Annotated in this window: 42 protein-coding genes and 1 pseudogene (2 of these 43 only partly in view); 10 read left to right on the plus strand and 33 right to left on the minus strand. The window is 72.8% G+C overall.

The genetic code is table 11. The features are described from left to right. A protein-coding gene (locus ABZS77_RS03855) for a hypothetical protein (protein ID WP_354816606.1) crosses the window boundary here: on the minus strand, positions 1 to 165 show its 5' end (the start). It extends 231 nt beyond the left edge of the window; only the first 165 of its 396 coding nucleotides appear in the window; its start codon is at positions 163 to 165; its stop codon lies beyond the left edge, outside the window. Between the two features lie 163 nt (positions 166 to 328). Here ABZS77_RS03855 and ABZS77_RS03860 point away from each other — a divergent pair, with 163 nt between their 5' ends. Next, positions 329 to 1081 carry a dienelactone hydrolase family protein gene (locus ABZS77_RS03860; RefSeq protein ID WP_354816609.1) on the plus strand — a complete coding sequence of 251 codons (753 nt, stop codon included), beginning with the start codon at positions 329 to 331 and terminating at the stop codon, positions 1079 to 1081. A gap of 16 nt (positions 1082 to 1097) precedes the next feature. On the opposite strand, the gene ABZS77_RS03865 is transcribed toward ABZS77_RS03860, so the two are convergent. From ABZS77_RS03865 to ABZS77_RS03905, 9 genes are all read right to left on the minus strand, one after another. After that, a complete protein-coding gene (locus ABZS77_RS03865; RefSeq protein WP_354816612.1) occupies positions 1098 to 1622 on the minus strand; it encodes a YetF domain-containing protein in 525 nt (174 codons plus the stop codon). Positions 1623 to 1655: 33 nt separating this feature from the next. Then, positions 1656 to 2762 (minus strand): L-dopachrome tautomerase-related protein, encoded by a 1107-nt coding sequence (locus ABZS77_RS03870; protein WP_354816615.1) that lies wholly within the window; start codon positions 2760 to 2762, stop codon positions 1656 to 1658. Positions 2763 to 2860: 98 nt separating this feature from the next. Further along, on the minus strand, positions 2861 to 3745 hold the full coding sequence (locus ABZS77_RS03875) for an SMP-30/gluconolactonase/LRE family protein (RefSeq protein ID WP_354816618.1): 885 nt from the start codon (positions 3743 to 3745) through the stop codon (positions 2861 to 2863). A gap of 53 nt (positions 3746 to 3798) precedes the next feature. Further along, positions 3799 to 4740 (minus strand): sugar kinase, encoded by a 942-nt coding sequence (locus tag ABZS77_RS03880; RefSeq protein ID WP_354816621.1) that lies wholly within the window; start codon positions 4738 to 4740, stop codon positions 3799 to 3801. Beyond that, complete coding sequence (locus ABZS77_RS03885; RefSeq protein WP_354816624.1) at positions 4737 to 5357, minus strand: bifunctional 4-hydroxy-2-oxoglutarate aldolase/2-dehydro-3-deoxy-phosphogluconate aldolase; 621 nt, start codon at positions 5355 to 5357, stop codon at positions 4737 to 4739. The genes ABZS77_RS03880 and ABZS77_RS03885 overlap by 4 nt, the downstream gene beginning before the upstream one ends. Positions 5358 to 5367: 10 nt before the next feature. Then, complete coding sequence (locus ABZS77_RS03890; RefSeq protein WP_354816627.1) at positions 5368 to 6207, minus strand: hypothetical protein; 840 nt, start codon at positions 6205 to 6207, stop codon at positions 5368 to 5370. Beyond that, the gene (gene dgoD, locus ABZS77_RS03895; RefSeq protein ID WP_354816630.1) at positions 6201 to 7346 is read right to left on the minus strand and encodes a galactonate dehydratase; all 1146 of its coding nucleotides are present in this window, start codon (positions 7344 to 7346) and stop codon (positions 6201 to 6203) included. The genes ABZS77_RS03890 and dgoD overlap by 7 nt, the downstream gene beginning before the upstream one ends. Then, positions 7343 to 7624, minus strand: a complete 282-nt coding sequence (locus ABZS77_RS03900) for a hypothetical protein (protein WP_354816633.1) — start codon at positions 7622 to 7624, stop codon at positions 7343 to 7345. The genes dgoD and ABZS77_RS03900 overlap by 4 nt, the downstream gene beginning before the upstream one ends. 63 nt (positions 7625 to 7687) lie before the next feature. Next, a complete protein-coding gene (locus tag ABZS77_RS03905) occupies positions 7688 to 8167 on the minus strand; it encodes a helix-turn-helix domain-containing protein (protein WP_354816636.1) in 480 nt (159 codons plus the stop codon). A gap of 106 nt (positions 8168 to 8273) precedes the next feature. On the opposite strand from ABZS77_RS03905, the gene ABZS77_RS03910 reads away from it, so the two are divergent. From ABZS77_RS03910 to ABZS77_RS03925, 4 genes are all read left to right on the plus strand, one after another. Next, positions 8274 to 9815: an MFS transporter gene (locus ABZS77_RS03910; protein ID WP_354816639.1), complete on the plus strand. Its 1542-nt coding sequence runs from the start codon at positions 8274 to 8276 to the stop codon at positions 9813 to 9815. Positions 9816 to 10098: 283 nt separating this feature from the next. Continuing rightward, positions 10099 to 10272, plus strand: coding sequence for a hypothetical protein (locus ABZS77_RS03915; RefSeq protein ID WP_354816642.1), 174 nt, complete (start codon positions 10099 to 10101; stop codon positions 10270 to 10272). 80 nt (positions 10273 to 10352) lie between these two features. Next, the gene (locus ABZS77_RS03920) at positions 10353 to 11630 is read left to right on the plus strand and encodes a PP2C family protein-serine/threonine phosphatase (protein ID WP_354816645.1); all 1278 of its coding nucleotides are present in this window, start codon (positions 10353 to 10355) and stop codon (positions 11628 to 11630) included. Between the two features lie 63 nt (positions 11631 to 11693). Beyond that, positions 11694 to 12761, plus strand: a complete 1068-nt coding sequence (locus tag ABZS77_RS03925; protein ID WP_354816648.1) for a DUF2855 family protein — start codon at positions 11694 to 11696, stop codon at positions 12759 to 12761. 10 nt (positions 12762 to 12771) lie between these two features. Here the strand turns inward: ABZS77_RS03925 and ABZS77_RS03930 are convergent, their stop codons facing one another. The 4 genes and pseudogenes from ABZS77_RS03930 to ABZS77_RS03945 all read right to left on the minus strand — a co-directional run bounded on the left by ABZS77_RS03930 (position 12772) and on the right by ABZS77_RS03945 (position 14812). Further along, positions 12772 to 13161: an SDR family oxidoreductase gene (locus tag ABZS77_RS03930; protein WP_354816651.1), complete on the minus strand. Its 390-nt coding sequence runs from the start codon at positions 13159 to 13161 to the stop codon at positions 12772 to 12774. 64 nt (positions 13162 to 13225) lie between these two features. Further along, positions 13226 to 13573 (minus strand): annotated as a pseudogene (locus tag ABZS77_RS03935) (SDR family NAD(P)-dependent oxidoreductase); the annotation flags it as partial. 14 nt (positions 13574 to 13587) lie between these two features. Beyond that, positions 13588 to 14394 carry an RNA polymerase sigma factor SigF gene (locus tag ABZS77_RS03940; protein WP_354816654.1) on the minus strand — a complete coding sequence of 269 codons (807 nt, stop codon included), beginning with the start codon at positions 14392 to 14394 and terminating at the stop codon, positions 13588 to 13590. Between the two features lie 232 nt (positions 14395 to 14626). Beyond that, complete coding sequence (locus tag ABZS77_RS03945; protein ID WP_354816657.1) at positions 14627 to 14812, minus strand: hypothetical protein; 186 nt, start codon at positions 14810 to 14812, stop codon at positions 14627 to 14629. Positions 14813 to 15142: 330 nt separating this feature from the next. On the opposite strand from ABZS77_RS03945, the gene ABZS77_RS03950 reads away from it, so the two are divergent. The 3 genes from ABZS77_RS03950 to ABZS77_RS03960 all read left to right on the plus strand — a co-directional run bounded on the left by ABZS77_RS03950 (position 15143) and on the right by ABZS77_RS03960 (position 19321). Beyond that, positions 15143 to 17017: a sigma-70 family RNA polymerase sigma factor gene (locus ABZS77_RS03950; protein ID WP_354816660.1), complete on the plus strand. Its 1875-nt coding sequence runs from the start codon at positions 15143 to 15145 to the stop codon at positions 17015 to 17017. 434 nt (positions 17018 to 17451) lie between these two features. Then, positions 17452 to 18738: a cellulose binding domain-containing protein gene (locus ABZS77_RS03955; RefSeq protein ID WP_354816663.1), complete on the plus strand. Its 1287-nt coding sequence runs from the start codon at positions 17452 to 17454 to the stop codon at positions 18736 to 18738. Between the two features lie 217 nt (positions 18739 to 18955). Next, positions 18956 to 19321: an STAS domain-containing protein gene (locus ABZS77_RS03960; protein ID WP_354816666.1), complete on the plus strand. Its 366-nt coding sequence runs from the start codon at positions 18956 to 18958 to the stop codon at positions 19319 to 19321. Here ABZS77_RS03960 and ABZS77_RS03965 read toward each other — a convergent pair. Beyond that, positions 19318 to 20544: a PP2C family protein-serine/threonine phosphatase gene (locus ABZS77_RS03965; protein WP_354816669.1), complete on the minus strand. Its 1227-nt coding sequence runs from the start codon at positions 20542 to 20544 to the stop codon at positions 19318 to 19320. The two genes, ABZS77_RS03960 and ABZS77_RS03965, sit on opposite strands and share 4 nt — an antisense overlap. Positions 20545 to 20838: 294 nt before the next feature. On the opposite strand from ABZS77_RS03965, the gene ABZS77_RS03970 reads away from it, so the two are divergent. Beyond that, positions 20839 to 22242, plus strand: coding sequence for a glycoside hydrolase family 6 protein (locus tag ABZS77_RS03970; protein ID WP_354816672.1), 1404 nt, complete (start codon positions 20839 to 20841; stop codon positions 22240 to 22242). A 211-nt stretch (positions 22243 to 22453) separates the two neighbouring features. Here the strand turns inward: ABZS77_RS03970 and ABZS77_RS03975 are convergent, their stop codons facing one another. From ABZS77_RS03975 to ABZS77_RS04060, 18 genes are all read right to left on the minus strand, one after another. Beyond that, entirely contained in the window at positions 22454 to 22759 is a 306-nt protein-coding gene (locus ABZS77_RS03975; RefSeq protein WP_354816675.1) for an AzlD domain-containing protein, read from the minus strand. Continuing rightward, the gene (locus ABZS77_RS03980) at positions 22756 to 23511 is read right to left on the minus strand and encodes an AzlC family ABC transporter permease (protein ID WP_354816678.1); all 756 of its coding nucleotides are present in this window, start codon (positions 23509 to 23511) and stop codon (positions 22756 to 22758) included. The genes ABZS77_RS03975 and ABZS77_RS03980 overlap by 4 nt, the downstream gene beginning before the upstream one ends. Next, a complete protein-coding gene (locus ABZS77_RS03985) occupies positions 23508 to 24107 on the minus strand; it encodes a histidine phosphatase family protein (RefSeq protein WP_354816681.1) in 600 nt (199 codons plus the stop codon). The genes ABZS77_RS03980 and ABZS77_RS03985 overlap by 4 nt, the downstream gene beginning before the upstream one ends. 82 nt (positions 24108 to 24189) lie before the next feature. Then, on the minus strand, positions 24190 to 25629 hold the full coding sequence (locus tag ABZS77_RS03990; protein WP_354816684.1) for a nuclease-related domain-containing protein: 1440 nt from the start codon (positions 25627 to 25629) through the stop codon (positions 24190 to 24192). A 90-nt stretch (positions 25630 to 25719) separates the two neighbouring features. Next, positions 25720 to 28095 carry an aminotransferase class I/II-fold pyridoxal phosphate-dependent enzyme gene (locus ABZS77_RS03995; RefSeq protein WP_354816687.1) on the minus strand — a complete coding sequence of 792 codons (2376 nt, stop codon included), beginning with the start codon at positions 28093 to 28095 and terminating at the stop codon, positions 25720 to 25722. Between the two features lie 27 nt (positions 28096 to 28122). Continuing rightward, positions 28123 to 28350 carry an MbtH family NRPS accessory protein gene (locus ABZS77_RS04000; RefSeq protein WP_354816690.1) on the minus strand — a complete coding sequence of 76 codons (228 nt, stop codon included), beginning with the start codon at positions 28348 to 28350 and terminating at the stop codon, positions 28123 to 28125. 82 nt (positions 28351 to 28432) lie between these two features. Continuing rightward, a complete protein-coding gene (gene hppD, locus ABZS77_RS04005) occupies positions 28433 to 29482 on the minus strand; it encodes a 4-hydroxyphenylpyruvate dioxygenase (RefSeq protein ID WP_354816693.1) in 1050 nt (349 codons plus the stop codon). Further along, positions 29479 to 35415 carry an amino acid adenylation domain-containing protein gene (locus ABZS77_RS04010; protein WP_354816696.1) on the minus strand — a complete coding sequence of 1979 codons (5937 nt, stop codon included), beginning with the start codon at positions 35413 to 35415 and terminating at the stop codon, positions 29479 to 29481. Before ABZS77_RS04010 ends, hppD begins: the two co-directional genes overlap by 4 nt. A gap of 39 nt (positions 35416 to 35454) precedes the next feature. Continuing rightward, a complete protein-coding gene (locus ABZS77_RS04015; protein WP_354816699.1) occupies positions 35455 to 36855 on the minus strand; it encodes a condensation domain-containing protein in 1401 nt (466 codons plus the stop codon). Further along, the gene (locus tag ABZS77_RS04020; RefSeq protein ID WP_354816702.1) at positions 36852 to 38663 is read right to left on the minus strand and encodes an ABC transporter ATP-binding protein; all 1812 of its coding nucleotides are present in this window, start codon (positions 38661 to 38663) and stop codon (positions 36852 to 36854) included. Before ABZS77_RS04020 ends, ABZS77_RS04015 begins: the two co-directional genes overlap by 4 nt. After that, positions 38660 to 40381 carry an ABC transporter ATP-binding protein gene (locus ABZS77_RS04025; protein WP_354816705.1) on the minus strand — a complete coding sequence of 574 codons (1722 nt, stop codon included), beginning with the start codon at positions 40379 to 40381 and terminating at the stop codon, positions 38660 to 38662. The genes ABZS77_RS04020 and ABZS77_RS04025 overlap by 4 nt, the downstream gene beginning before the upstream one ends. A 72-nt stretch (positions 40382 to 40453) precedes the next feature. Then, on the minus strand, positions 40454 to 42025 hold the full coding sequence (locus ABZS77_RS04030; protein ID WP_354816708.1) for an amino acid adenylation domain-containing protein: 1572 nt from the start codon (positions 42023 to 42025) through the stop codon (positions 40454 to 40456). Further along, on the minus strand, positions 42022 to 42927 hold the full coding sequence (locus tag ABZS77_RS04035) for a hypothetical protein (protein ID WP_354816711.1): 906 nt from the start codon (positions 42925 to 42927) through the stop codon (positions 42022 to 42024). The genes ABZS77_RS04030 and ABZS77_RS04035 overlap by 4 nt, the downstream gene beginning before the upstream one ends. After that, entirely contained in the window at positions 42927 to 44279 is a 1353-nt protein-coding gene (gene lysA, locus ABZS77_RS04040; RefSeq protein ID WP_354816714.1) for a diaminopimelate decarboxylase, read from the minus strand. Before lysA ends, ABZS77_RS04035 begins: the two co-directional genes overlap by 1 nt. A gap of 28 nt (positions 44280 to 44307) precedes the next feature. Then, complete coding sequence (gene sbnB / locus ABZS77_RS04045) at positions 44308 to 45300, minus strand: 2,3-diaminopropionate biosynthesis protein SbnB (RefSeq protein ID WP_354816717.1); 993 nt, start codon at positions 45298 to 45300, stop codon at positions 44308 to 44310. A gap of 34 nt (positions 45301 to 45334) precedes the next feature. Continuing rightward, positions 45335 to 46291 (minus strand): 2,3-diaminopropionate biosynthesis protein SbnA, encoded by a 957-nt coding sequence (gene sbnA, locus ABZS77_RS04050; RefSeq protein ID WP_354816720.1) that lies wholly within the window; start codon positions 46289 to 46291, stop codon positions 45335 to 45337. Further along, positions 46270 to 52701, minus strand: a complete 6432-nt coding sequence (locus tag ABZS77_RS04055; RefSeq protein ID WP_354816723.1) for an amino acid adenylation domain-containing protein — start codon at positions 52699 to 52701, stop codon at positions 46270 to 46272. Before ABZS77_RS04055 ends, sbnA begins: the two co-directional genes overlap by 22 nt. 2 nt (positions 52702 to 52703) lie before the next feature. Next, positions 52704 to 55775, minus strand: a complete 3072-nt coding sequence (locus tag ABZS77_RS04060; protein ID WP_354816726.1) for an amino acid adenylation domain-containing protein — start codon at positions 55773 to 55775, stop codon at positions 52704 to 52706. A 318-nt stretch (positions 55776 to 56093) separates the two neighbouring features. Between ABZS77_RS04060 and ABZS77_RS04065 the strand changes: the two genes are divergently transcribed. Beyond that, positions 56094 to 57671 carry the start of an amino acid adenylation domain-containing protein gene (locus ABZS77_RS04065; protein WP_354816729.1) on the plus strand. The gene runs 1629 nt beyond the window's last position, so the window shows 1578 of its 3207 coding nt (coding positions 1-1578); the start codon lies at positions 56094 to 56096; the stop codon falls past the right edge of the window.

Below are 57671 nucleotides of genomic sequence, written 5' to 3' on the forward strand. Positions count from 1 at the left end.
CAGGTGACTGCCGGGCGCGGACGGCCCGAGCCGGACGCTGACCAGCGCCTCGTGTCGGCGTTCGGGCTCCCCGCCGGTGGCGGCGGGCGCCGCCGGACCGCTGTCTGCGTCGGCGCCGGGTGGCGGGTTCCCGCGCTCCCAGCGTGTCATCCGCCAAGGACTCATGGACCCATCGTCACCACCGCGGGGCGGCCCGGAGCCCGTCGATACGCCGTTTCGACGGTCCACCGCCGATTCTTGACGCCCCGTTCACACGGCTGCCGGCCGGGCAGACCGACACGGCGAGTAACGTGCGGAACGGACCAAGATCGGCGTACGAGGAGGCTCGGTGCAGACGACGACTGTGGACATCCCGACCAGTGACGGAGTGGCGGACGCGTGCCTCACCCGACCGGACGGCGACGGGCCGTTCCCGGCGGTGCTGCTCTTCATGGACGCCTTCGGACCTCGACCCCGCCTCGTGGAGATGGCGGAGCGGATCGCCGCCCGGGGCTACCTGGTGCTGACGCCGCACCTGTTCTACCGGGCCGGCCGGGCACCCCTGTTCGACCTGTCCCGCCTCGGTGACGCGGACCAGCGCGGAGCACTCTTCGCGAAGATCGCGCCGCTGGCCCAGGCGCTGACCCCCGAGGTGATCAGCCGGGACACCGCCGCGTACCTGGACTTCCTGGCCGCCCGCGACGACGTGCGGCCGGGCCCGGTGGCGATCACCGGCTACTGCCTGGGCGGCACGAACGCGCTGCGGGCCATCGAGGCGCACCCGGACCGCATCGCGGCAATCGCCAGCTTCCACGGCGGGCACCTCGTCACCGACGCGTCGGACAGCCCGCACCTGGGCGTCGGTTCGATCACCGGCGAGCTGTACTTCGGCCACGCCGACGCCGACCAGTCGATGACACCCGAGCAGATCGCCACGCTGGAGAAGGCGCTCGACGCCGCGGGCGTGCGCTACCGCTCCGAGGTGTACGCGGGCGCCCACCACGGCTACACCATGTCCGACACCCCGGCGTACGACGAGCAGGCCACCGAACGCCACTGGGCCGCCCTGTTCGACCTGCTGGGCCGTACCCTGCCCCGGTGAGCGTGACGCCGGGCCGTCAACCGGGGCGGCCCGGCGCTTCCGGGTCGGCGGACGACCGGCCGTAGGTGCGGGTGACGCTGAAGCCGCCATCGGACTCCATCCGCACCTCGCGGACGTCCGCGAGGTTGGCGATGCCCTGCTTGCGCAGCAGGGTGTGGAGTTCCTCGTTCGTGATCAGCTCCCGGCGCATGTTGTGGCGCAGGATCCGTCCGTCGCGCACCAGCACCAGCGACCCGGGCCGGATCAGTCGGGCGGCGGCCTGCCAGCGGTAGGCGATCGCGTTCAGCAGGTACGACCAACCGACGATCACCCCGACCAGCAGCACGCCGTCGGTGATCGAGTTGTAGCCACCGGACATGCCGTTCTGTGCGGCGTCCGCGAGCAGCACGATCACCAGCAGGTCGGTGACGCCCGTGGTGCCGCTCTCCCGCTTGAGGATGACCCGCAGCAGCGTGAACAGCGCGAGGTACATGACGCTGCCCCGGACCACGATCTCCAGCAGCGGGGTGTCCGGGATGAACATGTCTGCCCAGTCGGCCACCCGACGGGCTACCCGCCGCCCGACCGGCCATGCCTACCGGTCGCGCAGCAGCACCGGGCCGGCGTCGATGCGAGTGCGGAACAGCGCGTACGGCTTGCGCCGAAGGTCCTGGCCCCGCTGGTACTGCGGCTGCCGGTGCAGTTGGTTGGCGGTGACGTAGAGGTACCCGTCGGTGGCCACCGACATGGTGTCCGGCCAGAGCAGTCGCGGATCGTGGACCAGCGTCTCGTACCCGCCGTCCGGCAGCCGGCGCAGCACCGCGTTGTGCTCGTACGAGGTGAGGTAGAGCCGCCCCGCGTCGTCGCTCTCCAACCCGTCCGAGGCGGTGCCCTTGTCGCCCTCGTCGACCACCGTCGCCGCGACCGCCTCCTGGGTTGCCGACGGGTCGGCCAGCGCCTCGGTGGACACGCTGTACCAGCGTCGGGACGCCAACGGGCAGTAGTACAGCCGGGTGCCGTCGGCCGAGATGGCGATGCCGTCCGAGCCCATCGCCACCGGCTTCGGTGGCCCGTCCGCCGGCCGTTCGAGGAACGGTCGGCCCTCGACCACCGGGCGGAACGACGTCAGCGGCTCCGCCTTGGTCGACGGGTGGTCGTGCAGCCGCCGCCAGGAAGCCCCGCTGGCCAGGTCCACCACGATGATCCCGTTCGGCCCGGCGGTCGCCGAGTCGGTGATGTACGCGACGCCCGACTCGCCGCGCCGCAGGTCGAAGCGGACGTCGTTGAGGTACGTCGTCGGCAGCGCCACGTCCGCCGGGAAGGTGATCACCTGGGCCACCGTGTCGGTGTCCAGGTCGACCCGGACCAGCTTCGGGCCGCCCGGCTTCGTCGGCTGGAACATCGGGCTGCCGGTGTCCAGCACCCAGAGGCGGTCCGCCGGGTCGACAACGATGCTCTGCACCGACACGAACGCGCCCGCGTCGTCGTCACCCGACGGGTCGTTCCACGCCTCGTCGGGGTACGGCACCTCCCGGCCGTCGCGCAGTTCGACGACCGTGGCCGGCACCTCGTCGCCCCACTTGGGGAAGTTGACGAAGATCCGACCGGAGTGCGAGACGCTCACCCCGGTCGGCATCGGGCCGGTGAACGTGTGCACCAGCTCCAGCTCGCCGAGCGGCTCGTCGCCGACCGGCCCGTTCATGACGCCCGTCCCACGGTGCTCATCGTCCCGCCCCCTGCCGGTCGGCTGCCGCAGCTTGCGGGGCACTATTCCCGCCCGGGCGTCCGATATGCCTCCGGTCAGTCCGCCCCGGGCGCGGCGGCGTACGCGGCGGGCAGGCCGGGAACCTCGACGTCCACGGCGAGCAGCGCGCCGTCCGCCGGCCCGGGGGTGGCCAGTCCGACACGGGCGGTGCCCACGAAGAGGCGGCGCAGGCCGGGGCCGCCCAGGCAGATGCCGGCCGGCTGGGTCGCCGGTAGCCGGATCTCCCGGTCGAGGGTGCCGTCGGGCCGGTAGCGGCGTACCGCGGAGCCGCCCCACAGCGCGACCCACAGGTGCCCCGCCGCGTCGACGGTCATCCCGTCGGGGCCGCCGTCGGTCGGTGACAGCCGCACGAACGGTTCCCGCCCGTGCAGGTCCCCGGTGGCGGGGTCGACGGTGAACCGGTCGATCTCGCCGCGCGGTGTGTCGGCCAGGTACATGGTGGTGCCGGTGGCGTCGAACGCCGGCCCGTTCGGGATGGTCAGCCCGGTTACCGCCGGCACCGGGGCGGTGCCGGGGGTGAGCCGGTACAGCGTGCCCTCGCCGGGCACGGCCGCGTACGTCATGCTGCCGGCCCAGAAGCGGCCGCGCGGGTCGGCGACGGCGTCGTTCATCCGGGTCGGCTCGGGCGCGTCACCGACGAGGTCGGCGACCGGTCGGGGGTCGCCGGCGGCGGGAAGCACCGTGACGCCGGTGCCGGCGGCGGCCAGCCACCCGCCGGGCCGGTCGGCCAGCGGCGCGACGGCGCCGAGGGGGACGTCGAGGCGACGCAGCTCCCGCAGCGGGCCGGGAGCGGCACCGTCGGTCTCCAGCAGGCGTCCGGCGAGCAGGTCCACCAGGACCAGCCGGCCGTCGACCCAGCGCAGCCCTTCGCCCAGCTCCAACCGGTCGCTGCTCCAGACGGTCGGCTCGGTCAGCTCCATGGTGTCCCTCCAAAGGATCTCCGATTGGCGGTGGACGGCCCGCGCCGGTCGGCTCAGCGGACCGTACCGCCTGGCTCGTGGTCGAGCAGCGCCAGTTCCGCCCGGTCCGGTAGGCCCTCCCAGTCGCCCCGGGTGGCCACCGCGAACGCCCCGGTGGTGACCGCCCGGTCCAGCCGGTCCGGGACGTCGGCTCCGTCGAGCCAGCCGGAGAGCAGCCCGGCCACGAAGGCGTCGCCCGCGCCGACGGTATCCACCACGGGCACCGTCCGGGCTGGACGGTGGATCACGCCGGCCGCGCTGTGGCTGGTCGCCCCGCCCGCGCCGTGCTTGACGACGACCTCGCTCACCCCGGCGGCGAGCAACGCCGCGACCGGGTCGGCGGCGTCGGTGAGCACTGGCAGCTCGTCGTCGGAACCGACCACCAGGTCGATCGAGGGCAGCAGCGGTCGTAGCGCGTCGGCCGCCTCGGCTACCGACCAGAGCCGCTGCCGGTGGTTGACGTCCAGGCAGACGGTGGTGCCGGCCGCGCGGGCCCGCCGGACGGCCTCCACCACCGCCGCGTACGGCTCGGCGCCGAGCGCGCAGGTGATGCCTGTGACGTGCAGCAGCCGGGGTGGCGTGTCGAGCGCGTCGAAGGCGTGGGTGACGTCGGCGGGGCGCAGCCGGCAGCCGGCGGAGCCGGCCCGGTGGTAGGTGACCCGGTTGATGTCGGCGACCCGGGCCTCGAAGAGGATCAGCCCGGTGGGCGCGGCCGGGTCGACCCGGGACCAGGTCAGGTCGACGCCCTCGGCCCGCAGCGTACGACGGACCAGCTCACCGGGCTCGTCCGCGCCGGTGACCCCGACCCAGGCCGCCCGGTGACCGAGCCGGGCCAGACCGATGGCAACGGTCGACTCGGACCCGGCGACGGAGATCCCGGCGGTACCGCCCAGCCGCAGCGGCCCGGTGGTGCGGAACGCCGCCATCGTCTCGCCGAGGGTGAGCAGGTCGGTCACGGCCGGACCGCCGCGAGGAAGGCCGCGGCGCGTTCGCGCAGCGCCGTCCGGTCGCCGCCGCGCACGGCGTCGCCGAACAGCGGGGAGCCGACGCCGACCGCGACCGCTCCCCGGTCCAGGTAACGGCGCGCGCCGTCCGCGTCGACCCCGCCGACCGGCACGAACGCGGTACCGGCGAACGGGTCGCGCAGCGCGCCGAGATAGTCGGGGCCGCCGAGGGAGGCGGGGAAGAGCTTGACGGCGGCGGCGCCCCCGCTGGTGGCCTGCACCACCTCGGTGGGGGTGAGCGCGCCGGCGAGCACCGGCAGCCCGAGCCGGCCACCCTCGGCGAGGCTCGGCGCGAGCGCCGGGGTGACCAGGAATCCGGCGCCCGCGTCGGCCGCCGCCCGCGCGTCCTCGGCGCTGAGCACGGTGCCGGCGCCCAGGGCGTAGTCGGGCCCGAGGGCCGCCCGGGCGCGTCGGATGATGCCGAGGGCGTCGGCGCTGGTCAGCGAGACCTCGACGAGCGCCACGCCGCTCTCGGCCACGGTGAGCACGGCGGTCAGGGCGGCGGCCGGGTCCGGGCCGCGCACGATGGCCAGTAGGCGATGGGTACGCAGCTCGTCGAGCAGGTTCATCCGGGTTTCCTCAGGAGAAGCGGTGGGCGGAGATGGTGAGCCGCCAGGCGACCTCACCGGCGGGGGGAACGACAGCCGCGTCGGCGGGACCGGCGTCGGCCAGGTCGAAGGCGGCACCGAGCATCGGCTCGACACCGAGGCTGCGGTACGGGGTGTCGGCCGGCCAGCCGCCCAGGTTGCGCCAGAGGGCGGTGCTGCGGGGCTGGCCGTCGCACTCCAGCTCCAGGGTCAGCCGGTCGGCCTCGTCGACCAGCTGGACACGGGGGCAGTCGAGCAGCACCGCGCCGACGGCCGTGCCGTCGTCCGCGCCGAGGGTGTCGAGGGTCAGGCCGGCCGGAGACGGCCACGGTCCGGTGAGCCACGGGGCGCCGGCCGGCCAGGTGCCCGGTGGCAGCAGTGCGGCGGCCTCCGGGTGCAGCCGGGTCGGCGTGCCGGTGGGCGCGACGAGGCGAGCCGCGGGGGAGAGGCCGAACAGGGCGTGCGCGGCCCAGACGAACCGGTGACCCGGGTCGGCGGACAGCCGGTAGTCGGCCACCACCACGCCGTCGGAGTCGCTGATCCGGCGGGTCAGGACGAACGTCGGCCGCTGGATGACCACGGTGCCGGTGCCCGTGGTGCGCCAGGGGCGCGACCACACCTCGCCGTGGTCGGGAAGGCCGCGCACGGTGGGCAGGCACTCCTCCAGACCGCCGGCGTCGACGAACGCGTCGTCGGGGCGTACCTCGTCGCGGCCGGGCTCGGGGCCACGCCAGAGCCACTCCCGGCCGCCGCCGCGCAGGCTCGTCCACCGGCCGCCGTGCGCGGCGTCGTACGCCACGCGCAGCGGCACCTGCTCCGCGCCGGTCACCATTCGGCGAACGACCCGTCGGCGTGCTGCCAGACCGGGTTGCGCCAGGTGTGCGGGGTCTGCGCGGCCCTGCGGACCGCCGCCTCGTCCACGGTGATGCCCAGGCCGGGCCGGTCGAAGCGGACGATGTGCCCGTCGACGAACCGGAACGGCTCCCGGTCGACGAGATAGTCCAGCAGCTCGGAGCCCACGTTGTAGTGGATGCCGATGCTCTGCTCCTGGATCAGGAAGTTCGGTGTCGCGAAGGCCACCTGGAGGCTGGCCGCCAGGGAGATCGGGCCGAGCGGGCAGTGCGGGGCCAGCAGTGCGCCGTACGTCTCGGCCAGCGACGCGATCCGGCGGACCTCGGAGATCCCGCCGGCGTGCGACAGGTCCGGCTGGACGACGGCGACCCCGGCCTGCAACGGGGTGAGGAACTCGGACCGGCCGTAGAGGCGTTCACCGGTGGCCACCGGGATCGGCGTGCTGGCGACGATGTCGCGCAGGTGGTGGGCCTGGTCGGGCAGGACCGGCTCCTCCACGAAGAACGGGCGCAGTGGTGCCAGCTCGGGCAGGATCCGGCGTACGGCGGCCAGCCCGGCGCGGCCGTGGAAGTCCAGCGCGATGTCCCGGTCGGGGCCGAGGATCTCCCGGGCGGCGGCGACCCGGCCGACGACGGCGTCGACCTCGGCGGAGGTGGGGATGGGCGAGAGCCGTCCGCAGGCGTTCATCTTGACGCCGGTGAGGCCGGCGGAGACCTGCGCGGCGGCGGCGTCGGCCACCTCGTCGGGTTCGTCGCCGCCGATCCACGAGTAGATCCGCACCCTGTCGCGGACCGGCCCGCCGAGCAGCGCGTGCACCGGCGCGCCGTACGCCTGCCCGGCGATGTCCCAGAGTGCCTGGTCGAGGCCGGCGACGGCGCTGGCGAGGATCGGACCGTCCCGGTAGAAGCCGCCCTTGGTGAGCACCTGCCAGTGCTGCTCGATGCGCAGCGGGTCCGCGCCGATCAGGTATTCGGAGAGCACCTCGACGGCGCTGCGCACCACCTCGGCGCGCCCCTCCACCACCGGTTCGCCCCACCCGACCAGCCCGTCGTCGGTCTCCACCCGGCAGAACAGCCACCGTGGCGCGACCAGGAAGGTCTCGATCCGCTCGATCTTCACTGACTGCCCCTTCGTCCCCGTGCCTTCTCGACGTCGCGGACGGCCTTGTCCAGCAACTCCCGCATCGCGGTCTCGGCGGCCGACTCGTCCCGCTCGCGCAGCGCGTCGACCACCGCGCGGTGGCTCGGCACCGGGTCGTCGTGCGCGGCGCCGCCGTGCAGCAGCCGGTCCCGTTCGGCGAGCCAGATCGTCCTGTGATCCGGCAGGTGGCGGGCCGTCGACCGGCGGCCCGCCACCGCGCCCCGGCCGTCGACGCCGGCCTTCCGCAGCCGACGCACCGCGCCCCGGCCCTCGACCCCGGCCTTCCGCTCGCCGAGCGGCGCGTCACCCGCCGGGGCGCGTCACGCGCGGCGGATCAGACCCGGGCCGGCGACGATGTCGATGTCGCCGTTCTCGACCTCGTGACCGGCGGCGCAGCGGAGCACGGCGCGGACCGGCTCGCCGCAGTCGTGGTGGGTGGCGACGATGGCGGGGCCGGTGTCGTCGGCGCTCCAGGTGTCACCCCAGTTGCGCAGCGCGGTGATGACCGGCAGCAGTTCGCGGCCCTTGCGGGTGAGCTGGTACTCGTGGCGGGTGCGCTGCCCCGGCTCCCGGTACGGGATCCGTTCGAGCAGACCGGCGGCGACCATCTCCTTGAGTCGGGCGGCCATGGCGGGCTCGCCGATGCCGACCCGGCGGACGAAGTCGTCGAAGCGGCGTGTGCCCAGCAGCGCGTCGCGCATGATCAGGATCGTCGACCGGCTGCCCACGATGTCCATCGCCCGTGCGACCGAGCAGTTCTCCATCGACCAGGAGTCGCGGTCTTCCCGTAGGTCCTCCATGCCGCCAATCCTACCTGACTTGCATTCGCGCTAGCCAGGTGATTCACTTGGCGGCTGCTGGCTTGCTCCTGCAAAAGCCAGCGGACCTCCGACCCGAGGACGCCCTGTGACCACTGACACCACGGCACCGGCCCGACCGGCCGCCACCGCCCGCTCGTCCCTTCGCGGCTCCCGCCCGGTGACCCTGCTCGCCATGTGCCTGGGCGCGATGATCACGTTTCTCCAGATCACCGCGACGGTCTCCGCCCTGACCACCATCCAGCGCGACCTCCGGGTCGACCCGACCACCGTGATCTGGATCCCCAGCGCCTACACCCTGATGGTGGCGAGCCTGGTGCTGTCCGCCGCCACCCTCGGCAACCGGTACGGGCGCCGGCGGGTCTTCGGCGCCGGCGCCGTCGCGATGATCATCGGCGGCGCCGTCGTGGCCAGTGCCCCCACCGTGAGCTGGGTGATCGTCGGACAGTTGGTCGCCGGCCTCGGCGGCGCGCTGATCCTGCCGAACAGCCTGGCGATCCTCGGCGCCACCTTCACCGACCCGCACCGCCGCACCGAGGTCATCACCGCCTGGTCGGCCGCGTCCGGCGTCGGACTCGCCGTCGGCCCGCTCATCGCCGGTGCGCTGCTGCGACACCACCAGTGGCACAGCGTCTACCTGTCGACGATCGTGCTCGGCGTGGTCACCCTCGTCGTCACCGCGATCGGGGTGACCGAGTCCCGGCCGAGCGCGGCCCGACTCGACCTGCCCGGTCTGCTGCTCGGCACCGTCGCCATCGCCGCCGCCGTCTACGCCATGATCCAGGGCGGACGGGACGGCTACACCAGTCCGGTCGTGACCGCCACCTGGGTCGTCTCGGCGGTGGCGCTTGTCGCGTTCGTCCTGGTCGAGCTGCGGGCCAGCGCGCCGATGCTCGACGTACGGCTGCTCCGGTCAGCCTCGTTCAGCGCCGTCATGGTGGTCGCCGCGGTGTCGCTCTTCGGCTTCACCGGTGTGGCGATCCTGCTCGTCCTCTTCCACGAGCGGGTCCAGGCGCTCAGCCCGCTGGACACCGGCTGGCGGATGCTCGTGCTCTTCGGCACGTACGCGCTCGTGGCCTTCGCCGCCGGGCGGACGATCCGTCGTACCGGATTCAAGGCGCCGCTCACCCTCGGCCTGGTCCTCGGCGCGGTGGCCAGCTTCGGGCTGGCGGCGCAGGGACCGACCACGGCGTTCACGCACCGGTGGGCGTTGTTCGTCCTGTTCGGCGCGGCCTCCGCCCTGGTGGTGGCCCCGGCGACGGCGGCGGCGTTGGCGAGCGTGCCGCCCGACCAGGCCGGCATGGCCTCCGGCGCGGTCAACGCGGCCCGCCAGGTGGGTTCCGTGCTCGGCTCGTCCCTGCTGGGCACGCTGCTCACCACCACGATGCTGGCCGACCTGCCGGGCCGCCTCGCGGCACACCAGGTCGGCGAACCCACCCGCACCGCCGTGCGGGCGGCGGCGGCCTCCGGAGCGACCGGCGACCAACCGCTGCCCGATCCGGTCCGGTCGGCGATCGCCGAGGCCATGACCTCCGGGGTCCAGGCCGGGCTGCGGGTCAACGGCATCGTCTTCCTCGTCGCCGCCGTCCTCGCGCTCGCCCTCATCCGCAACCGGCCGCACCAGCCCTAGGCTCACCCGCGCCTCGGTGAGCTGACCGAGGGTCGCGCCCCGACCAGGCCCTCCTGCGCGGCCCGATCGCCGCCGGTAGGCGGGACGACATCCCGGACGACCTCGGGGCCGGTCGAGGGCGCTGGCGCGACGGCCCACCCGGAGGGCGTACGGTGGGTATGTCGCCCGGGGCCGCCGACGCCGTCGCCACCAGCCCGTCCGGGGCGTTGCCGATCGTCGTGTTGATCTCTCCACGCCGGCGTTCATCGCGTACGACCGCACGCCCGACCAGGGGAGCACACAAGTGACAATTGCCCGGCACAAGATCGTCAGCGCACTTCGCGACCGGGGCCAGCAGGCCAGGGCCGACTGGGTCGAGCGGGAGCTGCCCGAGCGGGTCGACCCCGCCAAGCACTCCGGGCTGCTCGCCACCCTGCACCTCGACCCGGCCGACCTCGCCGACGTGTCGTCCGCGTGAGGATGACGCCGCCCGGCCCGACGAGTGGGTGAGCACGCCGCGCCGACCCGCTGTGGCGGGGACGTCGTCATGCTCCTACGGTGGTGAGACCCGGTCTGCTCGTCTCCGTCGCCGGAGAAAGCGGGAGGTGGAGCATGGTCGACGCCGGCAACGCGGTGCGGTCGTTGCAGCTCAACGCACCTCAGGGCGGGCCGGACGACCTGCCCCTGCTGATCACCGGTGCCTCCTCGGCGATCAACGCCACCGAGATCGTGGTCTATCTGGCCGACTACACGCAGTCCCTGCTGGTGCCGATGCTCGGCGCGGGCGTCGTCCGGGGCGAGCAGCCGGTCGAGACGACCCTCGCCGGCCGGGCGTTCACCACCCTCGACATCCAGCGCGCCCCCGACAATCCCGACCGGATCTGGGTTCCGCTGCTGCTCGGCTGTGAGCGGATGGGCGTGCTCGAGGTCGTCACGCCGGCCGCTGCCGACCCCGCCACCGAGGGTCCGGCCTGGGAGGTCGCGGTCACCGTCGCCCAGATCCTGGTGAACCGCCGGCTCTACGGCGACGTGGTCGAACGGATGCGCCGTCGGCTCCCGATGCAGGTCGCCGCCGAGATCGTGTGGGGTCTGCTGCCGCCGCTGACGTTCGCGACCGACGACATGGTGGTCACCGCCATCCTGGAGCCGTGTTACGACGTCGGCGGGGACATCTTCGACTACGCGTTGAACGGTGACGTGCTGAGCGTCGGGCTGTTCGACACCTGCGGGCACGGCATCAAGGCGAGCACCCTGGCCTCGCTGGTGGTCAGCGCGTACCGCAACGCCCGCCGGTGTGGCCTCGACCTGGTCGACACCGCGATCAGCATCGACCGGTGGGTGCGGTCCGAGCATCCGAACCTCTTCGCGACCGGGCTGCTCGCCGAGTTGGACCGGACCACCGGGCGACTGCGCATGATCAACGCTGGTCATCCCGGGGCGATGCTGCTCCGCGACGGCAAGGCCATCCGGGAGCTGCCGGGGCCTACCGCGTTGCCGCTCGGCCTGGGGCACCTGTCGAGCCGACGCCCCCGGGTGCACGTGGAGGACCTGCACCCCGGCGACCGGGTCCTCGCGTACACCGACGGCATCACCGACGCGCGCAGCGCCGAGGGCGAGCAGTTCGGGGTGGACCGGCTCGTCGACTTCGTCAACCGCGCCCTCAACGACGGTCTGCCGAGCCCGGAGACGATGCGCCGGCTGGTCCGTGCGGTCGTCTCGTACCAGCAGGACGAGCTGGACGACGACGCCACCGCCGTGTTCCTGGAATGGCGACCGCCGCACACCCCGCTCGCCCACCTGCGGGATCTCAGCGCGCTGACCACCGGTTCGCCGTAGCGAGTGGGATTTTGCACTCCCAGTGCACTTGTCCGCGTACCCGCGGGTGTTTAGCGTCGGTCCATGGCTCCCTCCTGGACATTCGCCGTGGACCGCGCGGACCTCGGCCGGTGCACCCTCGTCGACGGCCCGTCAGCCGACCCGTCCGACGGTGAGGCGCTGCTGCGGGTCGACCGCGTCGGCCTCACCGCCAACAACGTCACCTACGCGGTGCTCGGCGACGCGATGCGCTACTGGGAGTTCTTCCCACCCGGCCCGCGCGGACTCGCGCCGGAGTGGGGGCTTCCCCCGCTCTGGGGCTTCGCCGAGGTGGTCGCGTCGACAGTCGCGGGCGTCGAGGTAGGCCAGCGGGTGTACGGATACCTGCCGCCCGCCGGGCACCTGCTGGTGCGACCGGACCGGGTGGACGCGTCCGGATTCCGCGACGCGAGCCCGCACCGGGCCGAGCTGCCCTCGCCGTACAACGCGTACCGCTCGACCAGCGGTGACCCGGCGTACCGGCCGGATCAGGAGGACCTGCTGATCCTGTTCCGACCGCTGTTCTTCACCTCGTTCATGCTTGCCGACCAGGTCGTCGACAACGGCTTCTACGGCGCGGAGTCGCTGCTACTGTCGTCGGCGTCGAGCAAGACCGCGTACGCCGCCGCCACCGAGCTGCACGGCCGTGGTCCACGCCTCGTCGGGCTCACCTCACCCGGCAACCTCGCGTTCACCAGGTCGCTCGGCTGCTACGACCAGGTCGTCGCGTACGACGACATCGACACGCTCGACGCCGTCCCGACCGTCTACCTCGACCTGTCCGGAGCACCGTCGACCCGCGCCGCCCTGCGTCAGCACCTCGGTGACCACCTGGTCCGGGACATCGCCGTCGGCCTCACCAACCAGACCCCGAACGCCGACGCCGCCGACGAGGTGTTCTTCGCGCCCGTGCAGATGCGCAAACGCGGTCAGGACTGGGGGCGCGACGGCCTCGACAAGCGGTTCACCGAGGCGTGGCGGCGCTTCACCGCTGTGGTGGACGGGTGGCTCGACGTCGAGGTCGGTGCCGGGCCCGAGGCCCTACGGCACGCGTGGCTCGACGTCCTCGCCGGCCGTACGCCGCCGCGGGTGGGTCACGTCGTGCAGCTCTGACGAGCAGCGGTCACGGGACTATCGCGTCGACGTATCCGCCGTCGACGCGGACGGCGGCGCCTGTCGTGGCGGAGGCGAGCGGCGAGGCCAGGTACGTGATCATGTTGGCGATCTCCTCGGGCTCGATCAGCCGCTGGAGCAGCGACTGCGGCCGGTGCAGTCGCATGAACTCGCGCTGCGCCTCGTCCCACGGGAGGCTGTCGCCGACGAGTTCGGCGACGAAGTCCTCGACGCCGCCGGTGTGGGTCGGCCCGGCGAGCACCGAGTTGACTGTCACGCCGGTGCCGGCGGCGGCCTTGGCGAAGCCACGGGAGACGCCGAGCAGGGCCGTCTTCGAGACGCCGTAATGGATCATCTCGGTCGGGGTGACGACCGCCGAGTCGCTGCCGATGAACTGCACCCGCCCCCCAGCCGCGTTCGATCATGGCGGGCAGGTACGCGCGGGTCAGCCGGACGCCGGCCAGCACGTTCACCTCGAAGTAGCGACGCCACTCCTCGTCGGTGATCTCCAGCGCGGGGGTGGGCCCGAAGATGCCGAGGTTGTTGACCAGGACGTCGACTGTGGGCAGCAGGTCGAGGGTGCGCGCGGCCCCCTCCTCGGTGGAGACGTCCGCGTCCACCTCCACCACGTCCGCGCCGGGGACCTCCCCGCGCAGGGCGTCCGCCGCGCGTTTGACGCTGGCGGCGGTACGGCCGTTGACGGCCACCCGCGCGCCGGCGCGGGCGAGGCCGACGGTGATGGCCGCCCCGATCCCCTGGGTCGACCCGGTGACCAGCGCGGTCCTGCCGGAGAGGTCGATGTGCAGGGCCATTCGTCGTCGTGTTCCTAGGAGGCGCTGTCGTCCGAGAGGTGGCGTCGCAGGGTCGCCAACGATCGGGTGATCAGCCGGGAGACGTGCATCTGCGAGACGCCGATCTTGTCGGCGATCTGGGACTGGGTCAGGTTGCCGTGGAAGCGCAGGCTGAGGATCTCCTGTTCGCGCTCGGGCAGCGTGGCGAGTGCGGGACCGAGGGCCACGCGGATGTCGACGAGGTCGAACTCGTGGTCGTCGCCGCCGAGGGTGTCGCCGAGTTCCCTGCCTCCGTCGGTCCCGATCGGGGTGGACAACGACGTGGCCCGGTAGGCGCGGGCGCCCTCCAGCCCTTCCAGGACGCTCTCCTCGGAGACGTCGAGGTAGGACGCGATGTCCGCCACCGTGGGCTGGCGGCCGAGGCTGTGGGTGAGGGTGCTGTTGGCCGCACTGATCGACAGGCGCAGTTCCTGGAGGCGGCGGGGCACCCGTACGGCCCAGGTGCGGTCCCGGAAGTAGCGCTTGATCTCGCCGATGATGGTGGGGATGGCGTACCCGCTGAAGTCGATGCCCCGGCTGGGGTCGAAGTTGTCCACGGCCTTGATGAGGCCGACCGAAGCGGTCTGGATCAGGTCGTCGTCGGGTGCGCCGCGGCCCGCGTAGCGGCGTGCCAGGTGCCGGGCGAGCGGCAGCCACGCCTCGATGGTGCGGTCCCGCAGGGCCGATCGGCGTGGGTCGTCGGTAGGGGTGACAGCCAGTTTGGCCAGGAGGTCCTCCGGGCTCTGGCTGGTGCTTCGCTGGCCGACGCGTGTGGTGGTCGCCGATTCGATCGTGGTGGACATGGGTGGTCCCTCCCGCGCTTGCCCGTCGATCGGGTCGACCGGAAGATCTCCGAACCGGCTGTCGCCGGGGCGCACGTGCGGGCGACGTGCGCTGTCGTCAGGCCACGAGCACGGGCCTCACCACCGCGTCATGTCGTTCACTTGATGAACGGGACACTACCCGAAAGAGTGAGTGATTGCCACCCGAAAGTACGATGTCGCGCTGGTGGGGTGGGGCGGGCGACCGGCTTGGTCAGTTGCCGTGGTCCGCGTCGTCGCCGGTGTTGCCGCCCGGCCGGGCCGGCGTCACGGTGAACGGGTGGCGGAGTCGGCGCATGGCCTCCTCGCTGCCGTCGACGGTCACCGCCGACCCGTCGACACCGTCACCGTTCGACGTGGCGAGGAACAGCGCGGGGCGGTCGTGGTCATTCGAAGTCATGCGGGAATCCTGTCTTCCGCGAAGGGAGGGTGTCCGGGTCTCGGCAGGGATCGCCGCACGACCTGGTGACGAACCGGTGTGCACACCGGCGCCCGATCAGGGTGTCTCGTTCACGGGCGAGCGCCCGGCGACACCGACACACCGCACCATACCCGGCGTCGACAACCGTCATGCGCCGCCGCCGGAACCTCGCGGCCGCCCCGGGTCGCACCGACCGACGGGTGACCGCAGAATTTTCGTAATCCGCCCGACTCCCGCCCGTCTCCGATAAGGGGCGGTCAGCACGTACCACGCCCCTTATCGACGATGAGCGCAGAAGGAGTGAGACTCATGTCGTCAGCCGGTCGGGGACTACCCGACGTCGGGGCCGTCGTCGCCGCCCGCCAGGGCGACCAGCGCGCCCTGGACGACGTCGTAGCGGCCTCGCTCCCGCTGGTCTACAACATCGTCGGGCGTGCGCTGCGCGGGCACGCGGACGTCGACGACGTGGTCCAGGAGACGTTGGTACGGGTGATCCGGCACCTGCCCGGGCTCAACGATCCGGCCGCGTTCCGGTCCTGGCTGGTGGCGATCACCATCCGCCAGGTGCGCGACTGGGAACAGCGCCGGCGGGTGGCGCTCAGTCGCGACGCCGGGCTGGACGCGATCCACAACGTGCCCGACCCCGGCTCCGACTTCGCGGCGTTGACGATCCTCCGGCTCGGTCTCACCGACCAGCGGCGCGAGGTCGCCGAGGCGACCCGCTGGCTCGACCCGGACGATCGGGAGCTGCTCTCGCTCTGGTGGCTGGAGGAGACCGGCGCGCTCGAGCGGACCGAGGTCGCCGACGCGCTGGGGCTCGCACCGGGGCACGTCGCGGTGCGGGTGCACCGGATGAAGGACCAGATCCAGACGGCCCGCGCCGTCGTCCGCGCGCTACGGGCCCGCCCCGGCTGCCCGGACCTGCGCACCGTGGCCGACGGGTGGGACGGCGTCCCCCATCCACTGTGGCGCAAGAGGCTGGCCCGGCACGTACGGGACTGTGCGGTCTGCGCACGGCTGGGCGCGACCCTCCTGCCGATCGACAGGCTGCTCGCCGGCCTGCCGATGCTGCCGCTGCCGGCCGGCCTGGGTGTGCACCTGCCGGTTGCCGCGCCGCCTCCCGATCCGTCCCCGGTCGCCGGGTCCCACCCCCCGGATCCGACGACCGGGGGCACCGCCGGGACGACCCCGCCCGCCGACGGCGACGGCGGGCAGTCGCTGGCCGACCTCGCGCTGAACCGGCCCCGTGGCCTGCTCCCGTCGCTCGCCGTCGGGGCCGCCGCCGTCGTCCTCGCCATCACCACCCTCGTGGTGATCCGGCCGGACGACCCGCCCGCGCCCTCGTGGGCCGCTCCGCCCTCCGCGACACCCGCCGACGTCCGCACCCCGGTCGCCCCGCCCACACCGAGCGCCCGGCCCTCGTCGCGGGCACCGGTCGCGCCCGCGGTCGGCTCCGGGCGCAAGGGCGTTTCGGTGTGGACCTTCGACGGGGTCAGCCAGGCGCTGGCCAGCTCGAAGGCCGACTGGTACTACACCTGGGGCACGCAGCACCAGGGCATCACCACCCCACCGGGGGTGACGTTCGTGCCGATGATCCGGGGCGCGGAGAACGTCACCGCGCCGGAGCTGGCGCGGGCCAGGGCGGCCGGCCCGTACCTGCTCACGTTCAACGAGCCGGACCTGCCGGACCAGTCCAACCTGACCGTCGAGCAGGCGCTCGAGCTGTGGCCCCGGTTGATGGCCACGGGCAGCAGGCTGGGCAGCCCGGCGGTCGCCTGGGGGGCCGCCGATCCGCAGGGCTGGCTGGGTCGGTTCATGGCCGGCGCGGAGGCCCGTGGGCACCGGGTCGACTTCGTCACCCTGCACTGGTTCGGCGCCGACTTCACCACCGCCACGGCGGTCGACCAGCTCAGGCGGTACCTCCAGGACGTGTACCAGCGGTACCGCAAGCCGATCTGGCTGACCGAGTTCGCGCTGATCCGCTTCGGCGGCGGCCAGCAGTTCCCCAGCCAGGAGCAGCAGGCCGCCTTCCTCACCGCGGCCACCACGATGCTGGGCCAACTGCCGTACGTGCAGCGCTACGCCTGGTTCGGTCTGCCCGCCACCGACAAGGACCGGTCGGGGCTGTTCCGTGGCGGATCCGACGCCACAGTGGTCGGGCGCGCTTTCCAGGCGGCACGATGACCGGTCGCCGGCGGGATTCGCGTGCCGGCCGCCCTGGCCGGTGCCGGCGGCCCTGGCCGTGTCGCGGGAGGGGCCCGGAGCGGGAGTCCGTCACTGCCTCGTTCGCCCTGTCCGTCTGATCAGGTGGGCCCGCCGCCGTCCTGACCCCTGCTCCCCGGGCGGCGTCCGGGCCTGCCGCAAACATCGCTTGTTATCGATAACATGCTATGTTTGCGTGGGGAGCGAAGGGCACGCTCCCGGTCACCCGAGCCATCCGGCGAGGACGCGTCGAGGGCATCGACCCTCCCGCCACCTCCCCGGCGGTGACCAGTCCGGGCCATCGGAACGATGCCTGATGACGTCGCCTTCGGCCGTATGCCCGGCCACCGACGTCCCGCCGCCGGCATCGCACCCCCACCACCGGCACCTGACGCCCAATCGCAAGGAGTCACGCAATGCCGAAACGAAGGCACCTCCTCACATCCATCGCGGCCGCGGCGGTTCTCCTCGCGGCCACCGCCGGCGGCGCGCTGAACGGCGGCCTCCGCGAAGCGGTGGCGGCGACGAACGGCACCCTCGCGGCCACCGCCGGCTGCGGCAAGGCCCCCACGCTGACCAGTGGGACGCGCACGATCCAGAGCAGTGGACAGAGCCGTACCTACAACCTGCGGATCCCGGACGGGTACGACCGGAACCACCCGTACCGACTGATCTTCGGCTTCCACTGGTTGAACGGCTCCGCCAACAACGTCACCTCGGCGGGCTACTACGGGCTCCAACCGCTGTCGAACAACAGCACGATCTTCGTCGCGCCGCAGGGTCTCAACGCCGGCTGGGCCAACACCAACGGTCGGGACCTGACCCTCTTCGACGACATCTCCCGCCAGATCGAGAACGACCTGTGCGTGGACACGACGCAGCGTTTCGCTCTCGGCTGGAGCTACGGCGGGGCCATGAGCTACGCGGTGGCCTGCGCCCGGCCCGATGTCATCCGCGCGGTCACCGTGCTGTCCGGCGCCAACCTCAGCGGATGCAACGGCGGTACGCAGCCGGTGGCCTACTTCGGCATCCACGGCATCTACGACAGCGTGCTGAACATCTCCCAGGGCCGGCAGTTGCGTGACACGTTCGTCCGGAACAACGGCTGCACCGCGCAGAGCCCGCGCGAGCCGAGCAGAGGCAGCCTCACCCACATCACCACCACCTACTCGGGATGCCGGGCCGGTTACCCCGTGCAGTGGGCGGCGTTCGACGGGGACCACACGCCCAGCCCGGTCGACGGGTCCGGCAGCCCCAACGACTCCCGGACCTGGACCTCCGGTGAGATCTGGAGGTTCTTCAGCCAGTTCCAGTCGACCACGCCCCCGACGACCCCGCCGCCGACCACCCCGCCCCCGACCACTCCGCCGCCGACGACCCCGCCGCCGACGGGTGAGCCGGGCACCTGCGCCGCCACCTACCGGACGGTCAACACCTGGCCCGGCGGCTTCCAGGGTGAGGTGACCGTGGCCAACAACACGGCCGCGACCCTGAACGGTTGGACCGTGGGTCTGACCCTGGCCAACGGCCAGGCCATCAGCAGCCTCTGGAGCGGAACCAACACGGGCACCACCGGCAGCGTCACGGTCCGCAACGCGCCGTACAACGGTGCTCTGGCCGCGAACGCCTCGACCACGTTCGGGTTCACCGCCACCGGCGACGGCGCCACCGCACCGGGCAACATCACCTGCACCAGCCCCTGAGCGAGGGCGAAGGAGGGGCCCGGAGCCGGTCGGCTCCGGGCCCGCTGCCGGTCCGGCGCCGCCGGGCGGCCCGGTCGACGACCGCCCAGGCCATGTCGCGGGCCGGCCGGTACGGGTCCGCCCACACGGGCGGGGATCTACACCGGCCGAGGGCGGTTCACCTGCGGGAGAATAGGGTAAGTGGGGGACTGTCCGTGGGGAGGTCGTGGTTGTGGGTGTGGAGTTGTCGGTCCGGCCGGGCCGTGATTGCACGGTTCTCGAAGTGCGCGGTGAGCTGGACATGGCGACGTCCCCACAGCTGCGCGAGGGTCTGCAGCGGTTGGTCGACGCTGGCGACCACCAGGTGGTGGTGGACCTCTCGGGTGTGGGCTTCCTGGATTCCAGCGCGCTTGGCGCGTTGGTCGTGATGTTCAAGGCGTTCGGTGACGTCGGCGGTCGGCTGTGCCTCGCCGCGGTGCAGCCCGGCGTGCGCAGTGTCCTGACGATCACATCGGTGGACCGGGCGATCGACGTGTACGACAGCGTGCCGGCGGCCGAAGCCGAGATGCCGTCCACGGCGACGCGGCAAGCTGGTGGTCGCTAGGGCAGGGCGGCACTGGCACGCGCCTGGTCGGCGCCCGCGCTGCTACGCCTGTCCTCACGGTGACCGCCGTGCCAGTCGAGGATGAACAGGGTGGCGTCGTCGGCCAACGTCGGCCCGCTGACCTCGAGGACGGCGTCGGCCAACGCCCGTACGGCCTCGCGCGGGTGCAGTTCCGTGATCGACCGCAGCATGTCCGGTAGGTCCAGGCTGGCGGCGTTGCGTTCGCGCATGCCGTCGGTGACCACCACCAGGCGGTCACCCGGTCGCAGCGCGATCTCGTCGGCGTGGAAGTCGGCGTGGGCGAACATGCCCAGGGGGAAGTTGGCCGGCAACTCCAGCGTCCGGGTGTCCCCGTCGCGTACCAGCAGCGGTGGCACGTGCCCGGCGTTGAGCAGCGCGCACACCCCGGTGCGCAGGTCGAGACGACCGAGGGCCGCGGTGACGAAACTGCCGGGCGCGGTGGCGTGTTCGGCCACGTCGGTGTTCGCCGAGTCGGCCTGCCGCACCAGGTCGAACCCGCGCCGGCGGCTGTTGCGCAGGCTGCCCACACCCAGGGTGGCGGTCAGCGCGCTTGTCACTCCGTGGCCCATCGCGTCGGTGACGCTGAAGTGCAGCACGTCGCGGGACAGGCTGTAGTCGAAGGTGTCCCCGCCGATGCTCGCCGCGGGCTCCAACCAGCCGGACAGGGTGAACGAGCTGGCCTCGCAGGTGAACGAGGCGGGCAGCAGGCGGCGCTGGATCTCCCCGGAGAGGGTGAACGGGGTCGTGCGTTGCCCCCACTCGAAGAGGTCGGTGTGCCGGCGGTTGGCGATCACCACGAACGCCAGCACGTGCGCCGTGCGGGTGATCTCCTCCACCATGCGCGGGGTGGGTTCGTCCGGCAGGACCATCTCGAGGATGCCGATCGCCTCACCACGGTCGGTCACCGGCGCGAACACCGTCCACCGGTCCGGTGTCGCGACCACCTGCACCCGCTGGGTGCGCAGCGCCTGCTCGGTGGGGCCACCGTCGAACGGCATCACCGTGGCGACCTCGCCGCCCCGGCGTCCCACGCCGGCGTCGTCGAACGGGATGTGTGCCAACCGGACCAACGCCCGACCGCTGAGGTCAGCGATCAGAAACGCGACGGTACGCGCCCCCAGCGCCGCGCCCAGTGCCCGCGTGACCGACTCGACCGCCTCGACCGGCGAGGAGTTCTCCGCCGCGTCCAGCATCTGTGCCATGATTCGTCCTCGATTGCCTTCCACCGTCCGAGCCTACGAGACCCGATCGGTCGTCGCCGAGCACGTCGGCTGAGGGGCCTGGATCGGCACCTGGCGTTCCCGGAGTCCCCTGCGGGCGCTGCGCCCGTGGCGGCACTGGTCCGCCCGTTCCCGAGTGGCCGGGCACGGTGAGAGCGAACCGGCAATCGCATCGACGAGCCTTGACGTCTTGGCAGCGGCGCGCGCCTCCGCTACCGTCCATGGGAACGCTCCCATGAATTTGGATACATCCATGTAGTCAGGAGGAAACACGTCGTGGCTATCCTCTCCCTCCGGTTCCGCAGATCCGCGGCCCTCAGCGTGGCGGCCATCGCGGGCGTCACCGCCGCCGGCATCTGCCTCACCGTCGGCGGCGCGTCCGCGGGCACGGTGTCCGGCCCGCTCTACCGCGACCCGAGTTCGGCGGTCGTCCGCTGGGTCGCCGCCAACCCCGGCGACTCGCGTGCCGCCGTCATCCGCGACAAGATCGCGAGTCAGCCGCAGGCCCGCTGGTTCGCCAACTTCAACCCGTCGACGGTGCAGTCCGAGGTCTCCGGCTTCGTCGGCGCCGCCAACGCGGCGCAGCAGATCCCGGTGCTGGCGGTGTACGAGATCACCAACCGGGACTGCGGCGGGGCCAGCGCCGGCGGGGCGCCGGACCTCAACCAGTACCAGACGTGGGTGTCCAACTTCGCCAGAGGGCTGGGCAACCAGACGGTCCTGATCATCCTGGAGACCGACTCGCTCGCCCTGCAGACGTGCCTGAGCAGCGGCGAGCTCAACGCCCGAAACCAGGCGATCACGACCGCCACCCGGACCATCAAGTCGGCCAACCCCAACGCCAAGGTGTACCTCGACGCCGGTCACTCCACCTGGAACAGCGCTGGTGAGACGGCCAACCGGCTCCGGGCAGCGGGCGTGCAGTACGCCGACGGCTTCTTCAGCAACGTGTCGAACTTCAACTCGACGTCCAGTGAGGCGAACTTCGGCCGGGCGGTCATCTCCGCCCTCAACGGCATGGGCCTCTCGGGCAAACGCCAGGTCATCGACACCAGCCGCAACGGCGGCGCCAGCGGAGACTGGTGCGGCGACGACAACACCGACCGGCGCATCGGGCAGTACCCGACGACGAACACCGGCGACAGCAACATCGACGCGTACCTCTGGGTGAAGCCGCCGGGGGAGGCGGACGGCTGCCGCTACACGGCCGGCTCGTTCCAGCCGGACCTGGCCTACAGCCTCGCCAACGGCATGCCCAACCCGCCGACGACGACCCCGCCGACGACGACCCCGCCGACGACGACCCCGCCGACGACGACTCCGCCGACGACCACTCCGCCGACCACCACCCCGCCGACCACCCCGCCGAACTCCTCGCCGCCGGCCGGTGACGGCTGCTACGCGGACGTGGCGGTCAACCGGTGGGCCGAGGGCTTCACCGCGAACGTGACGGTCACCGCCGGCAAGTCGGAGATCAACGGCTGGACCGTGACCATCACGCTGCCCAGCGGCACCGCGGTCACCGGCACCTGGAACGCCCAGGCCACCGGTACCAGCGGAACCGTCCGGTTCACCAACATGAGCTACAACGGACGGATCGCCGGCCGGCAGTCGACCACCTTCGGCTTCCAGGGCACCGGCACCGGACCGGGCGTGCAGGCCACCTGCGTGACCAGCTGACCCACCCGACGACGCGGCCCGGCGCGGAGGACCACCCTCCGCACCGGGCCCGTCCCGTCCCCCGGCCGTAGCGCTCCCCGTGGCCCACCGTCAACGGCACCGCACGGCCACCGTGCGGAGCGACGCTGCGCTGGTTCCGTCCAGCCGCCCGGGGTGTGGACCCCTGCGTGCCGCCGCCGGCCTCCGCGTCACCGGCGGTCGGAGGACGAGGCTAGAAGATCAGCCGGGTGAGCGCGGTGGCCGCCGCCGCGCAGACGATCACGGCGAGGAAGGGTGCCCGGAGCAGCACGGCGACCAGCGCGACCGCCACCCCGACGAGCCGGGCGTCCAGCACGATCCGCTCCTGGCCGCCGACGGTCTGCACGACGATCAGGCTCACCAGCACCCCAACCGGCAGGAGGGCCGCCGCGGCGGTGACCCGGGGATGCTCCAGCAGCGGGGCCGGCATCAGGAAGCCGAGCAGCTTGAGCGCGTAGCACCCGGCCGCCGCCAGCAGGATCGCCACCCACATGCTCATCCGTCCACCCCGTCCGACGTCCCGTGGCCAGCCGTAACCACCCCGGCGAGCCTCGGCATGAGCGTCACGACGGCCATCACCACCGCCGCGGCCGCCAGCACCACCACCCCGGCAGGCTGGAACGGGACGAGGCAGAGGGCCACCACGGCGGTGGCCGTGGCGACCAGCCACGCCGGTCGGGTGCGGATCCGTGGTGCGACGAGGGCGACGAAGGCCGCCGGGGCGACGGCGTCCAACCCGATGGCCGCCGGGTCGGTGATCATGTCGCCGCTGAGGGCACCGAGCAGCGTGGCCAGGTTCCACAGCACGAAGACCGAAGCGCCGGTCGCCCAGAACGCCAACGATGCGAACTCCACGCGCCGCTGCCCGACGGCCATCGCGGTGGACTCGTCGATCACGAGATGCGCGCCGACCAGCCTGCGCAGTCCCCGTAGTCGCAGGAGCCGGTCCAGGCCGAAGCCGTAGAACGAGTTGCGCATGCCCAGCAGCACCGCGGGAAGGACGCCCGCGAGCGGCGCGCCGCCGGCGGCCACCGCCCCCACGAAGGCGAACTGCGACGCGCCGGTGAACATCAGCGCGGAGAGCGCGGCCGTCTGGGCGGTGGAGAGCCCGGCGGCGTCGGAGAGCGCCCCGAAGGAGAAGCCGTAGGTGCCGGTTGCCAGCCCGACCGCCAGGGCATCGCGGATGACGGTACGCCGCCGGGCCGGCTGCGCCTGAGGTCGGGCTGTCGCCGGCAGTGCCGGCTCGGTCACGGCAGCGCCCCGGCGTACGGCGGCAGCCCGGTCCACCGCTGGTCCGACGCCAGGTGGCTGACGTCGTTGTACGCGACCAGGGCGGGCGGCCGGTCGGGGCGGTACAGGATGACGGTGAGCGCGCAGTTCGCCGCGTTGAGACCCAACCAGCGGGCGTCCGGCGCGTCGAGGGCGTGCCTGACGAACCAGGCGATCAGGAAGTTGTGGGTGACGATCAGTTCGTGGGTCTCCACCGTTGCGGGAGTGGCGAACCGCTCGATGGCAGCAGCGGCCAGCCGGGCGCCCTCGGCGTGCTCCGTAGGGGAAACGTCGTCGAGGAACCGGGCGTACGGCTCCGGGAGCGCACCGGGGTCGGGCAACGGCGGTACGTAGTCCCCCACGATCGGGGAGCGGTGCAGGGGGACACCCGCGAGCTCCCGGCCCACCAACTGCGCGGTGTGGGTGGCACGGGGCAGCGGTCCATGGTGGACCGCGGTCAGTGGCACGGCGGCGAGCCGCCGTCCCAACGCCCGCGCCTGTTCCCGTCCCCGGGCGGTCAGCTCGCCCTCGTCGACGGCTTCGCCGTGTCGGGCGAGGTAGAGAAGACGGTTCGGCACGTTGCTCCTCGTCAGCGGTGGACGGTCGCCCGGCCGGAGCCGGCCGTCCGGGCAGTGGTGGACGGCGGGCCCTCGGGCCAGGTCACGGCGCGGCGCGCAGCTCGTCACCCCGCTGCCGAGGCAGGCCGCGCGGCGACGTCACCACGGCCGCCGGTTCGATCTCGTCGCCCCGGTGGACCGCGGCGACGAGCCGGTCGGTGAGATCCGACATGGTCACGGACGGCTGGAACGGGCCCCCGTCGGGAAGGACGTCCACGGGCCGGGGTGGCGCCCCGTCGGTGACCCGGCCGGTCTGCACCGCGCGGGCCAGCCCCGCCAGGCCGAGCAGGTCGGCCGCCACGCCCCCGGCCCGATCCGCCGGCCACGTGCGGTGGCCGGGTTCCCGGCTCGCCAGGGCGGAGGCGAGGCCGGCGGCGTGCCACCCGGTGATCCTGATCCGCGGGTCCAGCCAGCCCTGTTCGACCGTGCCACCCCGGGGCGGTCGGGGGTTGACGATGACGGACCACGGCGACAGGGCGGTGTGCTGCACGTCCCGCGCGTGGGCCTCGGCGAGCGCCGCCCCCAACTGGCTGATGATGCCGGACCTGCCGCGTTCGTCGAGGGCCGCACCGTGCAGTGCGAGGAAATGGTCGAGCCGGAGCGCCCGTTCCTGGTTCGTCAGCAGTGCGGGACCGGACCGGTGGTGGCCCAGCGTCACCACCTCGATGATGCCGGGATGCCGGAGGCCACGCAGCAGAAGGTGTTCACGAAGCGTCGCCTCCTCCAGCAGCGCCAGTTGCCGCGCGCCGCCGGCGGGACCGGACACGTACACCCGTACCTGGCGGGAGACCTTGTCGAGCACCGTGCTCCAGGCCGTGTAGTCCTGCCAGGCGGGGGCCACCTCGATGGGCTCCTCGGTGACCTGCCAGGTGCCGATCCGGCTCCACTCCTCGACCGGCCCGCAGCCGGCCAGGCGCAGCAGCTCCGGCATCGCCCGGGAGACGGCCACCGCGGCGTCCACCCACTCCGGCGGCGCGGGCCGGCTGAGCAGGTCGGCCTGCAACCGGGGGAGTCCGGCGGGTCCGCCCGGGTCCGGACCGTATACCCGGTCGGCCTGATCCGGGGTGAGGCGGACGTCGAGGCTCGGCTCCGGCAGGTAGACCGCGCCGTGCACGGTGGGTGCCGGCAGCCCCAGGGACGCCGCCGCCCGACCGAGAACGGCCGACAGGTGCGCCGCCTTGATGTCGGCGGTCCGCCGGGGGCTGTCGACGGCGCGGGTCCGGCCGCTGGCGGTCAGCAGCCATGTCCCGCCGATGTTGCGGACGCTGCCGCGCAGCGTCTCCACCTCGACCAGGCACAGCCCGGTGGGCGTCGCGACCAGCAGGTCCACGCTGTGCACGTGGCCGCTGTCGGCGACGAACGAGAAGTGCGACCAGGTCCGGTACGGCTCCTCGTCGGGCAGCAGCCGGTGGATCCCCTCGATCGCTCGCGGCTCGTCGGAGAAACGCCACGGCGTGATGGTCCAACAGCGGTCCTGCCGCATGTGATGTCGTCCCTTCGGGCTCTACAGGTGCGGGTCACCGGACGGCTCGACCGGAGGCGACGGCGCGGTCGCCCGGATCGGCCGTCCCGCTCAGGTCGGACCGCCGGTGGGCCGCTCTCCAGGCAGCTTCGCACAGCCCGTCTCGGCCGCGACGAACCGGGCCAACCGGTCGACGCCCTCGACGATCCCCTCCTCGGAGAGGCAGCTGAAGGAGAGCCGGATGTGGTGCGAGTCCCCGCCCTCGGGTTGGAAGTAGGACAGAGGCACCCAGATCACCCCGTGGTCCCGCGCCGACCTGGTCAGCGCCTCCTCGCCCGCCAGGAAGGGCAGGCGGACCACGAGGAAGAAGCCGCCACCCGGGTCGGTCCAGCTCACCCCGTGCACGTCCCGCTCGGCGGGCGGGAAGTGGTGGGCGAGCCGGTCCAGCATGACCTGCCGCATCCGCCCGTAGTGGGCCGCCGCCGGCCGGTTCGCCTCGGACAGCCGGCCCGCCGCCAGGAGCGCGCCCGCCACGACGGCCTGGCTCAGCGGTGAGGTGTTCACCGTGACCATGCTCTTGATCTTGACCAGCTCGGCGGCAAGCGGCCAGCGGCGACCGCTGTCGTCAAGCACCTCCTGGTCGGCGACGACGTAGCCGATCCGGGCGCCCGGGAAGACCGACTTCGCGTACGAGCCGAGCTGGATCACGGTACGTCGCCGGTCCATCGACTTCAGCGACGGCAGCGGGTCCGCGCCGCCGAGCAGACGGTACGGCGAGTCCTCCAGCAGCAGGATCCCGTGCTCGGCGGCCACGTCGAGGAGTTCCTGCCGGTGGGCCGTCGGGATCGTCCGCCCCGACGGGTTCGAGTGGTCGGGCACCACGTAGCAGGCCCGGGGTCGACGGCCGGCCGCCCGTTGCTCCCGAACCGCCGCCGCGACCGCGGCACCGGTCAACCCGTCCGGCCCCTCGGGCACCGGGACGATCGGGATGTCCAGGATCCGGGCCGCGCCGGAGATGCCGACGTAGCAGGGGCTCGGCACCAGCAGGACGTCCCGGGCGTCCGCGTGCAGTGCCCGCAGGACCAGCAGCATCGCCTCCTGGGCGCCGACGGTGACCACGATGCTCTCCGGCGACACGTCGACGTCCTCGTCCACGCGCAGCATCCGGGCCACGTGATCGCGGATCTGCCCGGCCGTGTCGCCGTACTGGAAGATCTCCCGGCGCAGTTCGGTCTCGCCGGCTCCCCGGGCGCGCCTGTCGTCCAGGTACCGCGTCAGGTGACGCTGCACGTTGTCCAGGTCGAAATCGGCCTCGTACGGTCGGCCCGGGCCGAACGAGACCGCGGCCGGATAACGCGACGTGACCTCGTTGAGGAATGTCATCGTGTCCAGCACCGGGTCCCGCAGGCTGCCGTGCAGATCGGCGACGTGCACGGTGCCGACGGGCCGGTGCACCCGGTCGACGGACCGGCGCAGGCGCGGCACACCGGCCATCAGCATGGCCTCGCCCAGCTCCTCGGTGAGCAGGTCGAGCACGTGGCCCACCCCCTTCTCACCGTCGACCGCCAGACCGTGCAGCACGGGCCGGCCGACCAGCACCGCGTCCGCGCCACGGTCGAGGGCGACCAGGACGTCGGTGCCGCTGCGCACACCCCCGTCCAGCAGGACCGGCACGGCGCCGTCGACCCGGTCCGCGACCGGGCCGAGCAGGTCGAGGGTGGCCGGGGCGGCGCTGAACTGCCGTCCACCGTGGTTGGAGACGATCACACCCGCCGCGCCGTGCCGCACGGCCAGCTCCGCGTCCTCGGCCGCCGCGACACCCTTCAGCAGCACGGGCAGCCGGGTCACCGACCGCAGCCACTCGACGTCGCTCCAGGAGAGCGCCGGCGCGAACGCCCGCTGACTGTGCGCCAGCGGCGAGGTCACCTCGTCGTCCGGAAGGTTCACCGCCCGTACGCCCGGTGGCAGTTGAAAGCTCCGCCGCAGGTCACGCAGGCGCCGGGCCATCCGCGGGGTGTCCACGGTCAACACCAGGGCGGTCATGCCGGCCGCCTCGGCCGCCGCGACGACGTGCCGGGTGACGCCCCGGTCGGCGAACGCGTAGAGCTGCAACCACAGTGGGCCGCCCACCGCGGCGATGTCGGCGAACGGCACCGACGCCATGGTGCTGACCACGTACGGCACTCCCCGTGCCGCCGCCGCCCGGGCGGTGGCCAGTTCTCCCTCCGGGTGGGCCATGGTCTGGAAAGCGGTCGGCGCGACCGCTATCGGCGCCGGCCACCGGTGACCGAGCAGGACCGTCGTCGGGTCGGGCTCCGCCGTACCGGTCAGCACCCGCGGTGTCAGGGTGGCCCGGTCGAACGCCTCGCGGTTGGCCCGCAGGCTCCGCTCGTCACCCTGGCCGCCCTCGATGAAGTCCCACACCGGCGGCGACAACCGCCGACGGGCTTCCGCCTCGTAGTCGGCCAGGGTGAAGAGCGCGCTCATGATCCTCCTCCGGGGTGGGGTGGGTGGTCAGCCGGAGATCCCGGTGCGGTCCATGTCCCGGCGCAGGGACAGCGGACGCATGTCCGTCCACACCTCGCCCACGTGCTCCAGACACGCTTCCCGGCTCCCCGTGAACCCCTCCTGCCGCCAGCCGGCCGGCAGGTCCCTGCCCTGCGGCCAGATGGAGTACTGCTCCTCGTCGTTGACCACGACGCCGAAGGTCTGCTCGTTGTCGTTCTCGTTCTCGCCGAACATGTGCTCTCCCCGATGTGCGGATGGGATGGATGTGCTTGTCGCCGACCACGGACCGGGCGCCGGAACGCTGCCCGGGCACCCGTCAGCCGACGGCGGCCTGCTCTTCGGCGACGGCCGAGTAGAGCGCCTTGATGTTGCCGCTGCCGAACAGGCGCGCACCCATCCGCTCGATGACCTCGACGAAGAAGGTGTGCCGCGGATGGGTCGACCGGGCGAAGATCTGGAAGAGCTGGCCGGCGTGGTCGGTGTCGGCCAGCACACCCAGCTCACGCAGCTCGGCGATGGAGTGCCCGATCGGGGTCAGCCGGCTCGGCAGCGCCTCGTAGTAGGCCCCCGGGATCGGAAGGAACTCCACGCCGTTGTCCCGCAGCCGGCGTACCGAGGCGACGATGTCGTCGGTACGGAACGCCACGTGCTGGACACCCGCGCCGCCGTGCCGGGCGATGAAGTCGTCGATCTGCCCGGCCGCGGCCGTGCTGTCCGGTTCCAGGATGGTGAAGGTGACGTCGCCGGCGGCGTTCTGCACCACCTCCGAGTTCATCGCCTGCTCGCCGACGAGCACCCGCTCGTCGAAGATCGACTCGAAGTCGAGCACCGTGCGGTAGTGGTCCACCCAGCGGCCCAGCTCACCCTCGGGAACGCAGACGGCGAAGTGGTCGGTGTCCAGCAGACCCGCGCTGCCCTCCGACGCCACGGGCCGGTGACCCGGCACCGGTGCCTCCGGCCCGGTCAGTTCCAGCAGGGTGTGCACCATGTCCCCGAAGCCGCCGATCGTCGCGGCGAGCGCTCCGCCGTGCCGGGGCGACGGTGCCGGCGCGGCGATCGGCACGGCGCCCCGCTCCACGGCGGCGGCGAAGGTGGCCCGTACGTCGGGGGTGGCAAGCGCGATGTCCGCGACCCCGTCACCGTGGCGTGCCACGTAGTCGGTGACCGGGTCACCCGCCACCTGCGAGGAGGTGAAGACCACAGTTCCGGCGGGAGGCCCGAGGACGACCGAGGTGACGCCCTCGGCAGTCGCCGGCTCCCCGGCCGCGAGGCCGTGCCGGGCCGCGAACTCGGCCGCCGCGCCGACCGCGTCGTGGACGTGGAACTCCGTGTACGCCAACCGCAGGTCCCTCATCGAACTGGTCATGCCAGCGCCTCCTTCGTCGTTGATTCGTCAGCGGGCCGCGTGTCGTCGGCCCTCTGGTCGCCGGCCGTCACGGCCGCTTCCAGGGCGGTGCCAACCGTGGTCACCGCGGGTGGAGCGAGCATTCCGAAGTGGTCCCCGTCGGCGGTGACCCGGTGTACGCGCCCGCCCACATACGGATGCCAGAGTTCGGGGCCGAACACCGCTGCCGCCTCGTCCCGGCCGGCGGTGACGAGGGTGACGTCACCGGGGAAGTAAGTCTTCCCCAGCTCGTCTGCGGCCGCCCGGTACCGCACCGCCGACGTCACCACCTGGTCCGCCTCGTCCGGGGTCAGCCCCCACAGGTCGGCGAGCGACGCGCGCAGCGTCTCCCCGTCGACGGGCACCGACCCGTCGCCGGCAGGGTGGCTGGCGGCGAAGCCGGCCAGGACGTCCGTGGCCGGATCGGACGCGGCGACCCCCAGCACCCGGTGCTGCTCGGCGAACGGATAGGCGTCGATCAGGGTCAGGCTCGCCACCCGGCCCCGCTCCGCCAGCTCCGCGGCGACCGCGTGGGCGACCACGCCCCCGACCGACCAGCCCGCCAGGTGGTATTCCGGGGCCGGGCAGGTCTGCTCGATCAGGTCGACCAGCGCCGGGACGAGACCCGGGCCGTCGCCACCCGACCACCCCGTGGCCTGCACGCCGTAGACCGGGTGGTCCTCCGGGATGTACGGCAGCAGCGACGCGTACCCCCAGCTCAGCCCGCTGACCGGGGGCAGCAGGACGAGCGGGGTCGCCTCCCCGGTGGCGCGCAGCGGGATCACCGGCGCGAGCAGCACGCCCCCGCTGGTCGCCGGAGCCAGCAGCAGCGGGGCGAGGTCCTCGACGCGCGGAGCCTCGAAGACGGCCCGCACCCGGGCCGGCACGCCCAGTTCACGGATCCGCGCGACCAACTGCACGGCCAACATCGAGTTGCCGCCGAGGGCGAAGAAGTCGTCGTGGGGGGTGACGTGGGGTAGGTCGAGGAGTTCGGCGAACAGGCCGCAGAGGATGTCTTCGCGGGGGTCGTGGGTGTCGTGGCGGCTGGTGTTCGGGGGTCGGGGGGTGGGCAGGGTCGGGACGTGTCGGGCGGTGCGTTCGGTCAGCGCGTTCAGGTCCGCCTCGGTCAGTGGGACCTGGGACAGGCGCAGGTCGGGGTCGGCGGCGACGGCGGTCATGAACTGGGTGAACACCACGGCGATGTGTTCGGCGGTGGCCTGGTCGAACAGGTCCAGGCTGAACTCCACCGACCCGCTGATGCCCGCCGGTCGGCCGAACGCGTCGCGGGATTCCTGGAACGACATCGCCAGGTCGAACTTCGCCGCGTACCAGTCGAAGTCCTCGACCACCGCGTCCACGCCGTCCAGGCGCAACTCCACCTCGTCGACGCCCTGCCAGGCCAGCATCACCTGGAACAACGGATGCCGCGCCAACGACCGTGGCGGGTTGACCATCTCCACCAGCCGCTCGAACGGCATCTCCTGATGCCCGAACGCGGCCAGGTCCGTCTCGCGCACCCGCGCCGCCAACTCCACGAACGTCGGATCACCCGCCGTCGAGGTGCGCAACACCAGCGTGTTCACGAAGAACCCGACCAGATCCTCCAACGCCTCGTCGTCGCGACCCGCCACCACCGTGCCGATCGGCACGTCCGTGCCCGCACCCAACCGGGTCAACACCGCCGCCAACCCCGCCTGCACCACCATGAACAAGCTGACCTTGTTCACCCGGGCGACATCCGCCAACGCCGTGTGCACCCCGTCGGCGAGAGTGAACTCCACCAACCCGCCACGACCCGTCGGCGCCACCGGACGCGGCCGGTCCACCGGCAACGGCAACTCCAACGGCAACCCCGCCAACGCCTCCCGCCAGAACGCCAACTGCCGCCCCGACACGCTGCCCGGATCGTCCTCGACGCCCAACAACTCCCGCTGCCACAACGCGTAATCCACGTACTGCACCGGCAACGGCGCCCACCCCGGCGCCACCCCCGCACGCCGCGCCGCATACGCCCGCGACAGATCCCCCAACAACGGACCCATCGACCAACCATCACCAGCGATGTGATGCACCACCACCACCAGCACCGACTCCGCCGGACCCACCTCGAACAACCACGCCCGCAACGGCGGATCCACCGTCAGATCGAAACCAGCCCCCGCCGCCTCACGCACCTGCCCGGCCAACTCCCGCGCCGACACCCGACGCACCACCAACTCCGGCACCCACTGCGCCAACACCACCTGAACCGGAGCGCCACCCACCTGCGGAAACACCGTCCGCAACGACTCATGCCGACCCACCACGTCAGCCAACGCCGACCGCAACGCACCCACATCCAACCCACCGCGCAACCGCACCGCGAACGGAATGTTGTACGCCCCCGACACACCCTCCAACTGACCGATGAACCACAACCGCGCCTGCGCGAACGACAACGGCACCCGCTCCGGACGCGGCACCACCACCACACCCGAACGCGCCGCACCCACCACACCCAACCGCCGCACCACACCCGCCACCGTCGGGAACTCGAACAGATCCCGAACCGCCAACTCCACACCCAACAAACCCCGCACCCGCGCCACCAACCGCACGGCCAACAACGAGTGACCGCCGAGGGCGAAGAAGTCGTCGTGGGGGGTGACGTGGGGTAGGTCGAGGAGTTCGGCGAACAGGCCGCAGAGGATGTCTTCGCGGGGGTCGTGGGTGTCGTGGCGGCTGGTGTTCGGGGGTCGGGGGGTGGGCAGGGTCGGGACGTGTCGGGCGGTGCGTTCGGTCAGCGCGTTCAGGTCCGCCTCGGTCAGTGGGACCTGGGACAGGCGCAGGTCGGGGTCGGCGGCGACGGCGGTCATGAACTGGGTGAACACCACGGCGATGTGTTCGGCGGTGGCCTGGTCGAACAGGTCCAGGCTGAACTCCACCGACCCGCTGATGCCCGCCGGTCGGCCGAACGCGTCGCGGGATTCCTGGAACGACATCGCCAGGTCGAACTTCGCCGCGTACCAGTCGAAGTCCTCGACCACCGCGTCCACGCCGTCCAGGCGCAACTCCACCTCGTCGACGCCCTGCCAGGCCAGCATCACCTGGAACAACGGATGCCGCGCCAACGACCGTGGCGGGTTGACCATCTCCACCAGCCGCTCGAACGGCATCTCCTGATGCCCGAACGCGGCCAGGTCCGTCTCGCGCACCCGCGCCGCCAACTCCACGAACGTCGGATCACCCGCCGTCGAGGTGCGCAACACCAGCGTGTTCACGAAGAACCCGACCAGATCCTCCAACGCCTCGTCGTCGCGACCCGCCACCACCGTGCCGATCGGCACGTCCGTGCCCGCACCCAACCGGGTCAACACCGCCGCCAACCCCGCCTGCACCACCATGAACAAGCTGACCTTGTTCACCCGGGCGACATCCGCCAACGCCGTGTGCACCCCGTCGGCGAGAGTGAACTCCACCAACCCGCCACGACCCGTCGGCGCCACCGGACGCGGCCGGTCCACCGGCAACGGCAACTCCAACGGCAACCCCGCCAACGCCTCCCGCCAGAACGCCAACTGCCGCCCCGACACGCTGCCCGGATCGTCCTCGACGCCCAACAACTCCCGCTGCCACAACGCGTAATCCACGTACTGCACCGGCAACGGCGCCCACCCCGGCGCCACCCCCGCACGCCGCGCCGCATACGCCCGCGACAGATCCCCCAACAACGGACCCATCGACCAACCATCACCAGCGATGTGATGCACCACCACCACCAGCACCGACTCCGCCGGACCCACCTCGAACAACCACGCCCGCAACGGCGGATCCACCGTCAGATCGAAACCAGCCCCCGCCGCCTCACGCACCTGCCCGGCCAACTCCCGCGCCGACACCCGACGCACCACCAACTCCGGCACCCACTGCGCCAACACCACCTGAACCGGAGCGCCACCCACCTGCGGAAACACCGTCCGCAACGACTCATGCCGACCCACCACGTCAGCCAACGCCGACCGCAACGCACCCACATCCAACCCACCGCGCAACCGCACCGCGAACGGAATGTTGTACGCCCCCGACACACCCTCCAACTGACCGATGAACCACAACCGCGCCTGCGCGAACGACAACGGCACCCGCTCCGGACGCGGCACCACCACCACACCCGAACGCGCCGCACCCACCACACCCAACCGCCGCACCACACCCGCCACCGTCGGGAACTCGAACAGATCCCGAACCGCCAACTCCACACCCAACAAACCCCGCACCCGCGCCACCAACCGCACCGCCAACAACGAGTTCCCACCCAGGGCGAAGAAGTCGTCGTCGACACCCACGTGCGGCTGATGCAGCAGCTCGGCGAAGAGGTCGCAGAGCGCGGCCTCCTGCGCGTTGCGCGGTGCCCCGCCGGCGCGTCGGCGCGGTGGTTCCGGCAGGGCCTGCCTGTCGATCTTGCCGTTGGCGGTGAGCGGCAGGTGCTTCATGCGGACGAACTCCTGCGGCACCATGTAGTCCGGCAGCACCCCGCCGACGTGCTCCTTCAACGCCCGCACGGAGAGGTCACCGCGGGGCGCCGGCACGACGTACGCGATCAGCCGGTAGCTTCCGGCGTGGTCGGGGCGGGCGACGACGACCACCTGCGACACCCCGGGGCGGCTGGCCAGCACGGCCTCGATCTCGCCGAGTTCCACCCGGTTGCCGCGTACCTTGATCTGTCCGTCGGCCCGGCCGACGAAGAGCAGCTCGCCGTTCGTCGCGCGCCGGACCAGATCGCCCGTGCGGTACATCCGCGACCCGGAAGGCCCGAACGGGCAGGGCACGAAGCGTTCCGCGGTCATCCCGGGCAGGCCGAGATAGCCCCGGGCGAGCCCGGCCCCGGCCACGTACAGCTCGCCGACCTCGCCCGGCGCCACCTCGGCCATGGACCCGTCGAGCACGTGCACCGACATCCCGTCCCGCGGCCGGCCCAGCGGCAGCGGCGCGGAGGCGGGTCGACCCGGGTCCAGCTCCGTCTGGCTGGCGATGAGGGTGACCTCGGTGGGTCCGTACATGTGCCGCACCACGGTCCCCGGGCAGGTGTCGAGGACCCGTCCGGCCGCGCTCGGGCTCACCACGTCGCCCCCGGCGGAGACCTCCCGCAGTTGGGCGAAGACCTCCGGCGTGGTCTCGGCCAGTGCGTCGAACAGGCCGGCGGTCAGGCTGACGGCGGTCAGGCCGAAGCGCGAGGTGAGCGTGCTCAGCACCTCGGCGGTGAGGACACCCGGCGGCGCCACCACCACCCGGCCGCCGTTGAGCAACGGCACCCAGATCTCGTACGTGGACAGGTCGAACGCGTGCGGCGAGTGGAACAGCACCGCACCGGTGCTGCTGTTGGCCCGCCAGCAGCTGTCCGTGGCGAGTTGCACCACCGCCCGCTGGGTGATGGCGACGCCCTTGGGCCGCCCGGTCGACCCCGACGTGTACATCACGTAGGCGAGCTGGTCCGGCGACACCGGCGTACCGGGATCGTCCGTCGCCTCGCCGTCCAGGTCCAGGTCCGCGAGGCGGACGATCGCGGCGGCCGAGTCGAACGGCGCCGGGTCGTTCGCCTCGTCGAGCAGCAGGAGGCGGGCGCCGGCGTCGGCCACCACGGCCGCCATCCGGTGCGGCGGGAACGCGCCGTGCACCGGCAGGTACGTGCCGCCCGCCTTCGCGACGGCCAACAGCGACACCACCAGGTCGACGGAGCGCTCCTGGAGCAGCGCCACCGGCTCCTCGGCCCGAAGACCGAGGCCGAGCAGGTGCCGGGCCAGCCGGTTGGCGCGACGGTCCAGGTCGGCGTACGTCAGTTCGCCGTCCTCGCCGACCACGGCGACGGCCCCGGGCGTGCGGGCGGCCTGGGTCGCGAACCGCCCCGCGATGGTCGCCGTGCGCTGATCGTCAGTCATGTGCTGCTCCCGTGTCGCCATTGCTCGGTGGTGGTGCGCTCAGACATCCAGGCTGTCGATCCGGCGATCGAGGTCTCCGGCGAACTTCCGGACGGCCCGGGTGAAGGCCGAGGCGAGGTCCTCGATGTCGGCGCGGTCGCAGATGTCGGCGCGGTACGTGATCTCGCCCCGCAGGCCGTCCGGCCCCGGGGCGAGGGAGACGGTCAGGTCGCTGACCGTCCCGTCGACGGGCAGCTCCTCCACCTCGATCCGCAGCCCCGGCCAGTCGGCCGTCCCCTCCCGTTCGGCGTCCTGGAGCACGAACGTCACCGGGACCATGGGCGGGACGGTGGTGTCGCGGTGCGGCTCCAGGTGGTCGACCAGCTCCGGGAAGGGGTAGTGCTGGTGCTCGTACGCCTCGACCGCCACGTCGCGGACCCGGCCGAGCAGCTCACCGAGGGTGGGGTCGCCGCCGAGGTCGACGCGCAGCACCACCAGGTTGACGAAGTAGCCGATCAGGTGCCGGGTGTACGGCAGCGGGCGGTTCGCCATCGGCGAGCCGATCAGCAGGTCCGTCGCGCCGGTGCGCCGGGACAGCACCACCGCGAACGCGGCGAGCAGCACCATGAACGGGGTGACCTGGGCCCGTCGGCACGTCTCGTCCAGCGCCGTGGCCGTCGTGGCGTCCACGCCCACGGGCACCGGCGTGCCGGGGGTGGCCGCGTAGGGCTGCCGGGGCTTCGTCGCCAGGTCCACAGGCGCCGGCAGGTCGGCCAGCCGGGTCAGCCAGTGGTCCCGGGTACGGCGGCACTCCTCGCCCGCCAGCCACTCCTGGTGCCAGCGGGCGTAGTCACCGAAGGTCCCGCCGAGGGCGGGCAGGTCGACCGGCTGGCCGGTCAACTCGGCCTGGTAGCAGGCGCCCAGCTCACGCAGGAACACCCCGACCGACCAACCGTCGAAGACGATGTGGTGGGTCACCACGAGCAGCACGTGCTCGTCGGCCGTGAGGCGTACCGCAGTCACCCGCAGCAGCGGGCCGGAGGCCAGGTCGAAGCTCTGCTCCGACCCGGACCGGAGGACCTCCCGCAGCTCGCGATCCCGGTCCGGCCCGGGTCGCGTCGACAGGTCCACCACCCGCAGCGGGGCGGTGGGCCCCTGGAACCGCTGCACCGGCTCGTCGTCGTCGGCGTCGAAGACCGCGCGCAGCGCCTCCTGGCGGGCCACCACGGCGGCGAGCGCGCGGTCCAGCGCGTCGAGGTCGAGGTGGCCGTGCAGCCGGTAGGCGATCGGGACGGTGTACTGCGACGACCCCGGGTCGAGCTGGTCGATCACCCACAGCCCCGACTGGGCGCCGGTCAGCGGGGCTTCGGCCCGTTCGCCGCCGGCCGGGGCCGGAGCGGTCGGCAGGGTGGTCCGGAGCTGCCGCAGCAGGAGCGAGCGCCGGTCGGAGCGGGCGGTCATCGCGACACGACCTCGCCGTCGAGGTGCCCGTCGGTCTCCGTCCGGCCGTCCACGCTGTCGTCAGCCGTGTTGTGCCGCAGTTCGGCGACCGTCTCCCGCAGTTCGTCGTAGCTGCCCTGGGCGACAACGACGCCGTCGCGGAGCACGATCACCCGGTCGGCCATCGCCAGTGCGGTCTCCCGGTGCGACACCGCCAGGCAGGTCGCCTCCGGGTCCGCCTTGATCCGCCGCCAGAGCTCCCGCTCGGTGTTCACGTCGAGCGCGCTGGAGATGTCGTCGAAGACCAGCAGGTCCGGCTGGCGGATCATCATCTGCGCGGCCGCCACCCGCTGGACCTGTCCACCCGAGAGGGTGGTGCCCCGGGGGCCGACGCGCGTCTGGAGTCCGTCCGGCATGACGTCCAGGTCCCGGTCGAGGACCGCCCGGTGGATCGCCTGCCGCAGTTCCTCGTCGGAGGCGTCCGAGCCGGCGCGGATGTTCTCCTCCACCGTGCCGGTCACCAGGTGCGGAACCTGCGGCGTGTACGCGCACCGGGGCGGTACGAACCCGGTGGCCGGGTCGTCCACCGTCCGGCCGTTCCACCTGATGGTCCCCTCGTCCGTGGGGAGGAGGCCCAGCAGGGCCCGCAGCAGGGTCGTCTTGCCGGAGCCCACACTGCCCGTCACCACCACCAGCTCGCCCCGGCGCACCTCCAGGTCCACGCCGGAGACACCGCGCCCGGAGCTGGGATGGCGGTACGCCAGACCGTCGACGCGCAGGGACTCCAGCCGGTCCAGTTCGCTCTCCGGCTGCCGGGGGCGGGGCGTGCCCGGACCGGGCAGGATCTGCGCGGACGCCACCACCGCCGGCATCCCCGCGTCGCCCTGGACGACCTCGTCGAGACGCTCGAGCGAGACGCTCGCCTGCTTGTACGCGGCGAGGCTCTGGCTGAACAGCGCGGTGAACTCGGTGATCCAGCCCAGGTAGGAGACGAACAGGACCACGTCACCGACGGTCAGGGTGCCCCGGTCGATCCGGCTCGCCGCCAGCAGCAGGACCAGACCGGCGCCGAGACCGGAGGTGCTGCTCCACACGGAACCGAGGAACACCTGGGAGAACATCCGGCTGCGCAGGCTCCGGGCCCGACGCGTCTCGCTGACATCGCGGACCCGGTCGGTCACCCGGTCCACGGCGTTGGCCAGCTGGATCGCCTGAACCGCCCGGAACAGCTCGCGGAGCAGGCTGCTCACCTCTCCGGCCGCCGTCCGGCTCTGCGCGTGGTAGCGCTTGATCTGGGTGCTGGTGAAGGTGATGAGCGCACCCGCCGCGAACATCGGCAGCGCCACGATGACCGTCATGGTCAGGTCGATGCTGGCCATGATGGCGAGCGCCACGATCGCCTGCACCGCCGAGCCGATCACGACCATGTTCGCGATCAGCATGTCCGCCACGGCCTGCGAGTCCGCCGTGATCCGGTTGACGGTGCCGCCCGTGGTGTTCGGCAGGGTCTGCGCGCCGGGCCGGCGGAAGATGCGGTCGAGCGCGTTACGCACCAGCAGGCCGTTGGTCATGCTGCTGGTACGGCCGTCGACGGCGACGCTCGCGAACAGGGCCGTGACCCGCGCGAGGACCGCGCCGATGAGCAGCGCGAAGAGCAACCAGAGGCCCGTGGTGAGACCCGGCGAGCCGCTGAGCCGGTCGAAGACCTCCCGGACCACGAGCGCCGGGATCAGCGGGAAGCCGCTGCGCAGGATCTGCAGGAAGGCGTTGAGCGCGTACCAGCCCGGCGCGAACCGGATCAGCGCGAACGTCGCCCGGATGGTGCTCATGCCTTGCCTCCTGAGAGCAGCGCGGCGAACCGCGAGTCGGGATCCGCCGCCAGCGCGCTCCGGTCGCCGCTCTCCCGCACGCGCCCGTCCTCGAGGATGAGGATGCGGTCGAGCCGCCGCACGGTCTTGAGCCGGTGGGCCACCACGATGCCGGTACGTCCGTCGAGCAGGCGGGTGGTGGCCTCCTCGACCATCTGCTCGGTCGACGGGTCCAGCCGGGAGGACGCCTCGTCCAGCACCACCACGTCCGGGTCGTCGAGGAACGCGCGGGTGAGCGCGACGAGCTGGGCCTCGCCCGCCGAGAGGCTGCCGCCGCCGTCGGTGAGCACCGTGTCCAGTCCGTCCGGCAGGCCCGCGTACCAGTCGGTCAGGTGCAGCTCGGCCAGCGCGGCGAGGATCCGCTCGTCGGGGACCGTGGCGTCGAAGAGGGTGAGGTTGTCCCGCAGGGAGGCGTGGAAGAGCTGGACGTCCTGGGTGACCATCGAGATCCGGGACCGCAGCTGCTCCAGGGTGAACTCCCGTACGTCGACGCCGCCGAGGCGTACCGTGCCGGCGTTGACGTCGTGGTCGCGGCAGAGCAGGCGGGTGATCGTGGTCTTGCCGCTGCCGGTCCGGCCCAGCAGGCCCAGGGTCTGCGCCGGGGCGAGCCGGAAGGACACGTCGCTCAGCGCCTGCTGCCGTTCCCCGTAGCCGAAGTCGACGCCTGTGAACTCGACCTCCGCGGCGCCGCGCGGGACGTCCCGACCGGGGCCGGACGGTACGCGCGTCTCGGTGCCGGTGAGCTCGCTGATCCGGGCGATGCTCGCGCCGGCGCGCTGGAGGCCGTCCATGTGCATGGTGACGACAGTCAGGCTGAGGCTGAGCAGCTGCGTGTAGTAGTAGCCGAGGTAGATCTGGCCGAGGGTGATCGACTTGCCGGGCAGCAGGTACGCCCCCAGCGCGAGCACGCCGGTACCGGCCAGCGCGACCATCACCTCCAGCAGGCTGGAGGCGTACCGGGAAGCCACCATGCTGGCCCTGGTGCGCTCCACCAGTTCGGCGATCTTCTCGTACAGCTGGTGGAACATGTGTCGCCGGCCGCCGTTGGCGACGATGCTCTCGCGCGCGGCCAGCCGCTCCTCCACGAAGCTGGACAGGTCGGCGCGGGTCTCGCGCAGCGCCCGGGAACGGGGCATCGCGATGCGCTGGGTCCGCCGCAGGATGACCACCACGGAGAGCGCGAACGCCAGCAGCAGCAGGCCGATGCGGTAGTCGGCCACGAACGCCAGCACGATGATGCCGATCGCGAGCAGCAGCCGGCCGATCACCGCGAACACGAAGAACGACAGGAACTCGTGCAGCTCGGCCACGTCCCCGTCCACCCGCTCCATCAGCTCGCCAGGGGTGCGGGAGCGGTGGAAGGAGAGGTCCAGCGAGAGGCAGTGCCGGGTCAGGTCGGTGCGGATCGCGTTGGTGGACCGCCAGCCGACGTCCTCGGCGAGGTAGCCGGCGAAGCCCATCACGATCGGTCGGGCCAACGTGAACAGCATGAAGACCAGGGCGATGCTGGTCAGCGCCTCGATGCTGGCCGCGTTCTGCACGCCGTCGATGAACTTGCTCATCCACATCGGCGCGACGAGTTCGAGCGCGATGTTGGCGAACAGCAGCGCCATGAGCACGGCGAGCTTGGGCCCCTGCGGCCGGAGGTATCTCCGCAGGAGGTGCTTGTGTTGTTGCACTCGGCAAACCTTCTCTCTCGTGCGGCCGGGTCGGCGGTGACCGGGTGCGGGGTCGCGCGGGCGACCCGACCGTCAGGACGGCGTGGCCGGTCCGACCCGCGCCACCGCGCCGGCGCGCCGGGTTCCGGCGGCAGGCCTGCGGCTGACGGACGACAGCGCGGCCCGGTCGACCTTGCCGGAGGCGGTCAGCGGCACCGCGTCGATGGACTCGAACCTGGCGGGCATCATGTGCGCCGGGAGCATCTCCTCGCAGCGGGTCCGTGCCAGGCGCTCGTCGAACCCGTCTCCGGGCACCACGTAGGCGACCAGGAACTGGCCGCCGGCGCGCCCGTTGACCACCTCGACGACCGCGTCCCGGACGCCGCCGACCCTGCGCAGCACCGCTTCGATCTCGCCCAGCTCGATCCGGAAGCCGCGCACCTTGACCTGACGGTCGGCGCGGCCCAGGTACTGCAACTGCCCGTCCGGCAGTCGACGGGCCAGGTCACCGGAGCGGTACCAGCGGACGCCGTCGCGCTCGACGAAACGCTCCGCGGTCAGCTCCGGGCGTCGCAGGTAGCCGACCCCGACGCCCGCGCCGGACACCCACATCTCACCTGTCGCGCCGTCCGGCAAGGGCGTGCCGTCCTCGTCCCGCACCTCGACGGTGAGGTGGGGCAGCGGGACGCCGATCGGTGAGCGGTCGGTGCCGTCCAGGGCTGCGGCGTCGAGTTCCTTGTACGTGACGTGCACGGTGGTCTCGGTGATCCCGTACATGTTCACCGCCACCGGGCGGCCGTCCGCCGGAAGCGCGTTCAGGAAGCGGGCCGTGGTGTCGAGGTCGACGGCCTCCCCGCCGAAGACGAGCCGGCGCAGGGCCAGTGCCGGGTGGCCGGCGGCGGTGTGCGCCTGGACCAGCGCCCGGAACACCGAGGGCACCTGGTTGAGCACCGTGACCCGGTCCCGGATCAGCAGCTCGACGAACTCGTCGGGGTCGACCGAGGCGATGGGGTCGACGATGACCACGGTGCCGCCGGTGGTGAGCGGGCCCCAGAGCTCCCACACCGAGAAGTCGAAGTTCATCGAGTGGAACAGGGTCCAGCGGTCGTCCGGACCCACGTCGAAGAGCGGCAGGGCGGCGGCGAGCAACGACACCACGTTGCGGTGCGTGATGACGCAGCCCTTGGGCCGCCCGGTCGACCCGGACGTGTAGATCACGTACGCGTGGTCGTCCGGGCCGGGTACGGGCAGGTCCGCCATCGGCACCGGCGCGTGGCCGCGGACCGGCACGCCGGTCGCGGAGATCGCCCGCTCGTCGTCGGGTACGCCCACGACGCAGCCGATCTCCGCCTCGTCGATCATGAGGCGGAGCCGCTCGGCCGGGTAGTGCGGGTCGAGCGGCACGTAGGCGGCGCCAGCGAGCATGATGCCGAGCACGGCGACCGGGACGTCGACCGTCCGGGTCACCTGTAGCCCGACCATGTCACCGGGACGGACGCCCCGCCGCCCCAGCTCCGCGGCGAGCCCCCGGGCCGCCGCGTCGACCTCGGCGTACGTCAGCGACTCCGGTCCGCAGAGCACGGCCGTGGCGTCGGGGCGTTCCGCGCGGCGACGGGCGAACAGTTCCGGCAGCGAGACGTCGGGCGACCCCCACTCCCCGGTCACGAGTGCACCCGCAGGTCCTCGGGGCGCGACCCGCACACCGTGGTGACCATGGTCAGCTCGCTGCCGTCCTCGGTCAGGTCGAGGGTCACCCCGACCTGACCGAGCTGCCCGGTCGACTCGACGTGGGTGCCGCCGCACGGCACGCGTACGGCGCCGTCCGGCAGCTCGCACACCCAGGTGCGGCGGTCCTCGACGAGCGCGCCACCGACGTCGACTCGTACCGCCGCGTCCGCCCGGACCCACTCGCGGAGCCGGTCCTGGACCGTGCGCGCCACGTCCGGGAGGGCGGCCCGCAGGTCGTCGGCGCGGAAACCCTTGCGGCGCAACGACTTGCCCAGGCGGTAGCGGTCCACCGAACCGTTCACGCCGATCCGGGAGAGGCTCAGCGCGGCGGCGTCGAAGTCGGGCACCCCACGGACGTCCCGGCGGTCCACCTTCGTCCAGAAGTCGCTCGTCGCCTCGTTGATGGCGAGGCTGACCAGCTCACAGGCGGTGTGCCCGGCAGACAGGCCAACCCGCCGGGCCGGGTCGACCACGCACTCGACCGGCTGACCGACCAGGTCGGCCCCCGACTCGGGGACCACGTGCACGACGAACCAGAGCCAACCGTCGTCGCCCCGCCGGGCCGGGATGTCCGCTCCGGTGAGCAGCGCCCCACCGGAGCGGGGCGCCGCGCCGATCACGCAGTCGACCACGGGGAGTTCCCGGTCGCCGAGGACCAGGGTGCCGTGGTCGGCCGGGTGGTCGGGCCAGGTGTGGTCGACCGGGTGGAACGAGGTCTCCCGGCAGATGACACCGCTTCGCCCGTCGTCGTACGGCAGCACCGCGAGCACCTGCGAGCGGGTCCTGGTCCCACCCGCCGGGAAGGTGATCCTGGTCGAGGTGTCCAACTCAGCGTGCATCAGCCGACATCCAGTCCGAAGAGGTCGTCGAAGGTCTCACCCCGGATGATCAGTCGCGCGACGCCGTCGGCGACGGCGACCACCGGCGGCCGGGGTACGTGGTTGAAGTTGTTGCTCAGGCTCCGGCAGTACGCCCCGGTGGCGGGGACGGCGACCAGGTCACCCACCCGCAGGTCCTCCGGGAGGTCGTCGTCGCGGACGATCACGTCGCCCGCGTCGCAGTGCCGGCCGACCACGCGCACCCGCATTCCGGGGGCGGCGGAGTCCCGGTCGGCGATCACCGCCGTGTAGACGCCGTCGTAGAGCGGGGGCCTGATGTTGTCGCTCATCCCACCGTCCACCGCCACGTACGTCCGCAGCCCCGGCAGGTGCTTGATGGTGCCGACCCGGTAGATGGTGCAGCCCGACGGGCCGCTGATCGCCCGACCCGGTTCGATCGCCAACCGGGGTACGCGCAGGCCCTCTGCCGCGCAGGCCCGCTCGACGGTGCCCCGCAGCCGCGCGGCGAGCGCCTCCGCCGGCAGCGCCTGGTGTTCCGGCAGGTATGCGATGCCGAACCCGCCGCCCAGGCTCAGCTCCGGCAGCTCGCCGCCGAGCACCGCCGACAACTCCTTGAGCAGGACCACCGCCCGCTCCGCGCCGACCTCGAACTCCCGGGTCCCGAGGATCTGGGAGCCCAGGTGGATGTGCAGGCCCCGCAGGTCGAGGACGTCGGCCGCGGCGATCTCCTCGACCGCCCGACGGGCCGCGCCGGCCGCCACCGAGAAGCCGAACTTCTGGTCCTCGTGGGCGGTGGCGATGTTGTCGTGGGTGTCCGGCCGTACCCCGACCGTCGCCCGGACCAGGACCGCCGGACGCACGCCCTGCTCCCGGGCCAGTTCGGTGAGCCGCGCGACCTCGTCGAAGGAGTCCAGGACGATCCGACCGACGCCGTGCTCGACCGCCAGGCTCAACTCGGTGGCCGACTTGTTGTTGCCGTGCAGCACGATGCGCTGGGCGGGGAATCCGGCGGAGAGCGCCAGCCGAAGTTCCCCCTCGGTGCACACGTCCAGGCTGAGGCCGGTCTCGGCGACGATCCGCGCGACCGCCCGGCACAGGAAGGACTTGCCGGCGTAGTAGATGTCGAAGTCGGCGAAGGCGGTCCGGAAATCCGCGCAGCGGGCCCGGAACTCCGCCTCGTCGAAGACGTACGCGGGCGTGCCGTAGGTCTCGGCGATCTCGGTCAACGCGACCCCGCCCACGGTGACCACGCCGTCCTCGCGACGCGCGGCGCCGCGGGGCCAGATGGTGGGAACCAGCGCGTTGGCGTCGGTACGCGCGACGTCCGGCGCGTCCAGGCCGATGGTTGTCATGCTCTGCCTCTCTGTAGGTGTCGCCGGGTCAGCCGCGGGTGGCGGGGACGGCGAAGTCCGGCACGACCGTCAACCGGCCGCCGCGCCGTGCCTCGGCCAGGACGAACGAACCGAGGGCCAGGTCGAGCACGCCCATCCCGAAGGGCGAGAAGATGCTCGGTCGCTCCGGGTCGAGGACGACCCGGCCCTCCAGCAGGGCCGCCATGTCGCCGTTGACGAAGTCCCTGTTCCCGGTGAGCTGCTCCGCCAGGTGCGGCGAGGTGTTGGCCTTCAGGCAGTGGTCGATGTCGTCGACCACGTTGTCCGCCGCCAGCAGCACCTCGGGGGCGAGGTCGCGCAGGGACAGGTGCAGCACGATCTGGCCGGCCCGGAACCGTCGCTCCGGCCCGATGTGCGGGGTGAGCGCGGTGGTGGCCAGCACCACCACGTCGGCGTCCAGCGCCTCGTCGGCGGTTGCCGCCGAGGCGACGACGCCCTGCCGCAGACCGGCGGCGAAGCGTTCCGCGGCGGCCCGGTCGGTGTCGTGGCACCGCACGTCGTCCATGGGCACACCCACGTGGGCGAGGAAGCCGAGCGTCTCGCGGGAGATCACCCCGCAGCCGACCACGCCCACGCTGCCGGCGGCGCGGCCGCCGAGCAGGTCGCAGGCGAGGGCCGCCGAGGCGGCGGTTCGCGCGGAGCTGATCCGGGCGCTCTCCAGCACGGCCACCGGAACGCCGGTCCGGTAGTCGTTCAGCACCAGGACCGCCGAGGCCCGGGGCAACCCCAGCGACCGGTTGGCCGGGAAGCTGGAGATCCACTTGATACCGACGGTCGGCTCGTCGCCGTCGACGAAGGCGGGCAGGGCGATGATGCGCGAGTCGGGCTTGTCGGGGAACCGCAGGAAGTAGCTGTCCGGGTTCACCGTCCGACCCGCCGCGTGGGCCAGGTACGCGTCACGCACGCGGTCCAGGACGGCGTCCTCGTGACCGTCCAGCACCTCGTCCACCACGGAGCGGGACACCACGGCGAAGTCAGTCATCGCGGGAAAGGTCCTTTCGTCGTACCGGAAGATGTCAGTCACCGACGACGTCGGGACCGAAGTGACGCCGCACCCAGGCGTTGCAGTAGATGTTGTCGAGGTAGCGCTCGCCCATGTCCGGTGAGATCACCAGCACCCGGCTGTCCGCCTCGATCAGCTGGGCGACGGTGAGCACTCCGGCGAGGGCGAGCCCGGACGATCCGCCGAGCAGCAGACCGTAGCGGCTGGCGATCTGTCGGCAGAGCCGGATCGCGTCCGCCTCCGACACCACCACCTTGTGGAAGGAGTCGTCGTCCCGGAACAGTTCGGGCAGGCGGCTGGCCCCGGCGCCGGGGAGCCAGCGCTTGCTCGCCCGGCCCCCGAAGATCACCGAACCGACCGCGTCCACGGCGACCAGCCGGGTCGGCGCCGAGATCTCCCGCAGGTGGGCGGCGAGACCCATCAGCGTGCCGGAGCTGCCGACGGTGACGAACAGCCAGTCCGGCAGCCCGAACTCCGCCACGATCTCCGGGCCGGTGTTGCACTGGTGCGCCGCCGCGTTCGCCGGGTTCGCGTACTGGTTGGGCCAGACCAGCGACGGCGTACGGGACAGCGCCTCGTGGATGTAGGCGATCCGGTTGCGCAGGTAGCCACCGTTGTCGTCGCGACGGTCGACGACGACGATGTCGGCACCGAGCGCCCGCATGTAGCGGACCGACTGCGGGTTGGTGTTCGGGTCCGTGACGAGGGTTATCCGGTAGCCGCGGGCGGCGCAGATCGAGGCCAGCGCGACACCGAGGTTGCCGGAGGTCGACTCGATCAGGTGCGATCCGGGGCCGATCCGACCCTCGGCCTCCAGGGCGTCGATCATGGCGAGCGCGGTGCGGTGCTTGATGGAGCCGGTCACCGTGAGGCCTTCGAGTTTGACGAAGGTGCTCGCGTGCGGCAACAGGTCGGGCAGCTCGACGTACTGCCGGGCGATCGTCCCGGTCAGCGGCGGCCGGACTGGCATTCGGTGCTCACATCCTCTCCGCTGTCGTTCGGCACCGGCCGGTCACGTCCGGCCGCCCCTCGGGCGGCGGCGGCCACGGCGTCGGGACGGGTCGCCTGCAGGTAGTGGCCGCCGTGGTCAAGTTCGACGATCTGCACGTCGGCGATGAGCTCCCGCCAGTCGGCGGCCCGGTCGGTGTGCCCCGCCGTCACCGGGTCGTCGGCCGCGAGCAGCACCGTCGTCGGGGCGTCGAGCCGGTGCGCCGCCGGTTCGCGCAGCGCCTCGGCGAGGTAGGCCCGGGAGGCCACCAGGTCCATCCGCAGGGCGACAGCCATCTCCCGCCGATCACTCTCGTCCAACACGTCGGCCCAGGCGAACCCGGTGTGCCCGACGAGCCAGTCGACCGCCTCGTCGTCACTGAGCGGAAGCACGTCGTCGGCCTGTCCGGTGCGGTCGTACTCGCCGAGCACCTTGCCGATCAGCACCAGTCGTCCGGCCGGTCGGCCCCGGCGTTGCAGGGCGAGCGCGGTGGCCAGGGCCAGCGCGCACCCGGCGGAGTGACCGACCAGCATGATCTCGCCGGGCACCTCGGCCACCAGCGCCCCGGCGGCGCGCTCGGCCAGGGCGGCCACCCCGGGGTGCGCCCGCCGGTCGTCGGCGGAGCGCCCGGGCAGGTCGACGGCGTACGTGCGAGCCGGGCGGGGCAGCGCGGCGGCGGCCCGGGCGATCTGCAGGGCGCTGATCGGACCGCCCGCCGCGAACGGGACGTACACGAGGGCGTCGTCTCCGGCCACCGGACTGCGGCTGATGGACGCGATGTCGACCAGGAGTGGCCGGCTCGCCCGGGTCGACGCCAGCCGTCCGGCGAGGGCGCGGGCGTCGGGGTGGTGGGTCAGCTCGGCGACCAGGCCGGCGTCGCCCAACCGGGCGGCCACCCGCATCGCGGCCAGCGAGTGCCCGCCCAGTTCGAAGAAGCTGTCGGTGGCGCCGACCTGCCCGACGGGCAGGTCGAGCACCTCGGCGAAGACGCGCACCAGTTCGGCCTCGGCGGGGGTCGCCGGCGGCTCCCGCCGGGCGTCCGGCTGCCCGGTCGGCACCAGCCCGGTGAGAGCCCGGCGGTCCACCTTGCCGTTCGCGGTCAGCGGGAGGGCTTCCAACCGGAGCACCAGATCCGGGATCATGTAGTGCGGCAGCCGGGCCGCCAGGCCGGCCAGCACCGTCCGGTCGTTCTCCGCCGCCGTGCCGGTGTGGAAGGCCACCAGCCGGTGCCGTTCGGCCGCTCGGTCCACGACGACCACCGGGTTGGCGACGCCCGGTTGCGCGGCGAGGGCGGCCTCCACCTCGGTCAGCTCGACCCGGTAGCCCCTGATCTTGACCTGGTGGTCGCTGCGGCCTGCGACGTCCAACGTGCCGTCGGGCAGCCAGCGCCCGATGTCGCCGGTGCGGTAGAGCACGGGGGACAGGTCGTCGTACGCGTTGGGCACGAAGACGGCGGCGGTGCGCTGCGGGTCGTTGACGTAGCCGAGACCCACCCCGGCGCCGGTGACCCCGACGTCGCCGAAGGTGCCCACCGGCAGCAGCCGGCCGTCCGGGCCCGTGACGTGGATACCGGTGTTGCGGACCGGGGTGCCCACCGGCACCCGGTCGCCGTCCACCGGTCCCCGCACCACGTGGTGCGTCACGTCGTCGGACGCCTCCGTCGGCCCGTACGCGTTGACCAACGGCACGTCGTAGCGGGCGAACCACCGGTGCGTGAGTCGGGGCGGGAACGCCTCCCCGGTGACCAGCATCCAGCGCAGGTCCGGCAGTGGCGTCGGGGCGTCACCGGCCACCGCGAGCAGGGCGTCCAGGTAGGACGGAACGGTCTCGGCGACGGTGATCCGGTCCGCCCGCAGCCGCGCCGCGAAGCCACCGAGGTCGGTGACGGCCGCGTCGTCGTAGACGACGGTTCGACCACCGACCAGCCACGCCACCAGGAGCTGCCACACGGAGATGTCGAAACACTGGGGGGCGACCTGGGACACCCGGTCGACGGCGGTCAGACCGAGGTCCTCGATCTTGGCGGCGAGGTGGTTGAGCATGCCGCTGTGCCGCAGCACCGCGCCCTTGGGCTCGCCGGTGGAGCCGGAGGTGAAGATGACGTACGCGGGGTCATCCGGGCGGGGGCCGCGCGGCGCCGGCGTGGTCCGCGCCGCCGCGTCGGTGAACGCCCCCTCGACGGCGATGATTCGCGGCTCGTCGGTGCCGCCGCCCAGCGGCCCGAGGCGCGCGACGAGGTCCCCGGAGGTCAACACGTGCCGCGCCCGGGTCCGGGTCAGCATGGCGCGCAGGCGCTCGGTCGGGTCGTCCGGCTCCTGCGGCAGGTAGACAGCCGCGCAGCGCAGCACCCCGAGCACGGCCACCGCCCAGTCGAGACCGCGTCGCATCGGCACCGCCACCACGTCCCCGGGCCGCACCCCGGAACGGACCAGCAGGTCGGCGACCTGCGCGGAGCGGCGCTCCAACGCGGCGTAGTCCAGGTGGTCGGCCCCGCAGCTCACGGCCACCGCGTCCGGCCGCTCGCCGGCCCGGTCGACGATCACGTCGACTGCCGTCCGGTCCGGCAACTCCCGCACCGCGCCCTGGTGCTCGGCGGTGACGAAGCGCAACTCCGACCCGGACATCAGGGTCCGGGCGCTCAGGTCGGCCTGCGGCGTGCCGGTGGCCAGCTCCAGCGCCCGTACGTAGTAACCCGCCAACCGGCCCATCTGCTCGTCGTCGAACTGGCGCCCGTCGTGGTGCAGGGCCAAGCCCAGCTCGTCGGTCACGCCGTCCTGCCAGAACTCGGCCCGGAACGGGAAGCCGGTGCGGCTGAAGATGGCGGTGCGGCTCAACCGCACGCCCCACGAGTCGCGCAGCTCCCGCAGGACGTGGAAGTGGGTGAAGTTGAAGACCGCCTCGAACAACGGCTCGCGGCGGCGCTGGTCCTGGATCATCCGGCTCATCGGGTACCGCCGGTACGGCAGCAGCTCCGTCTCCGCCGCGTACGCCGCACGGACCAGGTCGGCCCAACTGCCTCCCGCGCAGCGCAGGCGTACCGGGACCGTGTTGAGGAACAGGCCGGCCACCGACTCGCCGCCGGGCTCCTCGGCGCGTCCGCTGTGCTCGTAGCCGGTCAGCACGTCCTCGGTGCCGGTCACGAAGCCGAGCACGGCCACGTGCACGGCGAGCAGGACGGACTTGACCGGCACCCGCAGCTCGCCGGCCAGCCGCACCACCGCGGCCGACAGGCCGTCCGGTAGCGGCACGTCGCGCATGACCAGGCGTGGACGGTCCACGCCCGCGCCGGTCCCGATCCGGGGCAGCTGGGTCGGGGTGCTGCCGGCCAGCAGACGCTGCCAGAAGGCACGCTGCCCCTCGTCGGCGACCGCGGCCCGCTCCAGAGCGAGGAACCGGTCGTACCCGGGGTGCGCGCCGGGCTCGACGGTGTCGTCGGCGCCCAGGTAGGCGCGGAAGAGGTCCCGGATGACCGTGCTGACGCTCCACCCGTCGAGGGCTGCCGCGTGGTAGCTCAGGTGCAGGTAGAACTCGTCCTCACGCCGGTGCACGATCACCCGGAACAGGTCGGGCTGCCCGGGTCGCATCGGCCGGCCCAGCTCGACCCGCGCCACGTCGGCCACGGTCCGTTCCCAGTCCGCGTCGGCCCGGCCCCGCAGGTCCACCACCGACAGCTCCGGCCGGGCGTCGCGGTGCACCAGCTGGACCGGCTCGCTGAACCCCTCGGTGTGCAGGGAGGTCCGCAGCATCGGGTGCCGCCGGGCCACCTGGTCCAGGGCACGCCGGAAGCCCGCCTCGTCGAACCCGCCGGCCACCCGGAAGGTGGCCACGTCGTGGTAGAGGTCGTCCTCCCCGGTGGCCACGTCGTAGAGGATGCCGGCCTGAAGGGCGCCGAGCGGGTACGCGTCCTCCACCTCGGGCGGCAGCAGCGCGCGGTCCGCCGGCGCGAGCAGCGTGAACGGCTCGGTCGCCCGGTCCGCCTCCACCTCGTACGGGCGGACCAACTCGGCCAGCTCGGCGATCGTCGGATGGGCGAACAGTTCCTGGAAGCTCAGGTCGAGGCCGGCGGCCCGGAGCGCGGCGAGCACGGTGATGAACCGGATCGAGTCGCCGCCCAGGCTGAAGAAGTTGTCCCGGATGCCCACCCGGTCCCGGCCGAGCGCGGTCCGCCAGACCTCGGCCAGCAACTGCTCGCGCGGCGTTCGCGGCGCCTCCCAGCGGGTCTCCTCCGCGACCCGTACGAGCCGGGTCAGCGCCGCCAGGTCCCGCTTTCCGTTGGCCGTGGTGGGGATCTCCGGCACCACGGTGATCGACGACGGCACCATGTAGGCGGGCAGCGCCGCGGCGAGCCGCGCCCGTACCTCGTCCACGTCGACCTCGCCGCCGGCGACGAGGCAGAGGACCAGGGTGGGGTTGTCGCCGTCGCCGCGGACGAACGCCACGCACCGTCCGACCCCGGCCACCCGGCCCGCGACGTGCTCGATCTCGCCGAGTTCGATCCGGTAGCCCCGCAGTTTGACCTGACCGTCGATGCGCCCCAGGAACTCCAGCGAGCCGTCGGACCGCCACCGCGCGAGGTCCCCGGTGCGGTACATCCGCTCGCCGGTGCCCGTCGGGTCGGGCACGAAGGCCGCCGCGGTCAGCGCCGGATCGTTGACGTAGCCACGGGCGAGGCCGACGCCGGCGATGTGCAGTTCGCCGGGTACGCCGACCGGCGTCGGCGCGCCGGTCGGGTCCAGCACGGACAGCCGGATGTTGTCGATGGGCCGTCCCAGCGGCACCGGCCGGTCCAGCGGCAGATCGGTGCAGTCCTGGACGCTGACGTCGATGGCGGCCTCGGTCGGGCCGTAGAGGTTGGTCAGGGTGGCGTCGCAGCGCTTGCCGATCTCCGCGCGGAAGGCGGCGACCTGGCCGGCGGTCAACGCCTCACCGCTGGCGAAGACCTGCCGCAGGGTGCCGAGCCGGGTGTCGTCCCCGCCGGTGGCCAGGTGCTGGGTGAAGCCGTGGAGCATGGCCGGCACGAAGTGCATGGTGGTCACGCCGTACCTGTCGATCCAGGCGCCGATCCGCGCCGGATCGCGTTCGTCGCCGTTCGGCAGGCAGGCCACCGCGGCGCCCGCGAACGACCACCAGAACAGTTCCCACACCGACACGTCGAAACTGGTGGAGGTCTTGTGCAGGATGACGTCCCCGGCGGCCAGCGGGTGGGCCCGCTGCATCCAGGCGATCCGGTTCACCACCGCGCGGTGGCTCACCCCGACACCCTTCGGACGCCCGGTCGAGCCGGACGTGAAGATGACGTAGCAGAGGTCGTCCGGGCCGACCGGGACCGCCGGGTCGGTGACCGGACCCGCCCACACCGTGGCGTCGTCGACGTCGACCCTCTCCACGGCGGGCGGCGGCGCCTCCCCGGTGCGTCTGTCCACCACCACGAGCCGGCAGCCGGCGCGGTCGAGCATCGCCGTGGCGCGGTCGCGCGGCGTCTCCGGGTCGAGCGGCAGGTAGGCCGCACCCGCCCGGAGGATGGCGTGCGCGGCGACGATGAACTCCGCCGACCGGCCCAGGCAGATGCCCACCACGTCGCCCCGGACGATCCCCCGGTCCCGCAGGCGGTGGGCGAGCTGGTTGGCCCGCCGGTCGAGGTCGGCGTAGGTCAGGTCCGCGTCGAGGACGGCCAGCGTCGCCGGCCGGTCCCGCGCCTGCCGGGGCAGGAAGTCGTGCAGGACGGCACGGTCGGGAAAGGGCGCGGCGGTCTCGTTGACCGCCGCCACCAGGTCCCGGTCGGCCGAGGTCGGCCCGCACACCGCCGCGACGGGCGAGTGCACGTCCGTGGCCGCCGCCGCGACGGCGGCCCCGAAGGTGTCGAGCAGGCGTTCGGCGGTGCCGGCCAGGAAGAGGTCGGCACGGTAGGTGAGCCGCACGGTGGACGGATCGTCGGTGCGAACCGCGAGGTGGAGCGTCGCACCGGCCGCCGCCGCGGTCTCGAACGGCAGGTCACCGTCCACCCCGACCGCGAGGTCGGTGACCGCGGGGCCGTCCGCCGGCGACCCGACCAGCACTCCCCGCAGCGCCTCCCGGGTGGCGACCAGCAGACGGGCGATCGGCTCGGTGACCACCACCGGCACCGTCACGGGCACCGCGCCGCCCGCGAGGCCGGACGGGTCGGCGGTCAGCACGCTGACCGTACGCCGGCCGGTGGAGCGGGCCAGGACGATCGCGGCGGTGGTCAGCGCCACCACCCGGGTGAGGACGGCGTCGCCGCGGGTCAGCCGGGACAGCCCGTCTCCGACCTCGCCGGGGTGGGCGCGGTCGATCTCCGCGTACCGGGGCGATCCACCGGTGGGCAGCAGGTCGCGGGGCAGCAGGGCCGGCCCGGTGTCGTTGTCGCTCGCCATGGTCAGCACCGCTCGAAGTCGAAGGTGGGCAGGTCGGGCGGTACCGGTACGGCCTCGGCCGGTCGCACCGCGACGTCGTCCGGTCCGGTCACCTCGTCGAGCACGGCCACGTACCGCTCGACCAGGCGGTTCGCCGTCGCAGCGGTGAAGAGCGCGGTCGCGTACTCCAGGTCGACGACCAGCTCGTCGGGGCGCTGGTGCACCTGGAGGTTGAGGTCGAAGCGGGAGCACCCGGTGGGCAGCAGGTCGACCGAGGCGCGCAGCCCACCGACCTCGAACTCGTAGAAGTCGAGGTTCTGCAGGGCGAAGAAGGCGTCGAAGATAGGCGTCCGGGCCGGGTCGCGGTGGATGCCGAGCCGGTCCACCAGCACGTCGAACGGGTATCCCTGGTGGGCGATGGCCTCGCGGCTGCGCCTGTCGACCTCGCGGACCAGCTCGGCGACGGTCATCCCGCGGCGCAGCGGGACGCGCAGGCAGAGGGTGTTGACGAACATGCCGACGGTCCGGTCCTCGCCGGCCCCGTCGCGTCCGTGCACCGGCACCCCCACCGCGACCTCAGTGGCGGTGGTGAGCCGCGCCAGCAGGGTGACGTAGGCGGCGAGCAGGACGGTGAAGGTGCGGCTGCCGTGCCGACGGGCGGCGGCCTGGACCCGACCGAGCCGGGCGGCGCCACCGGACCGTCGGACGACCGCCCCACTGTCGTCGCGGCGCGGGCCGGGCGGCCGGTCGTACGGCAGGGCCAGCCGGGCCGGCGGGTCGCGGAACTGGGCGAGCCAGTACGCCTCGTCGCCGTCCGGGTCGGTCCGCAGCCGCCGCGCGTACCGGTCGGCGGCCCGGCGGTAGGAGCCCGCCGGGCCGGGCGGCGTCCGCCCGGCGTACTCGGCCAGCAGGTCCTCCACCAGCACCCGGAGCGACACCCCGTCGAAGACCACGTGGTGCACGTCGAGATAGAGGTGGTGCCGGGTCGGCCCGAGCCGGACGAGCAGGGCACGGGGGAGGGGCTCCAGCGCCGGGTCGAACGGACGGACGAAGGTGCTCTCCTCGTCCCCGGTCGGTTCGGCGCGGTACTCGAACGGCGGCGTCGCCGCCCCGGTGCGGCGCCAGCGCGGTCCCTCCGGCGTCAGCGCGAACCGGCCGTGGAAGGCGTCGTGGCGGGCGACCACCGAGGTCAGGGCGGCGCGTAGCCGCTCCGGCCGCACCGCGCCGTCGAGGCGGACCCGGAACGGCACGTTGTAGGCGAGTGACCCGGGGTCGGTCAGCCACCGGCTGTAGAGGGCGCGTTGGGCCGGGTGGAGCTGGTCGGTCGCCGGGCCGTCGGCCGGCACCTCACCGGCGGGGGGCGCCGCGGCCACCACCTCGGCCATGGCCGCCAGGTCCGCCGCCCCCATCAGGTCGGCCAGGGGTACGTCGACACCTGCCTGCCGGGAGATCCGGGCCGCCAGGCGGCCGAAGCCCAGCGAGTCACCGCCGAGCCCGACGAACGTCGACTGCGGAGTGATCGTGTCCAGGCGGACGCCGAGCACCTCGACCCAGAGGTCGGCAAGGGCGCGGTGGTCCGGCGCGAGCCGGTGTCCGCCGTCCGGGTCGGCGTCGGACTCGGTCGGGTCCGGCAGCGCCCGCCAGTCGACCTTGCCGGCGACGGTCAGCGGCAGGCGCGGCACGACCACCACGTGCTGCGGGCAGAGGTACGCCGGCAGTTGCGCGCGGAGGCCGTCCCGCACCTCCTGCGGGGTGACGTGGCCGACGACGTACGAGACCAGGCGGCGGTCGGCGCCGGAGTCGCCGGTGACCCGCGTCCAGGACGACCGCACCCCGGGGAGCCGGGAGAGCGTCGCGTCGACCTCCCGGGGGTCGACGAGTCGACCGGCGATCTTCACCTGGTCGTCGGCGCGCCCGTGGAAGAGGATCGTGCCGTCGGGGAGTCGGGTCGCCCGGTCACCCGAGCGGTACCACCGCCTGCCGTCGCAGACGACGAAGCGCGTCGCGGTCAGCTCCGGCTCACCGAGGTAGCCACGGGCCAGTCCCTCGCCGCCGACGTACAGCTCCCCCTCGGTACCGTCCGGCACCGGGCTGCCCGAGTCGTCGGCCACCAGCACCGTGGTGCCCGCGATGGGCCGGCCGATCGGCAGCGGCTCGGGCACCTCGGCCGGGACCTCGTACACGGTGGTGAAGGTGGTGTTCTCGGTCGGCCCGTACCCGTTGAGCACGGTCAGGTGCGGGACGGCGGCCCGGACCCGGCGGACGTGGGCGGGCGAGACCACGTCCCCTCCGGTGACGAGGATCCGCAGCGGCGCGAGGGTCGCGGGCGCCTCGTCCACGATCTGGTGGAACAGCGGCGCGGTCAACCAGGCCACCGTGACGCCCTGCTCCCGCAGGGTCGCCGCCAGGGCGTTCGGCACCAGCAGCGTCCCGTCCCCGACGACGTGCAGGCTGGCGCCGTTGAGCAGGGCACCCCACACCTCGAAGGTGGCCGCGTCGAACTCCGGCGCGGCGGCGTGCAGGAACCGCTGCTCGGGGCCGAACGGCAGGTAGTCCGTCTCCGTCACCAGCCGGAGCACGCCCCGGTGCTCGACCATGACCCCCTTCGGGGTGCCCGTCGTGCCTGAGGTGAACATCACGTAGGCCAGGCTGGTGGGCGTACCCGGGACCGCGTCGTCGCCGGCGGTGCCGGCCGGCGGTACCGCGCCGACCTCGACGACGGCGCACCGGTCGGACAGCGCGGCGCGGAGGTCCGCGACGTCCGGCCCGTCGCAGAGCACATGGGACATGTCACACATGGCGGCGATCCGGCGCAGCCGGGTGGGCGGATCGCCGGGTCGGAGCGGCACGTAGGCGGCTCCGGCGAGGATGACCCCGACCATGGCGACGACCGCGTCGGCCGAGCGGGCGAAGGCGGTGCCGACCAGGTGTCCGGGTTGGACCCCGCCGCAGGTCAGCAGGTCGGCGACCCCGCGCGCCCGGGCGTGCAGTTCGGCGTACGTCAGTCGGCGCGTGCCGTCGACCACGGCGGTGTCGTCGGGTCGGGCCGCGACCTGCCGGACGAAGCGTTCGCCGACGGACAGAAAACTCCTCACCGCAAGGTCCCCCGCACCGTGTTCCCCCGTGTTCGATCAGTGGATCAGGCCCTGAGAAGGACCGTCGTCGATGCTGCTCAGCACGTCGGCGGCGCGACTCCCCAGTCCCCACGGACCGGTCGCAGATCCCCGCGCACCGTGACTCGTCATCCACTCGGGAGCCAACGGTCGCCTAGTTAAGCACATCTCTCATGACACGCCTAGTCCTGGCTTCGTCGACGATCCGGCCGCCCATATCTGGGGCTGACAAGGTACTGGGCTTCCACTAAGGTCCAGTTCGCTCGCGGGCGAGGAAACCTATCGGGGGAGGGGGGATTTATGCGCTCGGACGTGTCCGCACAGAGCCCGTCGACGCCGTCCCCGGTGGCCGGGGAGGCCGCCGAACGCCCTCGGCCCCACCGCACCCGGTCGGCTCCGGTCACCCGACCCGGCAGCGGGCTGCTGCATGCGGCCCTGCCGCTGTGGGCTGCGAGGACTCCCGACGCGCCGGCCATCCACTGGAGAGGGCGGCAGGTCAGCTACCGGGAGTTGGAGGAACGCTCCGGTCGATTGGCGCAGGGCCTTGCTCGCGCCGGGGTACGCCCCGGTTCCGTCGTCGGCGTCTGCCTACGCAGAACTCCGGAACTCGTCAGCGCGCTTTTCGGCGTTCTCAAGAATGGGTGTTCATATCTGCCGCTGGATCCGGATTATCCGCCGGAGCGGTTAAATATGATGTTGCTCGATTCAGGCGCCGAAATTGTCATTGTCGACAGTTCGAGCGCACCCACTCTTTCCGCCGGCGTTCGGACATTCGACGTCGCTGACCTCGAATCATCAGATGTCCCTTGTGGACCTGCGCAAATGCCGGCGACATCGCCCCGGGAGGTCGCCTATCTGATCTACACGTCGGGTTCCACCGGCCGCCCGAAGGGTGTGGCCATCGAACACCGGTCGGCACAGGCGCTGGCGGCCTGGGCGGCGGAGACGTTCACCGGCGATCTCGACGGAGTGCTGGCTGCCACCTCGGTCTGCTTCGATCTCTCGGTGTTCGAGATATTCGGCACCATTGCCGCAGGTGGCCGGATGGTCCTGGTCGACAATGTGCTCGAACTCGTGCACCTGCCACCCGACGTCGGGGTGCGTCTGGTCAACACCGTGCCCTCGGCGATGAGCGAGCTGCTGGCCGCTGACGCGCTGCCGGCGTCCGTGCGGACGGTCTGCCTCGCCGGCGAGCGGTTCCCGGCGGCGCTGGCCGCCGCGCTCTGGCGGACCCCGCAGGTGCGGAGGGTCTGCAACCTGTACGGCCCCTCCGAGGACACCACCTACTCCACCTGGGCGGAGCTGGTCCCCGGTGCCGCCGGCGAACCGCCGATCGGCGCGCCGCTGCCCGGCACCCGGGCCCACGTGCTGGACGCGGACCTGCGGCCGGTGGCCGACGGCGCAGAGGGTGAGCTGTTCCTGACCGGCGCCGGCCTGGCCCGCGGCTACCTGGGCCGCCCCCGGGAGACCGCCGCGGCCTTCCTGCCCGACCCCCACTCGCCGCGGCCCGGCGACCGGATGTACCGGACCGGTGACCGGGTCCGCCGCGACCCGGACGGCACGCTGCACTACATCGGCCGCACCGACGACCAGGTCAAGGTCCGCGGCTACCGGATCGAGCTGGGCGAGGTGTCCGCCGCGCTGCACCTCGCGCCGGGGGTCCGGGCGGCGGCGGCGACAGTGGTCACCGGCCCGTCCGGGGAGAACCGCCTCGCGGGCTACGTCGTCGCGCTCGCGGGCGGCGCCGGCGACACCGAAGCGGTGCTCCGGCACCTGCGCGCCACACTCCCGTCGCAGCTCGTCCCCACGGTGATCGTCTGGCAGGACGGTCTGCCGCGCACACCGAGCGGCAAGGTGGACCGGGCCGCGCTGCCCGCC

This window comes from Micromonospora sp. NPDC005298, from assembly GCF_040607375.1.
Lineage (GTDB): Bacteria > Actinomycetota > Actinomycetes > Mycobacteriales > Micromonosporaceae > Micromonospora.

Coding starts and splice junctions, on each gene's coding strand:
- ABZS77_RS03885 (WP_354816624.1), bottom strand. CDS start 5,357: ATGAACCTGCTCGACGAGCTGCGTACCCATCGCCTACTGGCCATCGTG.
- sbnA (WP_354816720.1), bottom strand. CDS start 46,291: ATGCCAGTCCGGCCGCCGCTGACCGGGACGATCGCCCGGCAGTACGTC.
- ABZS77_RS04055 (WP_354816723.1), bottom strand. CDS start 52,701: ATGGCGAGCGACAACGACACCGGGCCGGCCCTGCTGCCCCGCGACCTG.
- ABZS77_RS03975 (WP_354816675.1), bottom strand. CDS start 22,759: ATGAGCATGTGGGTGGCGATCCTGCTGGCGGCGGCCGGGTGCTACGCG.
- lysA (WP_354816714.1), bottom strand. CDS start 44,279: ATGACAACCATCGGCCTGGACGCGCCGGACGTCGCGCGTACCGACGCC.
- ABZS77_RS04020 (WP_354816702.1), bottom strand. CDS start 38,663: ATGAGCACCATCCGGGCGACGTTCGCGCTGATCCGGTTCGCGCCGGGC.
- ABZS77_RS03870 (WP_354816615.1), bottom strand. CDS start 2,762: ATGAACGGGCCGGTCGGCGACGAGCCGCTCGGCGAGCTGGAGCTGGTG.
- ABZS77_RS04010 (WP_354816696.1), bottom strand. CDS start 35,415: ATGACTGACGATCAGCGCACGGCGACCATCGCGGGGCGGTTCGCGACC.
- ABZS77_RS03995 (WP_354816687.1), bottom strand. CDS start 28,095: ATGAGCGCGCTCTTCACCCTGGCCGACTACGAGGCGGAAGCCCGTCGG.
- sbnB (WP_354816717.1), bottom strand. CDS start 45,300: ATGACTGACTTCGCCGTGGTGTCCCGCTCCGTGGTGGACGAGGTGCTG.
- ABZS77_RS04000 (WP_354816690.1), bottom strand. CDS start 28,350: ATGTTCGGCGAGAACGAGAACGACAACGAGCAGACCTTCGGCGTCGTG.
- ABZS77_RS03925 (WP_354816648.1), top strand. CDS start 11,694: ATGGCTCCCTCCTGGACATTCGCCGTGGACCGCGCGGACCTCGGCCGG.
- ABZS77_RS03890 (WP_354816627.1), bottom strand. CDS start 6,207: ATGGTGACCGGCGCGGAGCAGGTGCCGCTGCGCGTGGCGTACGACGCC.
- ABZS77_RS03950 (WP_354816660.1), top strand. CDS start 15,143: ATGTCGTCAGCCGGTCGGGGACTACCCGACGTCGGGGCCGTCGTCGCC.
- ABZS77_RS04015 (WP_354816699.1), bottom strand. CDS start 36,855: ATGACCGCCCGCTCCGACCGGCGCTCGCTCCTGCTGCGGCAGCTCCGG.
- hppD (WP_354816693.1), bottom strand. CDS start 29,482: ATGACCAGTTCGATGAGGGACCTGCGGTTGGCGTACACGGAGTTCCAC.
- ABZS77_RS03965 (WP_354816669.1), bottom strand. CDS start 20,544: ATGGCACAGATGCTGGACGCGGCGGAGAACTCCTCGCCGGTCGAGGCG.
- ABZS77_RS03955 (WP_354816663.1), top strand. CDS start 17,452: ATGCCGAAACGAAGGCACCTCCTCACATCCATCGCGGCCGCGGCGGTT.
- ABZS77_RS03945 (WP_354816657.1), bottom strand. CDS start 14,812: ATGACTTCGAATGACCACGACCGCCCCGCGCTGTTCCTCGCCACGTCG.
- ABZS77_RS03875 (WP_354816618.1), bottom strand. CDS start 3,745: ATGGAGCTGACCGAGCCGACCGTCTGGAGCAGCGACCGGTTGGAGCTG.
- ABZS77_RS04035 (WP_354816711.1), bottom strand. CDS start 42,927: ATGCACGCTGAGTTGGACACCTCGACCAGGATCACCTTCCCGGCGGGT.
- ABZS77_RS03990 (WP_354816684.1), bottom strand. CDS start 25,629: ATGCGGCAGGACCGCTGTTGGACCATCACGCCGTGGCGTTTCTCCGAC.
- ABZS77_RS03940 (WP_354816654.1), bottom strand. CDS start 14,394: ATGTCCACCACGATCGAATCGGCGACCACCACACGCGTCGGCCAGCGA.
- ABZS77_RS03905 (WP_354816636.1), bottom strand. CDS start 8,167: ATGGAGGACCTACGGGAAGACCGCGACTCCTGGTCGATGGAGAACTGC.